This is a genomic window from Marivita lacus, assembly GCF_014637725.1.
Taxonomy (GTDB): domain Bacteria; phylum Pseudomonadota; class Alphaproteobacteria; order Rhodobacterales; family Rhodobacteraceae; genus Marivita; species Marivita lacus.
Genome location: NZ_BMFC01000019.1, coordinates 1 through 56,260 on the forward strand (window position 1 = coordinate 1; position 56,260 = coordinate 56,260).

Below are 56,260 nucleotides of genomic sequence, written 5' to 3' on the forward strand. Positions count from 1 at the left end.
CACCGCGCCAGGCTCAAATCCCCGCGCCACATGTCGGAATATCGACGCGTTAACCCATTGCTACCCGTCACATGTCGAACTGTCGTCGAACCAGGCGATGCAACCCTCCTGTCTTAAGAAAAGGCCGACGATATTTTGACGCCATCCCATCAAAGGAGAGGCATTGCTATCCAAAGTGTTCGAAACACGTGGCCGGGAACCGCCTTTGCAGCGGACCAAAGCGGGATGCCTCAGGGCCGGGTCAGCCCTTCACCACGCGGTCGATCTGGCGCATGACGGACAGAAGCCCCTCAAGCGCGTCGATGGGCACCATGTTGGGGCCATCGCAGGGCGCGTTGTCCGGATCGTCATGGGTCTCGATGAAGACCGCAGCGCATCCGACGGCCACGGCAGCCCGCGCCAAGGGCGGCACGAATTCGCGCTGCCCGCCCGAGCTTGTCCCCTGCCCGCCAGGCAATTGCACCGAATGGGTGGCGTCGAACACCACCGGGTAGCCGGTCTGCGCCATGATCGGCAAAGACCGCATGTCCGAGACCAGCATGTTGTAGCCGAAACTCGCGCCGCGTTCGCACAGCAGGATGCGGGTGTTGCCCGTGCTGGCGATCTTGGCGGCGACGTTCTCCATCTCCCAGGGGGCAAGGAACTGGCCCTTCTTGACGTTGATCGCGGCCCCGGTTTCACCCGCCGCCAGCAGCAGGTCGGTCTGGCGCGAAAGAAACGCGGGGATTTGCAGCACGTCCACCGCTTGCGCCACGGGCGCGCATTGGTCGGGCCCGTGCACATCGGTCAGGACCGGCACGCCGAATTCCTCGCGGATCTTCGACAGGATCGTGAGACCTTCGTCCATGCCGAGGCCACGCTTGCCGGACAGGGACGAGCGGTTGGCCTTGTCATAGCTCGACTTGAAGATCCACGGCGTGTCTGTCGCCTCGGCAGCCGCCGCGATGCGGGTGGCCATCATCCGCGCATGATCGAGGGATTCAAGTTGGCACGGGCCCGCGATAAGCGCAAAGGGAGCGGTGTTGGAGACGGATATCTCGCCGATCTGGACGGTTTTCATGCGATCCCCTCGCGGTTCAGGACAGATTCAATGCGGTCCACATCGACCGGGTTGTTCAGCTCCCAGAACACCCGGCCCCGGCCTTCGACCGGCACGCAGGTGATGGGCATGCCGTTTTCGAGAAAGCGCAGTTGCTCCAGCCCCTCGGCGCGTTCCAGCGGGCCTTCGGCCCATCCGGCATAGGCGCGGAGTGCTGCGGGCGTGTAGGCATAGACGCCGACATGGTGCCAGACTTGCGGAGGGTTGGCGAGGTCGCCCACGTAAGGCAGCACTTCCTTGGAGAAATAGAGCGCGGTGCGGTCGGTCCGCATGACAGCAGTCGTGCCGCCAACCCGGCCCTGCTGGCGGTCGGTGACGAAATTTGTGAGCGTCTCGGCATCGCATTTGACCACCGGCGTGGCCATCTGCGTGGTCTGATCCATGGCCCCGATCAGCGCCTCGACAAACCACGCAGGCGTCAGCGGTGCATCGCCCTGCAGGTTGATCACCACGTCCGGGTCGCGGCCCAGTTGCGCGAGGCCCTCGGCGCAGCGTTCCGATCCGTTGCGGGCCTCTGATGTGGTCATCAACACCTCTGCCCCGAAGCCCTGCGCGGCATCAGAAATGCGGTCGTCATCGGTGAGCACATAGACCCTATCCACGCCGGACACGGCCTGTGCCGCCTCCCAGGCGCGCTGGATCAGGGTCTTTTTCACGCCACTCGCCCCGGTCAGTTCCACCAGCGGCTTGCCGGGATAGCGGGTCGAGGCGTAGCGGGCGGGAATGAAGACGACAACACTCATGCAACACCTGCGCGCAGAAGATCATGGATATGGACAAGGCCCACCAGACGGCCCTGATCGGTCACCATCAGCGCACCGATCTTGTGGGCGTTCATCTCGGCCAGCGCCTCGGTCAGAAGCGCATCGGGGGCGATGCTGCGGGGGTTGGGGGTGGCGACCTCTCCGGCGGAGCGGCCGGTCAGCCCGTCGAGATTGCGGCGCAAGTCGCCGTCGGTGATGACGCCGGTCAGCCTGCCGGCTTCGACCACGGCGGCCACACCGAACCCCTTGGCGCTCATCACCACCAGCGTCTCGCCCATCGGTGTGTCCGGGGTCACCACGGGCAGCGCGTCGCCCCGGTGCATGATCGCCGAGACGCGCAGCAGCTGCGCCCCCAAAGTGCCGCCGGGATGGAAGGCGGCATAGCTTTCGCGGTCGAACCCCCGGTGCCGCATCAGCGCGACCGCCAGCGCATCGCCCAAGGCCATGGTGAGCGTGGTCGAGGTGGTGGGGGCCATGCCAATGGCACAGGCCTCCGGCGCGTCGGGCAGCTGCAACAGATGATCGGCGGCGCGGGCCAGCGTGGAGTCCGCACGTTTGGTGACAGCAATCAGCGGGATCTCGAAGCGGGTGCAATAGGCGATCATGTCAGCCAGTTCACGGGTCTCGCCCGAGTTGGAAATCAGGATCACCGCATCCGCCTTGGTGATCATGCCAAGATCGCCATGGCTTGCCTCGCCGGGATGCACGGCTTGCGCCGGTGTGCCAGTGGAGGCCAGGGTGGCGGCGATCTTGTTGGCCACATGGCCGGATTTGCCCATGCCAGAGACGATCACCCGGCCCTGAAGGGCCAGCAGCCGCGTGACCACGGCGTCGAAGTCGGCGGGCAGTTCGTCGGCCAGCCGGGTCAGGGCGGAGGACTCGATGGCCAGCACATGGCGGGCGATCTCGGAAGGGGTGTCGGTCATGGGGGCCTGCGGGTTTGCCTGAGCGCGGTGATAGCGGGTGGGCGGGTCCATGTCCAACGCGCGGGGAAAGGCTTTTCGAAAAGCCTCGAGCAAGGGCCTTCGAAAGCCCTTTCAAGCGGTTTCGAAACCGCGTCGCCGTCACACCTGCCGCGCACCGCCCTGGGGAATGGCCTGTCCAGCGCCGCCCCAGATGCCCCAGCGGTCCCGCATCAGGGTAATTGCGGCCGCGTCCAGTTCCGTCCTGCCCTTTTCCGCCTCGCGGTGGCGATAGAGCGCGTCGTGCCGATCGGCTTCGGTGGTCTTGGGTTCATACTGGTCCGCCGCCAGCCAGATGCCGATCCCGCTCCGGGCCAGTGCCCCCGACAGCCAGACATCATCGACATGAAAGGCATCCGCCGGGATGTCGAAGGCCAGATCGTCAAAGAACTCGGGGCGCACCACCACGCCGCCATAGCCTTCGAACACATCGGCAAACCCGGCCAGCGCAATGATCCGGCGGGGCGGTTTCTGCGCCAGAGACAGCTTGCCCTGCCCGGACAGCACCTGTTTCAGACGCGCCGCCCGGTAGGCCATGTCCCGGCTGCGCGACCGGCGCTGGTGACGGGGATGGGCAAAAGCGTGGCGCGTGCCAAGCCCGGCAATGTCCCAGCCCGCCAGCGCCACGGCACGGTCGGGATAGCGGTCGGCTTCGGCCAAAAGCCCAGAGGCCCAGCCGGGGCGGTAATCGCGGTCATCGTCGCAGAAGAGCAGCCGCACATCCTGCCCCCGGTAACGCTGTGCCGCGCACAGCACCTTGGTGGCGGGGCCGTAATCGGTCTCGCAGCGGTGGATCGTGACACCTGCAGGCACAGCGGGAAGCGTGCCGTCCCAATCGGGAAAGCGACGGTAGCTGTGCGGCAGGTAAAGCTCGACCCCGTCGGTCCCCGCCTGCGCCACGAGCCCCTCGAGCGTTGGGCCGATCAGCCCGAAACGTGGCGGAATGGACGAAAGCGTAATCAGGGTCATGTAAAGGGCACTTCGAAACCGGGCGCGGCCTCAATAGGCGCAAGCCGGCACCAGAGCAAGCGCCCGGCGGGAATGAGGTGCCCTGTGCTGTTCCGCCGGATATTGTTTCGGTGATGGGGTTGCACCCTTCCCGCTTTCGGGCAGCACTGCGCCTCATGCAGAACAGGAAGGATGACACAGCATGGATATCTGTCGCGAGACCGATCTGAAGACCGCGATCAGAGAGACGATCGTCATCAATCCCCCGCACCTGACGGCCCGCCGCGCCGCGTCGCAAACCCTCTGCGAGACGCTTGGCCTGAACCGGGTGCGGTTTTCCGAGGGCATGTCCGGCCTGCCGCACCAGATTGCCTGCACGCTTGCACATCGCAAGGCGATGAACGCGATCACGGAATTTCCGGGTCTGATTCTGGAGGATGATCTGGACCTGATCGGCGACCGGGCCCTGCTGCCGCCGCTGCCTGCGGATGCCGATATCGTCTATTTGTCCGTGACGCCCTTTGGATGCTTGCCTTGGACATATGACAATCTGGCGCTGGCCCGGCATCGGGCGATCCACGGTTTGACCCTGTCCTCGATCCACGACACGGACTGGTTGAGACTGCATTCCATGTCCGGCGGGCAGGCGATCCTTTACGTGACCGAAAAGGGGCTGGAGGCGTGGAAAGCCGCCACTCTTCAGGCCCGCCGCTTTGGCGGCCCGTTTGACGTGTTCACGGCCTATGCGATGAAAGACGTCGCTGTCTATGCGCCGCACCACCCGGTGTTTTGTGAAAGCGAGGCGCTGCAGCATGAGGCCTTGCGACAGAACGAGACATTGTTGCAACAACGTCTGGGGTACACTCGAACGCCCTTGCAGCCCTTTGCTGCAGGTCACCGGACCGTCGTGCACTTCAGGCATCGGAAAATCACGGTAGAGGCTGTCGAGGTGAAGGAGAACACGCTGCAATGGGCGGTTGTTGACGTTGCATCACCCGATCATCCCGAGCCCGCTTCATGAAGCAGGACAGCGCTTCGCTGACAAGACAGCCCCCCGGCAAGGGAAATCGTTAGCCGTGGGTTAACCTTAACCCATTCTTTACGCCTCGCCCCCGATAACGGGGTCATGCTCCTTATGCGTGAGGCTTCGACATGATTCCCGCAGCGACCACACCGCACCTTTCCCGGATCCCCCCCTGCGCCTTTCCGCCCTCCGGCGACACGCCCCGCAAACGTGCCTTCATCACCGGGATCACCGGGCAGGACGGCGCCTACCTTGCACAGCTTCTGCTGGACAAGGGCTACGAGGTGCATGGCGGGATGCGCCGCAATGCACAGGCCGAACGGGCAAGGTTAGAGACGCTCGGGATCGCGGATCGGGTCATCCTGCATGATCTCGACCTGACCGAGATGACCAATATCTTCCGCCTGATCCGTGGTGTGCCGGTGGACGAGTTCTACAACCTCGCCGCCCAGAGCTTTGTCGGCGCGTCCTGGGAACAGCCGATCTATGCGGGCGACGTGAACGGCATGGGGGTGGCGCGGCTTCTGGACACGCTGCGCACGCTGGCGCCTGCGACGCGCTTCTATCAGGCCTCCACCTCCGAGATGTTCGGGCTGGTGCAAGCGGTGCCGCAGGTGGAGACGACGCCGTTCTATCCGCGCTCGCCTTATGGCGTGGCCAAGGCTTACGGCCACTACATCACCGTGAATTACCGCGAGAGCTTCGGCATGCACGCCTCCTGCGGCATCCTGTTCAACCACGAAAGCCCGCTGCGCGGCGAGGAATTCGTCACCCGCAAGATCACCCGCGGGCTGGCCCGGATCGCGCGCGGAGCCAATGCGCCGATCCAGCTGGGCAACCTGAGTGCCCGGCGCGACTGGGGTTTTGCCGGCGACTATGTCGAGGGCATGTGGCGGATGCTGCAACAGGACATCCCCAGCGATTACGTGCTGGCCACCGGCGTCACCACGCCGATCCGCGATTTCGTGAGCTTTGCCGCCGAGGCGCTGGACATGCCGCTCGACTGGCGCGGCGAGGGGGTGGAGGAAGTCGCCACCGACCGGCGCACCGGACGGCGCGTGGTCGAGGTGAACCCCGCCTTCTTCCGCCCCGCCGAGGTGGAGCTGCTGGTGGGTGATGCCAGCCGTGCCCGCACACGTCTGGGCTGGCGGCCGAGGGTCGATGTGCGCGGGCTGGCCGCAATGATGGCGCGCGCAGATTATGACGCTGTGGCCTAGGATCCTGCGGCGACTGACCGGACGGCGCGATCATCTGGACGGGGTGCAGGGCGGGCGGCTCTGCGGTTGGGCGCTGCCAAGGCCGGGGAACGGCCCGGTGCCGGTGGCGCTCTATGCCGGGACACAGCGGATCGCCGACGCCCTGGCCTGCCAGTTCCGCACCGATCTGCGGGACGCAGGACTGGCCGGAGGAGCCTGCGGGTTTTCCTTTTCAACGGGTCATATAGAGACAAACACAGGTGTTTTGCGGGTCTGTCGTCTTGATGGCAAACGCCCGGTCGAGATCGGGCAGATTCATGTGAAGGAGGCGCGCGGGGCTGAAGCCCGGCCTACGCCTCGTTCCGGACCGGGCACCCGCAGGCCGGGCTTCAGCCCGGCACGCGCGGTCTACGATCCCATGGGTCCGGGCCTTGCGGCCCTGCGCGCCCCGCCCCCGCCTGCGCAGGGCGGCATCGCCCGGCTCACCCCCCGGCAGGCGCATCTCTTCGACCCCACCGATCCGGCCACCGGCCAACTCCTGCCCGACCCGCTTTGTGCCTACATGGCCCATCTGCGCACGCGCCACCGGTTGGAGGCGCAGTTCGATTGGGACGCGGCCCCCGAGGACGCCGCACATGTGCTGAACTGGATGCTCGCAGGCTATGCCCCGATGCGCGCGCCCCTGCGGGTGCCGTTGTCGAAACGCATGATCCAATGGCTCAATACGCCGGTGGTCGTGCCGGGCCAGCGCACCAACCTGAGCCGTGCCACATGGGCCGCGCTCATGGGGGTGCCGCATCTGCGGCAAGGGATGGATTTCGGCAATCCCGACTGGGTGGACAGCGTGCTCTACTGGTGGGCCATCCATCAGGCCCGCGCCCTCGGGGTCGAGGATTGCCTTGTGCCGGATGCGTGTGTCACCCGACTGGCCGGGCTGCCGCTGGAACAGGAGGGACAGGATTTCCCCCTGACGCGCGCCCTGATCCGCTGGCAGGCAGAGACACCCGGTCTGGCCCGCGCCGACCCTGCCACCACGGCAGGTCAGCGGCAGATCACCCTGGCCGCAATGATCCGCGCGGCAGACCGTCCCGACACGCTGCGATACCTGCCCTGGGCCAGTATAGAGACGCTTCTCGAGGAAACGGCAGGTGGCCAGACACCGCTTGGGGCGCATCTGACCACGCTCGACGGGCACGCGCGGCTGCTGAGCCGTGCGGACTATGTCGCCTGTCTGAAAGGGCGCGGCTACGACCTCGAGGCGCGGCGCTTTATGTCCCGCACCGGCGAGGGTCACCGTTTGCACGCCGCCGCCCTGCCCGCCCCGGCGCTGCACGGCACACCACGGGCCGATGTGCAGGTGATCGGACCTGTGACCAAAGCCAGCGGTCTGGGTCAGGCGACACGCGCCTCGCTGGCAGCGCTCGCCACCACGGGGCTGAAGGTGCAGGCGGTGAATGTCACCCTCGACAACCCCGCGCCCGAGATCGACATGCCCCACACCCCGATCACCGAGGCCCGACCCGCCCGCTTCACCCTGCTGCATCTGAACGCGGAATCCATCCCGCTGTTCTTTGCCCATGCACCCGACATCACCCAAGGCTCATATCTGGCCGCCTACATGTTCTGGGAACTGACCCGCCCTGCCGCCTGTCATGCGCTGGCGCTGCGCATGGTGGACGAGATCTGGGCCGCGTCAGACCATGGCCGCGCGATCTATGCCGATCACTTCGACGGTCCCATCCGGGTCATGGGGCTGGCGGGTGACGTGACCCCATGCACTGATCCGCTGGGCGCACGGGCGGGGTTCGTCGCCCGCACCGGCTTTGACGCGGGCAGCTTCCTCTGCATGGCCAGCTTCGACAGTTTCTCCTTCGTGCAGCGCAAGAACCCGCTGGGCCTGATCCGCGCCTTTCGCGATGCCTTCCCGCAGGGTGGTGCCCAGCTTCTGCTGAAGACCCAGAACCGCACCCGTGTGAGCGATCCGGCGCAACGCGCGGTCTGGGCCGAGATCGACGCGCTGACGACAGGGGACCCCCGGTTCGAAATCCTCGACGAGACCATGACCCGCGACGCGCTGCTGACGCTGACCGCCGGGGCGGATGCCTACCTGTCGCTGCACCGCGCCGAAGGCTGGGGCTTCGGCATGATCGAGGCGATGGCGTTGGGCGTGCCGGTTCTGGCCACAGGCATGTCCGGCAACCTGGCCTATTCGGATGACACCACCGCCTGGCTGGTGCCCGCCCAAGAGGTGGCCCCGGCCCCGCAGGATTACATGTTCACCCCTGAAGGTGGTCTTTGGGGCGACCCGGATCACAACGCCGCCGTGACCCTTCTGCGCCGCATGGCCGAGGCCCCGGCGCTTCGTGCACAAAAGGCGCAGGCGGCACAGGCCCGCGTGCTGCGTGCCTTCTCCCCCGAGGCCATCGGCAGGCGCTACGCAACCCGGATCGACACGGTGTTGCGGCAGGCCAAGGTGACTGCGGCATGAGGCGTTTTCTGCTGCGCAGACCCCGGCCCACTTATGTCATGGGTGTCAGCTGGCCGCGCTCGGGCCATCACCTTCTGGTGCGCCTGATCAGGCTCTATTACGGCCCGAAATTCACCTATTGCGGCTTTTACGGTCAGCCCGACTGTTGCGGTCAGACCCCTTGCGCGCGGGCGGGTATGATCCGCTATTCCAAGAACCACGATTTCGACGGCACCCTGCCACAGGACGAAGAACAGCGCCACCTGATCCAGACCCGTGCCTTCGCTCCCTCGGTGGTCTCCAACTTCGAGCTCTACCTGCGCGAGGGCGGCAGGGACGATGCGGCCAGCTTTGCGCGCTTTGCCAGCGCACAATTTACAGCCTGGCGCGCGTTTCAGGACAAATGGGTCACGTCCGGGTTTGCCCGCACCCAGACCGTGATTCCCTACGAGGCCCTGATCCGCGATCCCGCCACCGCGCTGACCTATGCCTTGTCGAGTTTCGGTGATACCACACCCGACCCGGCCCGCCTGCGCGCAGCCATCAGCGGGGTGGACGGCGAAGACGTGGCGCAGCGGCGCATCACACCGCGCCCCGGAAGCGGCGTCCATGCGCCCAGAGATGTGACGCAATTCCGTCATTACGACGCCCATCTGTTCCGCCATCTGGACAAACTGCACCTGACCCGGCAGGAGGTGAACAGGATGTTCCGCCGCAATCTGGGTCGGGACGCCGCCGAGGCCAACATGCTTGCGCTGCAGGCCAGCCCATCGCTGGACGCGCTCGAGCGAATGATCCTCGGCTCACCTGAATATACTGCTCGGGGGCGCAGACTTCGGGCGGTCTGATCTGACCTGTAAGAGTGTGCGCCATGGCTGATCCCGACCTTCCCCTCATCACCCCGGTTCTGCTCTGCGGAGGCTCGGGCACCCGGCTCTGGCCGCTGTCGCGCAAGAGCTACCCCAAGCAATTCGCGCAGTTCCTGGGCGAAGAGAGCCTGTTCCAGGAGGCCGCCAAGCGCGTGTCCGGCGACGGGTTCGCCGCACCCGTGGCGGTCACCGGCGACGGGTTCCGCTTTATCGTCGCCGAACAGCTGGATCATTGCGGCATCCGCGCCGCGGGCATCCTGATCGAACCCGAGGGGCGCAACACCGCGCCTGCCGCGGCGGCTGCCGCCCTTCACCTGGCGCAGACCAATCCGCAGGCGCTCATGCTGCTGGTGCCCGCCGATCACGCCATTCCCGATGCGCAGGGCTTCCGCGACGCGGTGAAAACCGGCGCGCGCGCCGCCGTTCAGGGCCAGATCGTGACCTTCGGCATCCAGCCGACGCGGGCTGAGACCGGCTATGGCTGGCTCGAGGCCGGGGAAGAGACCCATCCCGGCGTGAACGCGCTGGCGCGCTTCATCGAAAAGCCGGACCAGGCCAAGGCAGAGACGCTTTTTGCCGATGACCGCTACCTCTGGAACGCCGGGGTGTTCCTGACCCGCGCCGACACGCTGATCGCCGCCTTTGAGGACCACGCCCCCGACATCCTCGAGGGCACCCGCGCCGCGATGGAGGCCGCCACCCCCGATCTGGGGTTCCTGCGCATCGACGCGACCCTTTGGGGGCAGGTGCGGGCGGAATCGCTCGATTACGCGGTGATGGAGCAGGCGAGAGACGTCAGCGTCGTGCGGTTCTGCGGCGGCTGGTCCGATCTGGGCAGCTGGGAAGCGGTCTGGCAGGAAAGCCCGCAGGACGAGAGCGGCAACGCGCTGGCGGGTCTCGCGACGGCGATCGATTGCGAGAACACGCTCTTGCGGTCGGAGTCGGACGAGATCGAACTGGTGGGCATCGGGCTCAAGAACGTGGTCGCCGTGGCGATGCGCGACGCGGTGCTGGTGGCGGACCTGACCGACAGCCAGAGCGTGCGCCGCGCGGTCGACACGCTCAAGGCGCGCGGTGCCAAACAGGCGGTGCAACTGCCCGTCGATCACCGCCCCTGGGGCTGGTTCGAGACGCTCATTCTGGCGGACCGCTTCCAGGTGAAACGCATCCATGTGCATCCCGGTGCTGCGCTGTCGCTGCAAAGCCATGTGCACCGCTCCGAGCATTGGATCGTGGTGGCGGGCACGGCAAAGGTCACCGTGGACAACGAGGTGCGCCTGCTGACCGAGAACCAGTCGGTCTATATTCCCTTGGGCGCGGTGCACCGGATGGAGAACCCCGGCAAGGTGCCCATGGTGCTGATCGAGGTGCAGACCGGGACCTATCTGGGTGAGGACGACATCATCCGCTACGAGGACATCTATTCCCGCAGTTGATCAGGGGCACGTTTCCATCAACGGAAACGGTCGGACGCGTTGACGCGTCCGTCACCCCAAGCGCTGCGACACCGCCTCAAGCGTCTCGCGCATCAAGGCCTCCGCCCGCGTCCCGCTTTCCGCCTCGGCATAACAGCGAAACTCCGGCGCATTGCCCGAAGGCCGCAGGTGGATCACGGTCTCGTCGGCAAAGGACACCCGCAGCCCGTCGGTGAGGTCCACACCCGTCTCAGCCGCCCGTCCGGCAAAGAACGCGGCCCGCGCACGCGGATCCCCGGTCAGTTCCGCGATGAAGGTGTGCGACGCCTCTGTCGGAATACCCGCGATCCGGTCGGCGGCGGTAAAGCGCGGCGGCAGATCAGAGACCAAGTCTGCCAAACTCACCTCTTTCGCCCGCGCCATCGCCAAGGGTGCGACGATGGGCAAGAGGCAATCGCGGGTCATCAGAGGGGCAAGTTTGCCTGCGGGACCCTCCGCCTCGAACCCCAGAAGAAACCCGCCATTTGCCTCGTAGCCCACCACGCGCCCCCCTGCCGCTTCCATTGCGGCGATGACGTATGGCGAGCCGATCTTCGTGCGGATGACAGACCCGAACCCCATCTGGTCCACCATCGTGTTCGACGAGACCGGCGTGCAGATCACATCCGCCCCCAGCATCCGCGCCACCAGGGGACCCAGCACATCGCCCGGCACCAGCGCACCCGAGGCATCCACCACCATCGGACGGTCGGCATCGCCATCGGTGGACACCAGCGCATCGAGCGCGTGTTCCGCGCACCAGGCCTTCAGCATCTCGCGCGTGTCCGCATCCACCGCCTCGGTATCGACCGGGATGAAGTGATCGGCCCGCGCCAGCCGGACGATATCGGCTCCCATCTGTCCCAAGACATCTACCATCGCATCGCGGGCCACTGAAGAATGCTCGTAGACGCCGATGCGCAGGCCGGTCAAAGCCTGCGGGCCGAACGCATCGACATAGCGCGCCACGTAAGCGGGCAGCGCGCCCGCTTCGCGCAGCAAATCCCCGGTTTCCGCCGCAACAGAGCCTGATCCCAGCGCCGCCATGATCGCCTCTTCATCGGATTTCGCGATCTCTCCGTCGGGCAGGTAGAATTTCAGCCCGTTGCGATCCGCCGGGATATGGCTGCCCGTCACCATGATCGCCGCCTGCCCCGCTCCCATGGAGGCCAGCGCCAGCGCCGGTGTCGGCAGCACGCCGTGATCGACAGCCCGCAGCCCCATGTTCCGCACCGCTCGGGTCACCGCCGCCGCGATGGTCGGCGACGAAGCGCGCAGATCCTGCCCCACATGCACCGCGCCACCATGCGGACAGGCGACAAGAAATGCCCGCGTATAACCCGTGACCAGATCGTCGGTCAGTTCCGTGACAAGGCCACGCAGGCCGCTGGTGCCGAATTTGGGGGGCATGTCGTCTGTCCTTGTCACTTGGAGTGTCGCCCGCAGGTATGCCCTTGGCAGCGGGCGGCGCGCAAGACGGACCGTGGTTTTCGTGGCGCAGGTCGCGTTGGCATATTTAAGAAAAGAAGAAGCACAGGAACAGCACACCACCCCCTGTTTCTTCTTTTTCCAAATATGCATGCACGGCACCCGCCCCCCGGCGCAACGCCCGCAGGACTCACACCCCGTTCACCAAACCGCCCCTAGCGTCCCGCGCATCCTCGGATCGCTGAAAGGGCCTGCCCGATGTCACAAACCTCTCCCCTCCTGTCGCTGCCCTATATCCAGCCGGCGCAGGCGCAGAAACATGTCACCCATAACGAGGCTTTGCGCAGGCTCGATGCGCTGGTGCAACTTTCGGTCGAAAGCCGGGCTCTGACCGAGCCACCCACCAGCACCGGCGAGGGCGCGCGGTTCATCGTGGCCACCGGGGCCAGCGGCGAGTGGGCCGGACAGGACCATGCGATTGCGCTGAACGCGGGGGGAGCGTGGCTTTTCCTTCCGCCCAACACAGGCTGGCAGGCCTGGGTCGCGGATGAGGGCACACAGGTGGTCTGGCAGGACGGGCTGTGGCAGGCGCAGTCAGGAGGCACCCTGCCCGACCGGCTGGGGCTGGGCACCAGTGCCGATCCAGTCAACCGGCTCAGCGTCGCATCCCCCGCCACCTTGCTCACCCATGAAGGCGCCGGGCACCAGCTCAAACTGAACAAGGCCGCCAGCACCGACACGGCCAGCCTGCTGTTCCAGACGAACTGGAGCGGTCATGCCGAGATGGGGCTCGCGGGGGAAGACGCGTTTTCGATCAAGGTGAGCGACGGAACCACATGGACCACGGCGCTGTCGTTCGATCCCGCCACGGGTGCCGCCAGCGGTGCCGCCGTCAGCTCCGGGCCAGAGGAGAGCAATCCGGACGCCTTGCTGCGCGTAGGTGATGGCTATCTCAAGGGCACGATCCTCGGCACCGTGGCCCACAACAGCAATGGCGTGCCCACGGGTGGCGTGATCGAGCGCGGTGCAAACGCCAATGGCGGTTATGTGCGCTTTGCCGATGGCACGCAGATCTGCACCAGCCCGGACATTCCCACGGGGCCGATCAACAACCAGGCCGGGGCGCTGTGGCAGTCGAACCACCTCGCCTGGACCTTTCCGGCACCCTTCGCGACGGGCTTGCCGCCGGTGCTGAACGGCGAAAGCGGCAACACGGGCGCCTGGCCTACATTCGCGCCGCACGGAGTTCTGTCGACCGGGCTGAAGGCGACGGCCCTCATCCAGATCACCGTGGGGCTGACCCTGCGGCTCTGTGCGATCGGGCGGTGGGCCTGACGGGATCACCCCGAACCTCTCGTAACCTTTCCTTATCCGAATCGCCTCAGCGTGGCGGGTGGTCCGGAAAGGGACGGCTCAGCCCTCGTTCAGCAGGCCGAGCAGGTACGCGCCATAGCCGTTCTTGCCGAACATCTCGGCGCGGGCGCGCAGGGCGTCGTCGTCGATCCAGCCCTGGTGATAGGCGATCTCGTCGGGGCTGCCGATCTGCTGGCCCTGCCGGTCCGACAGCGTGCGCACGAAATTCCCGGCATCCAGCAGCGACCCGTGCGTGCCGGTGTCGAGCCAGGCATAGCCGCGCCCCATCAGTTCCACGCTCAGCTGCCCGTCGTCGAGGTAGCTTTCGAGAAGCGCCGTGATCTCCAGCTCGCCGCGCTCTGACGGCTGCACCTGTGCCGCGCGCGCAGGGGCCGTCCCGTCGAGGAAATAAAGCCCCGTGACCGCGTAGGGAGAGGGCGCTTTGGCGGGCTTCTCGATGATCTGCCGCACCGTACCGTCCGCGCCGAACTCCACCACGCCGTAGCGTTCGGGATCGGCGACGCGATAGCCAAAGACGGTGCCGCCTGTGACCGTCGCATCGGCGCTGGCCAGAACCTCGGGCAAGCCGTGACCGAAAAAGATGTTGTCGCCCAGCACCATCGCCGACGGGCTGCCATCAAGGAAATCCTTGGCCAGCAGATAGGCCTGCGCCAGCCCGTCAGGCGAGGGCTGCGCGATATAGGTGAAACTCAGCCCCCATTGCGACCCGTCGCCCAGCAGGCGCTGGAACTGGTCCTGATCCTGCGGCGTGGTGATGATCGCGATCTCGCGGATGCCCGCCAGCATCAGCACCGAGAGCGGATAATAGATCATCGGCTTGTCGTAGAGCGGCAAGAGCTGTTTCGACAGCCCCATGGTGATCGGGTAGAGCCGGGTGCCCGACCCGCCTGCGAGGATGATGCCTTTTCTGCTCATGCGCCCAAATCCTTCAAAACAGCGGCCAGCCCCGCTTTCCAGTCGGCAGGTGTAATTCCGAAATCCGACGCCAGCCTGGCGCAGTCGAGCCGGGAATTGAGCGGGCGGGTTGCGGGCGTCGGATAGTCCGAGGACGGAATGCCCGTCACCGTCACATCGCGCCCGGCCCGGGAGAAGATCTCGCGCGCGAAGCCCGCCCAGCTGGCATGTGGCTCCCCGGCGTAATGATAGGTGCCGCCCGCTGCGCCAGTCTGCATATGTTCGGCCAGCGCCAGCAATGTGGCGGCAATATCCGCCGCCGGGGTCGGTCCACCGATCTGGTCCTCCACCACGTTGAGCGCATCGCGTGTTTCACTGAGACGCAGCATGGTCTTCACGAAATTCGCGCCCTGCGCCGAAAACACCCAAGAGCAGCGCAGGATGATGTGCCGTGCACCTGACGCACGGATCGCCTGTTCACCCGCCAGCTTGGTGCGGCCATAGGCGTTTTGCGGTGCAACAGGGTCTGTTTCCTGCCAGGGCTGCGTGCCGCTGCCGTCGAACACGTAATCGGTCGAGATGTGCAGGAACGGGATATCCAGATGCGCACAGGCCCCCGCCATCGCACCGGGGGCGGCGGCATTGACGACCAGCGCCAGCGCCTCGTCCTCTTCGGCACGGTCGACACCCGTATAGGCCGCGGCATTGATCACCACGTGGGGTTTGAGATCCGCGATCACCGCCGCACAGCCCTGCGGGTCAGACAGGTCCGCCCTGTCGCGCCCCAGGGCGGTGACCTCCGCCTGCCGCTGCAATTCCGTGGCCACCTGGCCGGTTGCGCCAAAGACGAGGATCATGGGTGCCACAGCGCCGGGCAGATGCCCGACCTACGCGTTTGCCGATCCTGTAGGCCGGGCATCTGCCCGGCAGACCCGGCACACCCGATCATGCGCCAACCCCCAGGCGCTGGCCCACACCGGCGCGCCCCTGCAGCGCCTGCCACCAATCGGGATGATCGAGATACCAGCGCACTGTGCGCCGCAGCCCTTCTTCCAGCGTCACCGAGGGCCGCCAGCCCAGCTCTCCGCGCATGCGCGCAGGATCGATGGCGTAGCGCAGATCATGTCCCGGACGGTCGGTCACGAAGGTGATCAGCCGCGCGTGCGGCGCACCTTCGGGGACCATCTCGTCCATCAGGGCACAGATCATGCGGACAAGGTCGATGTTGCGCGCCTCGTTCTCGCCGCCGATATTGTAGGATCGGCCCACCTGCCCCTTCGTGACCACCGTCAGCAACGCGTCGGCATGGTCCTCAACGAACAGCCAGTCGCGCACGTTCTCACCCGCGCCGTAGACCGGGATCGGCTGGCCATGAAGCGCGTTGAGGATCACGACGGGCACCAGCTTTTCCGGAAAATGGTAGGGCCCGTAATTGTTCGAACAGTTCGACAGCACCACGGGCAGTCCATAGGTGTGCCACCACGCCCGCACCAGATGATCCGACGCCGCTTTCGACGCCGAATAGGGCGAGCGCGGATCATAGGGTGTGTCCTCGGTGAATTGGCCTGTCGCGCCCAGAGACCCGAACACCTCGTCGGTCGAGATGTGGTGAAAGCGGAACGCCTCTGGCGTGCCCTGTCGCTCCCAGTAACCCCGGACCGCCTGCAACAGCGTGTAGGTGCCCACCACATTGGTGTCGATGAACGCGCCGGGCCCGTCGATCGACCGATCGACATGGGATTCCGCCGCCAGATGCATCACCGCATCGGGCGCGTGTTCCGTGAATACGGTCTCCAACAAGGCCGCATCGCGGATATCGCCGTGCACGAAGACATATCCCGGCGCGTCCGCCACGTCCGCCACATTGTCGAGGCAGGCCGCATAGGTCAGAGCATCGAGGTTCACCACCTCGTGCCCCTGTCCAATGGCTTGCCGCACCACCGCCGAGCCGATGAACCCGGCCCCTCCCGTCACCAACAGTTTCACGCGCCACTCCACTCGAACGGGCTGTCCAGATCGGCCAGTGCCGGGGCCTCTGCATCCTTGTCCGACAGGATCGGGGTGCCGGTCAAACCCCAATCGATGCCGACGGACTCCCAGTGCACCGCTCCCTCGGCCTCAGGCGCATAATACCCGGTGCATTTGTAGATGATCTCGGTGTCGGGGGCCCGCGTCACGAACCCGTGCGCAAAGCCCTCGGGCACCCAGAGCTGCCGCCCGTTCTCGGCCGAAAGGTCCACGCCCACCCAAGCCCCATAGGTCGGAGAGCCGCGCCTGATGTCCACCGCCACATCCCACAGCGCCCCGCGCCCGCAGCGCACCAGCTTGCCCTGCCCGTGGGGTGGTGCCTGAAAGTGCAGACCCCGAATGGTGTTCACATCTGCCGAGAGCGAATGATTGTCCTGAACGAAGGCCGGGTCCACCCCCGTGGCCTCCGCAAACCGCGCGGCGTTCCAGGTTTCCGCAAAGAACCCCCGCGCATCACCGAAGCGCCGCGGCGTCAGGATCAAAAGCCCCGCAAGAGCAGTTTGTTCAACATCCAGCATCAGCCATCCTTCTGCGTCTTCACCCAGGCGAGGAACGCCCGGTCGGGAGCCTGCACCCTTGGCCGCCCGGTGTCATCCCACCATGCCAGCCAGCGCGCCTGCAACCCGTAGACATCCGCTCCGGGGCGCAAGGCCTTGGCCGCCTCCAGCGCCTCTTGCGACAGGATCGGGGCATCCATGGGGCGCGGTCTGGCCCTCCGCGTGACGACAAGCACATCGCCCGCGCGTTCGGCCAAGGAATACTCGGGCAGGTGGTCTTCCTCGATCATCCGGCGCAGCGCGGCGCGGAACACCCGCACCGGGGACGCCGATCCCGACTTCAGATGCAGCACCGGCACCGAGATCGCCCATTCCGCCTGCCGACCGCAATGTTTGCGCGCCAGCTCGTAGATGCGCCGCTCCAGCGGTTTGCGCAGCCGAAAGTAATCGCGGCTCAGCGTCAGCACCGAGCGCGCACAGACGGCCCGGTACAGCCAGTCCGACAGGGTCACCGTCACCGAGATCATCCGCCCGCCGCGCGACCGGCGCAGGATCTCCCAGGACTCGATGAGGCCGAACCCCCGCGTCGCCTCGATGCCGCCGGTGTCGATATTGGTGGTGATCCGCGTGCCCGCCAGCCGCTCGAACCCTTCGCGCAGGCGGGTGTAGCTTTCGCCCCCGGTATCGCGGTTGGTCGCCACCAGCAGGTCATGCGCGCGCAGCGTCAGGGTGCGCCCCACCGCGCGGCCCGCATTCATCGCCGCCACCAGTTGGCTGATGCAATAGATCAGGATGTCCTTGTCATGGATCGTGGCGCGGCCCTTCACGCTCGGCACCACCTCCACCGCAACGCCGTTATGGGCATAGGACAGCACCCGCCGGTCGGGGCGCGTCGACAGCGAAAAGATCGGATGTTCCATCGACGCCAGATCGTCCTTGGGACTGGCGCCAAAGATATCGCAGACGAAGAAATCGCCCGTTGGGTGCCGGTCGGGCAAAAGCCCGCCATTCATTGGTCCCGTCATGGGGTCCGCCTGTATTTGCTCTGCTCGTCCCCGGTTGTTCTTTGCGGCCGGCTTTCATGCCGACTCGGCTTTCGGGGTTTCAGTGACACCCACCGTAAAGTTATCCACAGCGTGCGTCCATCCCAAGCCGGGATTTCAGCGGAGGATCGGAGTCGCCCGCTCGGGGGATCGGAGTCGGACCAACGGGGGTTCAGAGTCGCGTGGCCTGTCGGTGCCGCAAGTTTTTCCTTTCATGGAAAAGACTTAGACAAAGCACTCTGGCCCTGTAACATAAAACTAACTGATTTTAACAAGGACGCAGGTCCAGTGACCCTGTCTGCCCAAAGCCTGAAATCAGATAGCAACCCATTGGATTTGCTTAGAAAAGACAAGAGTGTTGCGGTTTTCCTTCCATGTATGCATTTTTGTGGTAGTCTGCTCAAAACAGCGCACACAGAGGCGCTTTGCACAGGTGAAATCGAGCAGCAGATGAACCAGGACAACCCTCTCCCACCCTATTTCAACATCCATCCCGACAGCGCGCTCGACGCGCTTGGAGCGCCCGCCACCACTGCCGATTTCGGCACCATCGCCCGGGCCTGCGAAGCCGGGCGCGCCGATCTGTCCAGCCGTGGGCTCGAGGAAGGCGGCCGGCGATCGCTGCGGCTCTTCTCCACCTGGGAAATCACCCGCTACCTGATCCCCGTCGCCACCGGCCATTTCCGCCGCGTGCTGAAACAGAACCCCGACCTGCCGCAGGGCCGCTCCGAGACCACCAGCGGCGCCAAGTGGTTCACCTTCGACGAGGTGCTGCGCCTGCGCGCCCATTTCGCCGCCGAAGGGTCCAAGACCAAGGAATACCTCCCCTACCGGCCCAAGGGACAGCCCGCCAAGCTGGTGGCGGTCGCCAATTTCAAGGGGGGTGTCGGCAAGACATCGACAGCGGCGCATCTCGCCATGTCCGCCGCCCTTGATGGCTACAAGGTGCTGGTGATCGATCTGGACAGCCAGGGCTCCATGACCTCGATCTTCGGCGGCAAGGTACAGGACGAATGGTCCACCGTCTTCCCGCTGCTGGCACGCCACTACGCGCGCCACCTGCAGGGCGAGAACCAGCGCCGCCTCGACCGGGGCGACGCACCCACGCCGCTCGACGACACGCTCTCCGAGGCGCTGAAGTCGCGCAGCGAAACCTTGGTGCAGAAAACCCACTGGCCCAATATCGACCTGATCGGCGCGCAGCTGAACCTCTACTGGGCCGAGTTCCAGATCCCCGTCTGGCGCATGGGCGCCCGTGGCTGGAAGCTCTGGGATGCGCTCACCGACAGCCTGCAGGAGGATGGCATCCTCGACCAGTATGACGTGATCTTCCTCGATACGCCCCCCGCCCTCGGCTACCTCACCATCAACGGGCTGGCCGCCGCCGACATCCTGCTGGTGCCTCTGGGCGCGTCCTTCCTCGAGTTCGACAGCACCGGGCGCTTCTTCGACATGCTGCACGCCACCTTCGGGTCCATCGAGGAGGCCGAGAACATGGCCGCCCGCGCCCTTGGTCGCGACGGGCTGGCCTTCCAGTGGGACGCGGTGCGCGCCGTGGTCACCCGCTACGACAGCGCGCAACAGGCGGAACTCGCCGCGCTCATGCAGGCCTATCTCGGCCCCACCCTCTCGCCCCACCGTCAGGGGTTTACCGCCCTCATCGGTCAGGCCGGCGAACAGGTGCAGGGCATCTACGAGGCCGATTACCGCGATTTCAACCGCGAGACCTATGTGCGCGGCCGCGAAACCTTTGATGCCACCTATGCCGCGTTCAAGCAGCTGCTGATCGGCAGCTGGCACCGCGACGTGCAGGCGTCCAATGCTCAGGCCGCGGAGTAGGGGCATGTTCGCAGCGAAACGCCGCCCCGTCATCTTGCCCGTAAACTCCGGGGTTTGGGGCCGTGCCCCGATCCACCGCACGCCGCAGACACCGAACATTTACCAGATGCGCCAAGCCTGCCCCCAATCGAAAACAGGAGGTCCGCATGGCCAAGCGTAAACGCCTGACGCCGCCCAACCCCAGCTATCTCGACACGCCGCCCGCGCTCGAGACCAAGTCGATGTTCTCCACACCCCGCTCCGCTCCCATCGCCGACGTGGCGCGCGACGCCTCCAGCACGGCGGCGCTGAGCGAGATGGCCGAGAGCCTGGCGCGCGCCCGCGACGAGGGCCGCATGGTGGTGGCGCTGCCACTGGACGAGATCGTGATGGATCATCTCGTACGCGACCGTCTGGTGGTGGACGCGACCGAGATGCAGACGCTCAAGACCTCCCTGCGCAGCCGCGGCCAGCAGACACCGATCGAGGTGATGCAGCTCGAAGACGGGCGCTACGGGTTGATCTCGGGCTGGCGGCGCTGCCAGGCGCTGTCCGAGATCGCCCAGGAAGACCGCGATGACGACCCCACGGTCCTGGCGCTGTTGCGCCGCCCCGAAGAGGCGTCGGATGCCTATCTCGCCATGGTCGAGGAAAACGAGATCCGGGTCGATCTGAGCTATTTCGAACGCGCGAGAATCGTCGCCAAGGCGGTGGAGGAGGGTGTCTACGGCACAGAGCGCACCGCGTTGCAGATGCTCTTCCGCTCTGCCAGCCGCGCCAAGCGCTCCAAGATCGGCAGCTTCCTTCCGGTGGTGCGGGCGCTCGACGGTGTGGTGCGCTTTCCCCATGGGCTGAGCGAACGGCTGGGTCTGAGCCTGGCGCAGGCGCTGAACGACGATCCCGGCTTTGCCCCGCGCTTGCAGGCGCAGCTTGAAGCGGTCGAGGTCGAGACGCCAGAGGCGGAAACCGCGCTGCTGACCAAGGCGCTTGCCGTGCATAATCAGTCTCTGAAGGCCAGAACAGAGACGAAGTCCGCAGAGCCTGAACCGGCGTTTCGCGACGAAACCATCGGGGCCTTCACCCTGCGCCGCCACCGTGATGGCACGCTCTCGATCCTTGGCGCAGCCTGGCCGGACAAGCTTGATCCGGATCTGAAGCGGCTGCTCAAAAACGCATCAGGTTTCGTTCCAAAATAGGTCCGGATCGGCCCCAATGTTTCGCGCGCGAAACAATACGTCCGGATCGGACCTAAATTCAGCGCTGGGGTAAAGACGCCTGACGGCGTCGACGCCGTCGTGTTTCTCCGTCCTCGGAAAATCCTCCCCCCGACTGGTTAAGCAGGCATTAACCATCTTCAGGCCAAGCTGCCCGGCAAAGCGATCGCCCGGAAAGGCCTGTCCATGCTGCTGCGCCTCCTGCGTCTGTATCGACGCTATGCCACGCGCCATCTCTGCCTGAGATTCGGCCATGTGCCGCTGGACAGGGACACCCGCGCGTCGGTGATGCTGCGTCGGGGCCGTGTCTGCGTTGACGCAGACAGCGCCGTGCTTGCGCATGGCGGGGCGCAGGCGGTGGGCGCTGCGCCGTCCCTGCCCCACCTGCCCGGCGCGCCGGTTCAGGTTTCGCTGCGAAACCCGACGCTGGCCCCGGTCACCTTTCCTGCCCTGTCGCGGTTCTGCCTTTGGCGCGGTCACCTGTTGCTCTGGCCCGGGCTTGCACAGCGCGTGATCCAGGTGCTGCCACTCCTGCGCCATTCCGGTGATCCGCATGTCCGGGCCTGCGCCAGGGCCCGGCTTGGCCTCTCAACCGACGCCCCGGCACCGCTGCTGACTCTGTCCCACCCTGAAGTCCCCCTGCCAAGCGGGCCCATCCCCATTGCCCTGCTGCTCCCGGTGCACAACGCGACCGTGCATGTTGCATCCTGCCTTGCCCGGATCGTGTCCATGACCGACCTGCCCTGGCGGCTGGTGATCGTCGAGGACGGCTCCACCGATCCTGCCCTGCGCCCGATGGTGCTGGACTGGGTCGCGGCACATCCCACTGCGTCGCTGATCTGCCACGACAGCCCGCGTGGCTTTGCCGCTTCGGTCAATGTCGGGCTTGCCGCGCTGGGACAGATCGACAGCCCGGTGGTGCTCCTCAATTCCGATATCACCCTGCCTCAGGGCTGGGCGGCACGGCTGATTGCGCCGCTGCTCTCCGACAAGACCATCGCCAGCGTCACGCCGCTGTCGAACGAGGGCGAGCTGATGGGCGCACCCCATGCCTGCGCCGGTGTTGCGCTGCGAAACGGGGAGGTGGACAGGATCGATGCCGCGCTTGCGCCAATCGCCCGGCACAGCGATCTGCCGTCGCTTCCCACCGGCTCGGGGTTCTGCATGGCGCTGTCTCCCCATTGGCTCGCGCAGGTGCCGCGCCTCGATGAAAGCTTCGGGCGGGGCTACGGCGAGGAGGTGGATTGGTGCCAGCGCACCCGTGCGCTTGGCGGGCGGCATGTCTGCCAGACCGGGCTGTTCGTCGGGCATGTCGGTGCCGCCAGTTTCGGCGCGGAACAGAGACGCAAATTGCGAGCGCGCGCCGCTCCGGTTCTGGCCCGACGCTGGCCGCGCTTTGACGGCGAGGTGGCGGAGGTGCTGGCGCATGATCCCCTCGCAGGGGACCGGCTGCGCGCCGGTCTGGTCTGGGCACGGGCGCGTCTGAACGGTGCCGCCCTGCCCCTCTACCTTGCCCATTCGGGGGGCGGCGGCACGGCGCTCTGGCTGGACCAACGGCTGCGGAGCCACGAGGTTGCGGTGGTGTTGCGCGTCGGCGGGCCGCTGCGCTGGGAGCTGGAACTGCACACACAATCCGGCATCACGCGCGGCGCAACTGCGGAGTTTGAGGTCATACAGAGCCTGTTGCGCCACGCGGGACCCCGCCGTGTGACCTATGTCTGCGCCGTGGGAGATCCTGCACCGGAGGAGATCCCGTTTCGCCTGCTGGACCTCTGCGCCGGGGGGCATCCTCTCGAGGTGATGTTCCACGACTATTACCCGCTGAACCGGGATTACACGTTTCGCAGCGCAACAGACTCGCATTGGCGCGCGCTCTGGCGGGTGGCGCTGGACCGGGCCGATCAGCTGACGGTGTTTTCCCAAGCCTCTCGGAAGATCGTCGCCGGGGTGCATCCGGATCTCGCCTCCAAGATCCGCCTGCACCCGCATGGGCCCTTGGGGCCGGTGCCGCGCCTGTCGGCAGCATCTGCCAGACGCAGGGTTCTGGCGGTGCCGGGACACCTCAATGCGCAGAAAGGTGCCGCGGTGGTGCGCGATCTGGCCCGCGTCCTTGCGCGCACCGATGAGGCGCGGCTGGTGGTGTTGGGTGAGGTTGCCCCCGATTGCCCCCTGCCACGCTCGGTGACGGTGCTGGGGGGCTACAGGCTGGAGGACCTGCCGCATCTCGTGGCGCGGCATGGCATCGGCGCCTGGCTTATCCCGTCGCTCTGGGCCGAGACCTTTTCCTATGTCACGCAGGAATCGCTGGCGACCGGCCTGCCCTGCATCGGCTTCGATCTGGGCGGGCAGGGTGATGCGCTGCGTGCGGCACCAAATGGCCATGTCGTTTCGCTGCGAAACGGGGGTGCGCCGGACATGGAGGCGCTGCTTGCCGCGCTGCGGGCGCTGCCGGACTGGCCTGCGAGGCCTGTGGAAACAGGCCTTGACCTGCCGCAAAAATGGCCTTTGCGCCGGGTGCGGGCGTGATCCTCTCTGCTCCCGGAATAGGTCCGATCCGGTCCTATTGTTTCGCGCGCGAAACATTGGGTCCGTTTCGGACCTATCTCTCAGAGGTCGCTGAGGATGTCGCGGTGCCAGCGCCCCAGCCCGATCCCGGCCAGCAGCGCAACGCCCAGACCCAGCGCCATCAGGTAGGTCGGGCTGGCATAGGCCGCGTCATAGCCCGGATAGAGCCCGCGCCGCACCAGCCCCACCACATGGATCAGCGGGTTCCACCACAGCAGGTCGCGCCACGGCAGGGGAACCTGTTCAAAGGTGAAGAACACGCCAGAGGCCAGGAACATCGGGCGCATGGCAATGGACCAGATCCGCTGCCAGAGCGGGGCAAGACCGATCAGCAGGCAGTTCATTGCGCCCATGCCAAGGCTCAGAACCGCCAGCAGCCCCGCCGCCTGAGCCAGTATGGCAAGGTCGGGTGTGGCGCGTGTTTCGCTGAGAAACAGGATGCCGCCCAGCAGCAGGCTTGCCACCGCCAACTGGGTCAGCACCGCCAGAAGGAACCGCGCGAGGATCGCGTCGAACACGCCCACCGCCGGGTAGGCAAAGAGCGGCCGCGAGAAGTTCAGCGCCTGCGCCAGTTTGCCGGTGATGTCCGAAAACGCCAGGAACGGCAGCAGACCGGTGGCGTAGAACAGCGGAAAACTGAGCCCGAGGGCCGGGGCGTGAAAGCCGATGGCAAAGATCGCGGACAAGAGCGCGATGCCCGCGAGGGGTTCGGCCACGGCCCAGAGGTAACCTCCGGGCACGCGGCCGTGAGTGGTGGACATTTCGCGCAGCATCAGCGCCCCGACCGTCCGCCAGAGGGTGGGACGGGCAAGCAGGGTCATGGGGATGTTTCGCTGCGCAATTCCCGCATAGGAAGAATTGGTACGCGATGAATCACCTCAATGCAATCCCAAGCGATCCCGCCGTTCCGTTTCATGGCACGGGTCTGCCTCCGGGGCCGGTGATCCTCGATTGGCCGACCCGACCTGCGCGACGGGCGGGTCGGCATCTGGCGGTTGCGCTGTCCTTTGCCCTGTGCGTGCTGCTGCCCGTGCTGCTGAGCGCATGGTATCTCTGGGGGCGGGCTGCGGACCAATACGCCTCCGAAGCGGGCTTTGCCGTGCGCCGCGAAGAGACCGGTGCCGCGGTGGAGCTTCTGGGCGGGTTGACCGGTCTGTCCGGGGTCAGTTCGCGCGATACCGATATTCTTTACGAATACCTGTCCTCGCGTCGCCTTGTGGCAGAGCTGGACGCGGAACTGGATCTGTCCGGGCTTTGGGCAAAACCGGGCACGGGTCTGTTTCGCGGCGAAACAGACCCTGTTTTCGCCTTTCACGCCGAGGGATCGCCGGAGGCGTTGCACCGCTACTGGTCCCGCCGCGTCGAGGTGGCCTATGACAGCCGTGCCGGGTTGATCGGGCTGCGGGTGACCGCCTTTGACCCCGTCGATGCGCAAGCCATCACGCGCGGGATCGTGGCGCGGGCCACCGCGCTGATCAACGAGTTGAGCGATGTGGCTCGCGACGATGCGATCCGCGATGCCGCCGGGACGCTCGAGGCGGCAGAGACCCGGTTGCGCCTTGCGCGGGCCGAGGTGACGGCGTTTCGCAACGCGCATCAGCTGGTCGATCCGGCAGCGGATGTTCAGGCGCGGGCGGGGCTCCTGGGAAATCTGCAGGGCCAATTGGCCGAAGCGCTGATCGCGCTCGATCTCTTGCGTGACGCCACCCGTGCGGATGATCCGAGGCTGGAACAGGGCGCGCGCCGGGTTGCGGTGATCGAGGACCGGATCGCCGCCGAACGCGCCAAGCTGGGGCTGGAGGGCGAGGACGAGGCCTTTGCCAGCGTGGTGGGGCAGTTCGAGGCGCTGATGGCGGATCGGGATTTCGCCGAACGGGCCTATATCGCCGCGCGCACCGCCTATGATCTGGCGCAGGCCGAGGCGCAGCGGCAGAGCCGGTACCTTGCCGCGTGGCAGCAACCGACCCTGCCCCGGAGCGCCGAATACCCAAGGCGCTGGCGCTGGCTGGCCGGGATCGCGGGATTCGCGCTTTTGGTCTGGGGGCTGACGGTGCTGTCGGTCTACGCGGCGCTGGACCGGCGCGGATGATCGTGCTGGAGGATGTCTGGAAGCGCTTTCCGTCCGGGCCGCTGGTGGCGCAGGGGATTACGGCGGTGTTTCCCGCAGGTCGGGCGACGGCGCTGTTGGGCCGGAATGGTGCCGGCAAATCCTCGCTTCTGGCGATGATCGCGGGCACGCTGCGCCCCGATGCGGGGCAAGTGGTGCGGCACGGCAGGGTGTCCTGGCCCGTGGGCTTTGCGGGTGCGTTTCATCCCGACCTGACGGGCGCGCAGAACACGCGCTTCGTGGCGCGGGTCTACGGCGTGGACAGCCGGGGCCTGCTGGGATTCGTGCGCGACGTGTCGGGGCTGGGGGATGCGATGCGCCAGCCGGTGCGGCGCTATTCATCGGGCATGCGCGCGCGGCTGGGATTCGCGATCTCCATGGGCATTCCCTTCGACATGTACCTGGTGGACGAGGTCACGGCGGTGGGCGATGCCGCGTTTCGCCGCGAAACATCGGCGCTGCTCAAGGCGCGGCTGGGGCAGGCGGGGGCCATCGTGGTCAGCCATGCGCCTGCGCAGCTGCGCGGGCTCTGTACGGCGGGGGCCGTGCTCGAGGCCGGTCGGCTGCGGATGTTCGACGATCTGGAGGAGGCGATCGCGGTGTACCAGGGGGGTGGCGTGCTGCGTGCGAGCACGCATCCTACGCCGTCAGCCAGAGGGCAAGCCGGTCGCGGCGCCAGTGCCGGTGGGCGCTGAGCTGCCGCAGGCGGGGACCGGGGGCAAGCGACAGCGCGTGGCGCAGGATGTCTTGATTGGCGGGGGTCAGCAGGGTCATATGTGGCTCTAACACGGCCATATTCGTGCAGGCCCAGCGTCGATAGGTGCCATCCCGCAGCCGGTTCAGCCGCCACAGCGCGGCGTGTAGACCTGTCCTCGGACCCAGGTGATTGCCTGCATGGGCGCGGTAGAGCAGGCCGGGGCGCGCATCCTGCAAAAACGTTGCGCCCGCGCCGGTCAGCAACAGGGTGATCCACCAGTCCCAGAAGGGCACATCGACCACTCCGGCCCGGCGAGCAAGGGCCACGGCGGCGGCATCGAGGATCAGCCCGCTGCCCGGCATCCGGCATTCCACCAGCGCGTTGCGAAACCCTGCCGGGGCTTGCCCCCGCCAGCGCATCGGGCGCGGGGCGCGACCTTCGCGCAGCAGCATCCGGTGGGCGCAATAGACCTGTCCTGCAGGGGGGGCGGGGTCCTGTGCCAGCGCGCTCAGGCCGCGCGCCAGGTGATGCGGCAGCCAGAGATCGTCCTGATCGGCAAAGGCCACCGGGCCGGGGGGCAGATCGGGATGGCAGAGCAGGCCGAGGTAATTCGCACTCATGCCGGTCTGTGGCCCGCGCAACAGGATCACCGGGTTGGGCCGATCCGTCGCAAAGGCGCGGATCAGGGACAGCGTGTCGTCGGTGGAGCCGTCATCGCTGATCCAGAGCGACCAGTGCGGATGGTCCTGCGCGGCAAGGCTGGCCAGTTGCTGGCGCAGGAACGCAGCGCCGTTGCTTGTGCCCATGAGCACGGTGATATGGGGCAGGGGGGCCATGCCGCAAGGATGGCGCAGGGCGATGAGAAATGCAACCTTAAGTTGTTATGGAGCGGACGCAGTGGCGTGGTTCTGCCAGCCCCGTTCGGCGTGCCCACCGGGACAGCTTGAGGCAATGCCCCAACCGCAGTAGGGTTGCCTCCGGGCCCTACGGGGACGCCAGATGCCAGTTTCGACGACAAGGGTCCCCGCGCGATGGAGTTTCCTCCGATCTATATCCTGAGCCTCGAGGGCGCGCAGCGCTTTGCGCCGCTGGCCGAGGCCCTGGAGGCGCGCGGGCTGGCCTATGAGGTGATCTGGGGCATCGACGGCCGGGCCCAGCTTCCGCAGGAGCATGAACACCGGGTCGACCGGGCCGGGGCCGAGGCGCGCATGGGGCGGCCGATGACCGATGGAGAGTTCGCCTGCGCGCTGTCGCATCGCAAGATCTATGAACGGATCGCTGCCGGGGCGGCTCCGTCTGCCATCGTGCTGGAGGATGACGCCGACCCGTCTCTGCCCTTCTTCGATCTGGGACCGGCGCTGACCGATCCGCCCTGCGGGCTGCTGCTTTTTGACCACAAGAACACCTATGTGAAGGTGCGCGACCGGCTGATCCTGCCCGGTGGCGTGCGGGCCTACCGCGTGGCGCTGCCGCCGTTCCTGGCCACCGGCTACATGGTTTCGCGCGAGGTGGCGGCGCATCTGGCGTTCCGCAACGGCCCGGTGGTGCAGCCTTCGGACTGGCCCGATGCGATCCTGCAGTTCGACAGCTATGCCTGCGATCCGCGCGTGGTCACCCAGCGCGGGCGCAGCGTGGGCAATTCCAGCCTCGAGGCGGGGCGGCGCAAGCATCAGCACAAGCGGCGCAAGAGCCTGCGGCGGCTGCTCTACGCGTCCTACTGGCGGCGCTGGATGACCAAGCGGTTGGCGCGCAAGCTGGCGTGAGGGGGGTGCCGGGCAGACGCCCGGCCTACCACGCCTGTGATAAGTTCATTCGGCGGCGGCAAGCCGGACGGGATCGCTTTCAAAGCGCAGACTGTGCAGCAGCAGGCCCAGCGGGCGCGGATCGGCCGAGGCACCCAGATCGCGTGGGCTGTGGCAGGCAGGCAGGCTGAGGTCGATGCGCAGCGGACCGCTGAAGCGCGGCAGGGGCAGATCCCAGTCCAGTCCCGGATCGCCCCCCCTGGTGCGGGTGTCGGACCAGGTGGCGCAGCGTCCGGTGCGTTCTTCGGTGGCGGTGACGGTCAGGGTCTGGGTCTCGTAGGCCAGGGCGGCTTCGAGCAGGGCGGCAGTGCCCGCGAGCCGGGTCACCGGGTGATCGGGGTCGGGCAGGGCACGGATGCTGGCCTCGGGGCGCGCGGTCCAGATGCCGGTGTCCTCGGGCGGGTGAAAGCCGTCGAGGCGCAGCGCGTGCTGGTCGGGCTCGCGGGCGACGCGGATCAGGTCGGTCTCGGCGCCGAGCGCGGGCAGCGGGGTGAGCGCGCCCCTGTCGGGGTCCTGCAGCAGCAGGCGGATGGCGGTCATGTCGGCGCGGTCGAGCAGCGGATCGCCGCGCCCGTCGAGATAGGCAACCAGCGTGGGGCCGGTGCCGTTGCGACAGGCCAGTTCGGCGAGCCGCGCCTGTCCCTCGGGGCCGGTGCGCTGCCCCAGCGCCTGCAGCCCCATCGGCAGGGCGATCCCCGGTGGCAGTCCAAGGATCACCGTCCAGAGCGCCGGGTCACGGATTGGCAGGGCGAGATCCGACAGGTGGTGTCCAATGTCCGTCGGGCTGCCACAGGCCCGGGCCAGCACTTGCCGCAGGAGGCCGAGCCGTTCGGTGGCCCTGAGCGCGCCGCCCTGCATCAGCGCCCGGCCCAGTGTCGCGGGGTCAGGTACTGCCGCATTGAGCAGGTTCAGAGACACATATTGTCCCACGTCACGGTCCGGGCAGGACCACAGACCGGGAGGCAGCAGCCCGCGCCCGGCCATCAGCCCCGACATCACGCCCCGCACCTGCGCATAGCTGGCGTGCCAGGTGCTGTCCTGTGGGTCGGGGTGGGTGTCGCGGCTGCGCGCCAGGGCTGCGCGGCGGGCCATGCGGGTCTGCCCGGCATAGAGAAACCGGGCCAGCCCGTCGGCATAGGCGGTGGCGTCACGCGGCCCCATGAAGCGCGCCGCGGCCAGACCACGCCGTGCGACATCGCGCGGATCATGGGCGATGGCGTGCAGCGTGTCGGCCAGCGCCCTGGCGCCGCCGCCTTCGGGCAGGTGCCAGCCGCAGGTGCCCGGCATCTCTGCGAAACATCCCGAGTTCTGCACGATCGCAGGCCTGCCGCTGGAGAGCTGTTCGGCCAGCGACAGCGACGCGCCTTCCGTGTTGGGGTGGCGCAGGTTGAGAAAGAGATCCGCCTCCTGCATCACGGCGGTGAACCCCGCCGCATCCGGGTCGGGCAGGAGGCGGATGGTCTCGTGGAGGGTCTGGGCCCCGATCCGTGTGTCGAGCATCTGCAGGTAGGTGGCGTCGCTTGCATGGCCCGCGATGGTGACGCGGTAGCGCTGTGCCAGATCGGGATTGGCCGCCAGCGCGTCGATCAGGATCTCGAGCCCCTTGGTGGGGCCGATATGGCCGGTGGCGGCCAGCCGCAGACGGGTGCCGGGGCCGGGGGTGCGGTCTGGCGGATCGACCGGCACATCGGGGCGCGGCATGAAGAGCGTCGTGCTGCTGCCGGGATAGGCCTGCCCGAGGGCGCGGGCGGCGAAGTCGGAATGGGTGACCACGCCGGTCGCCAGCCGCGCCAGCACATCCGACAGCGGCACCTGCGCGGCCCAGCTGCTTTCCCAGGGCACGTAGGACACCGCCGGGCTGGCGCGCAGCACACCGCTGGCGGCGAGATAGTCGAACCCCGAGGCCCCTGCGACCGCATGGATCAGCGACCCGAAACCCGGGGCGGGGGCCGTGCCGTCATGATGCAGCCCCGCCAGCATGTGCTGGTAGACATGGTCATGCAGCACCACCGGGCCGGGATGGGCCATCAGCGCGCGCAGGATCATGCCGTGATGGGTGTCGTTGTTGCCCAGGTGGTAGAGCATCAGGTCGAACATCACCGGCAGATCCGACTCTATGAGCGCATCCGACAGCGGCAGGGTGGGGCAGGGCATCTGCACGCGATCGTCCTCGGGGCAGGGCGGGTGCAGGACCGTCACCTCGATCCCCTTGCGGCGGGTGAGCGCGCGCAGCACCGATTGCGCGTAAGACCCCACGCCGGTGCGCGACGAGATCGGGCAGACCCAGGCCAGGCGCATCAGGCGGCCTCTGCCCGGGGCAGGGGCGCGTCGAGCACCGCGTCGAAGCGGCGGAACGCCTCGGCCCGTGCGCCTGCGTTCAGCGCCGCAAAGCGGGCCAGTTCGGGGTTGCCGGCGGTGCCGCTGGCGCGGATCGCGGCGATCCGGTCGAGCAGGGCACGGGCGCGGGCATCAAGCTCGGACAGGCTGGGGGCAAGATCGCCGTAGGAGCGCGCGGCACAGAGCGCCCGCAGCGCCTTGCCTGCGCCGTGCCCCGGTGCGGGCAGGACCAGCGTATAGGCCCCCGAGACCAGGCTGTCGGTGGGTGAGAGACCCGCCACCGGGCGGTCGGGACCAAAGCCCAGATGCAGGTGCAGATCGGCGGCCAGCGCAGCGCCTGTGGTGTCGGGATCGCTGTCATGGCTGACGCTGTGCAGCGGCAGGTCCAGCGCGTGCAGCCTGCGGCGCAGTACCACTGCCTGACCGGGGGGCGCGCCATGATCGAGGATCAGGATACGGGCGCGCGCGTCGGATGTGGTGGCGGGTTGGGGGGCATCGACCGGGACGCCATCGGCCAGCGCAAGTGCGATCCAGGGCGCGAACCCCACCGATCCTGCCACATCGGACCGGTCGGTGAGGATGGCGCGGGCATAGCCTTGCAGGACAAGCGGCAGGGTGCCTGCCGCCTCCCATGCGCCGGGGCCGCCAAACGTCTCTAACTCTGCCGAAAGCGGCTGTGTCAGCAACAGCGTTGCGGGGCTGTGGCGCAGCGCGTCGGGCAGGCCGAGGCCCAGCGAGGCGACATGGGGCGCGTGTGGTGTGGGCGGAAGGGCGGCAAGGGTTGCGGTTTCCGCCACGGCCTGCGGGCCGGTCTGGCGGGGAACGGGGGGCAGAAGCGTATCGCCGCGCCGGTGCAGGTGGGCGCGCAGGGTCCGGTCCAGCAATCGCCCCCGCAGGCTGAGGTTCTGGCTGTCTTGGGTGGGCAGGTGGATCAGCATGGGGGCGTTCCGGGCTGGGGATGTCCCCATCAGTCTTGCGCCACCATGGTTAACGAAGGGTTACGAAAGCCGGGTTTGCGTCTTTGGAAAGAGAAGACGCATAGGTTCACCCCGGCCAGACCGGCAGGCGTTTGGCATAGGGCAGGAACGCCTTGCCGGTCTCCTGCGCCACTTGGGCGATCAGCGCCACATCGGTTTGCAGCGTGTCGAGGTTGGGGCAGGGCTGGCCGGTGACACGTTCGGGCACCGGGCCAAGGTCGAGGCCACGGGCGGCAAGGGCGGTGCGGTCGGCGGCGAAGAGCCTTGCCACCAGACGGGCAGTGTCGGGTCCGGTTTCGAACCGTCCGCGAAAGCTGTCCTGCAACTCGGCATAGGCGCCGAATTCGTCCGGGATCGGATGGGCATGGGCCTCGTCATAGCTCATCACGTGGTTCAGCATGCGCTTGAAGAAGAGCAGGTTGCCCGAGATCGTCAGGTTGCTGTCGGCGTCGGGCAGGGTGATGCCGTCGATCCCCCCCATCTGCCCGAGGACATCGGCGCGGATGTCGCCGCCGGGAAAGGCGTCGCGGCGGAAGGGGCGCAGGGTGATGGTGCCCGTCCCGTAAACCGCCTCCCAGCGCTTCAGGAAGCCCTCGAAGGGCTGCGGGAAGAGGCGGATGTAATCGTCGAAGCTTGCGGTCAGGTTCCGCTCCTGCACCGCCTGCGCGTACCAGCTTGCCAGATAGGACAGGTGTTCGCGCAGATAGAGCAGAATGCGGGTCTGTTCCGGCGGAAAGAGCGTGGCTGCGGCCTCGGGGGGCACGTTGCGGAAGAAGAGTTCCGACGAGATCACGTAAGCCTTGGAGGGATCGGCGGTGGCCTGCGCGAAGGCGTCCCGCCAGCCCGGAGCCAGCCCGCGCGTCGGATGCCCCGCCAGCGCATAGGCGAGCGGGTGATGGGCGCAATGGCTCAGGTGGAAGTGCGGATAGGCCCAGCCCGCGCGGGCCAGCGCAGGGGCGTTCGTGGCCAGCATGCGCTGGACCGAGGAGGTGCCGGTCTTGTTGGCGCCGATATGCAGCAGGAACCGAGGGGTCATGCCGGGCAGGATAGCGGCCTGTGCGGCGCCGCGCATCTCGCCGGATCGGGGGATAACGTGCGCTCACGTTTCCGTCAGGCGTGTGTCACATCAGCATCTGGTTGGGTGAGCCCCCCGTAGCCCTGTCATAATCACAGGGAGCGCTACCATGAACATTGTCGATATCGCCGCTGGATCCGAGGATTTCAGCATTCTGGTGACTGCACTGAATACCGCCGGTCTGACCGATACGGTCCGGGCGGCTGACGACATCACCGTCTTTGCCCCAACCAATGCCGCTTTTGCCGCGCTGGCCGTCGATCTGGGCTTTGACGGGGATACCAGCGACGCCGACGCGGTCTTTGGCTTCATCGCGCAGGCGCTGACCGATCTGGGGGGCGGTGATCCGATCCCGCTTCTGACCGATATCCTGCTCTATCACGTCGCCCCCGGCGCGCGGACCGAGCCGACGATCACCGGATCGGAGGGGATTGCAACGCTGCTGGAGGGGGCCGAGATCGCGCCCGCGGGCGGTGCGCTGGTGGATGGCGAGCCGGACCTTCTTGACCCGGTGATCGTGCTGGCGGATGTGGCGGCGGACAATGGCATCATCCAGGGCATCGACCGGGTGCTGCTGCCGATCGACATTCCCGGCAATGACCGCGACACGATCACCGGGATCGTTGCGGCAAGCGGTGGCACATTCGACACGGATGCGAGCGATTTCGACATTCTGCTGAACGCGCTTCAGGCGGCCGGGCTGACCGGAGCGCTGGACAACCCCGACAGCAACCTGACGGTCTTTGCGCCCAGTGACGCGGCTTTTGTCGCAGCGGCCCAGACGCTGGGGTATGAGGGCAGCGACGAGGCGGGCGCGTTCGACTATATCGTGCAGGCGGTCACGCTTCTGAGCTTTGGCAATGACCCCGTGCCGCTCCTGTCGGATATCCTGCTCTATCACGTGGCGCCCGGCGCGCTGGATGCCGATGCCGTGCTCGGCTCCACCAGTCTCGACACGCTTCTGGGCGTGGGTCTGGGGGTCGATGGCGCGGCGCTGGTGGATGGGGAACCGGACCTGCCCGACGCCAATATCGTCGCCACGAACATCGCGGCCTCGAACGGGTTTGTGCATGTGATCGACGGGGTTCTGATCCCGGTCGACCTGTTGCCCTCGAACGGGGGGGACGATCCGGTGGCCTTTGTGATCGGGGATGACACCAGCGAGACCCTCATACTGGGGGACAACGATGATTACGTCTCTGCGGGGGGTGGCGATGACACCATCACCGGTGGGCCCGGTGACGACGTGATCGTCGGTGGCGCGGGCGAGGACACCGTGGTGGTCACGGGTGATCTCGACGATTTCGGCTTTGCCTTCGGACCGGGGGGCATCGAACAGACCGACAAGGCCAATGGCGACACCGGCACCGATATCCTGAACGGGGTGGAATTCGTGCAGGTCGACGATGGCACGTTGAACCTGTCGGTGCTGGAGGGGGCGGTGAGGCTCACGCCGGACCAGTTGCAGCTTCTGACCGAGCTTTACATTGCCTATTTCGACCGGGCGCCGGATGCAGGCGGGCTGCTCTTCTGGGGCACGTCGCTGGCCAACGGGGTGAGCCTGCCCGAGATCGCGGCGCTCTTCTTCGATCAGCCGGAAACACAGGAAAAGATGCCGGATGGCCTGTCGTCGGAGGCCTTTGTCACGCGGGCCTACACCAATTTCCTCGAACGGGATCCGGACGAGGCGGGGCGCGACTTCTGGGTGGCGCAGCTGGAGGCAGGCACCGTGTCGCGGCCGGAATTCATGCTGGCGCTGATCGAGGGGGCCCGTGCCGAGACCGGATCGCCCGAGGATGTGCGCACGATTCAAGACAAGGGCGATATCGGCGTGTCCTTCGCGCTGATCAACGGTCTGAACAACGTGGACGACGCCGAGGCGGTGATGGCGGCCTATACGCTCACCGATCGCGACGAGAGCCTGGCCGAGGCACAGAGACTGACGGCGGATGCGGCGGCGGATGCCAATGGCGGTGATGGCACCACCGCGTTCACCTTCCAGCTGGTCGGGGTGATCGACGATCCCTTCGCGATGGCGTGAGGCCGGGAGGATGGCAGGCCGGGCGGTGGTGCCCGGCCTGTGAGGCTCGTGTCATGGGCGCACGCGGTCCGGTCCCTTGGGTCCGGCGATGAGCCAGATGATGAAGCCCAGAACGGGCAGCACGAGGATCAGCAGGGTCCAGAGCAGTTTCGCGCCTGTGGAGGCCGCGCTCTGCCATGTTTTGACCAGGGCGTAGATGTCGGCGATCAGGATGATCAGGCCAAGAAGTCCATATTCCATCGGGTGTCCCCTTTCACGTTGGTGCAAGGTTGAAACACCCGGTGCGGGTCGGTTGTTCCGGGGCTGGGTGAGAGGGCGTTTGGGAGGGGCTGTGGTAGAGGGAAAAGGTTGTTTTTGGTAGTTTTCTTAGAATTGAGCGGTCCACGATTGGAAAGGAGTGCGAACATGGCAGATGCAAGACTATTTTTTGAAAGGTTTGTCCGTCCAACGCTTGCTGAGTTTGCCGCAGACACGGCAGACCTAAGGAAGGCTTTCATGGCTGTGCAAATGGTTGATGCGGCTATCAGTCAAGTTTTCTATACTTGTGAAGATTCAGGTCACGACGCTTACCATGATTTGTTCATTTTGCCTAAAAATGCGCGGCCAAAGAATGCCGACGATACGGCATTTCGGGAACTTCTTGCTGAGGAATATGAGATCTACAGAATTCACCGTGATCTCGCAAAAGCCATCAAGCATGGCAATCTGACACGGGGCAAGCCGTTGGTAATCTCTACAGACAATGCGTCAGTAAGAAACCTTGGCTATGGTGAAGGCGGATATGGCACAGGCCCATATGGTGGTGGGCCACGCGCTGATGTCCAACTAGCTTCAGGAGAACAGATCAGTATTCATTGGGTTGTTACTGAAATGGCTGAGCGAGTTGAAAACCTAATCGAGTTGATGGAGAAAAAGTTAATTATCTGACCTGCTTTCTTCTCTGAATTTAACATAAAACGCATTATGCGGCGCACCTGATCCCCCGTTTCCGGGGGCCGTCACAGCCCTCTGAAATCAGTGCTTGGCGATCTTCCGGATCGCGTCGAGCTCGCTGGCGCTGATGCCGGTGTGCTGGGCGATGCGGTCCTGCGATTGGCCGGTGCCGGCCATGTTGATCGCCAGTTCGATCATGCGGTCGCTGACCAGCCACTCGAAGTCGCGCTTCATTTCGGCGACGCTGTCGGTCAGTTCGGTCAGGGTTGCGGCGCCCTGCGCGGTCGCCGCCGTGGCGGGGGCGAGACCGCCCTCCGAGAGCTTTGCGGCGCTCTGGTTCAGGGTGCCCAGTTCGCGGCCGATCCGGTGCAGGAACAGCAGGGCGACGGGCATCAGCAGCAGGCAAACGGTGGTCAGGCCAGTCAGTGCGAGTTCGATATGTGTCATGTCCATGGCCTTCGGTTCAGCGCATCAAAGCGCTGTAGTCTTGAAAGATGCTGTCGGTGATGCGCTGCGGATCGAGCGGGTAGCGCCCTTCCGAGATCGCCTGCTTGATGCGCACGACGTTGTCGGCATCAAAAGGCGGACCGTTCGAGGCCAGCGTCTTGATCATCTCGACCGAGGCGGAATCGCTGAGCCGGGCGGTGTCGATGGCCTTGACGGCCCCTGTGTTGGCGGCCGCGTTCTGGCCAACCGTGGTCCCGCCCGTCTGGACGGACTGAAGGCGCAGTTTCGCGCCATTGGATGAATTGACCTGGTCGACCATTGAAACTCTCCGCTTCCGAGGCTGTAGGATGCCGCTCGTATCCCTGTGAACGGCAGGATTTCATCGAATGTTAGGACGGACTTTCGTTTTGTTCGGCCCGGTGACCGTCACGTGAAGGGCGCGCCCGCTGCGGGCGTTGGACACCCGGATCGCCTCGCCCAGCTGGCCCGATTGCAGCGCGATGCCACCGGTTTCGATGACGATTGCCCCGGTCTGGATCTGGATGGTGACGGGGCTGCCTTCGCGCACCAGCCAGTCGTGGTCGAGATGCCGCGCCAGCAGCGCCTGCCCTGCCCCCAGATTGGCCTTGAGGCGGCGCCCGATGGCGGTGCTCATGTCGGTGATGCGCCCGTCCTGCCCTGTGCTGGCGGTGTCTCCGGTCTCGAGGTGCGCGCGAGTCAGGACCGTGCCCTTGGGCAGGCTCTCGACCAGCAGGATGGCGGGCGCGAGCGGGGCTGTCGTTGCGGTCGGGCGCGGGGCACGGGCGATGGGCTGGCCACCGGAGATGCGCACCCGGCGCGTCCAGCCCTGGGTGTCGGGACAGGTGATGTCGACCGCGCTCCACCCCGCCCTGGAGGGGGTGATCGTGGGGTCTGTCGTGCAGGGGGGATACCCTCTGTGCAGGGACAGAACGGGGGTTCCGCCCTGCCCGGCCTCTGCCAGCGCCTGATGCACCAGGTCGCTGATCTGCTGCCCGCTGAGCGGCTCGGCCCTCAGGGGGGCGGTCAAAACCGCCAGCAGCACCAGCGCGAGGCGGGTCACGGGCAGGTTCACGGTGCAGTTCACAGGCCAGTTCACAGGCCGACCTCGACGAAGGAGACGCGCAGCCCGTCAAAGCTTGCGGCGGGACGCGTCGGGTCGAGCGGTCGCAGCTGGACCTCGTTGCGGGTGAGGCTGACGATCTCGAGGATGCCGAACCCGTCATTTCGGTCTTCGACAAAGGCCAGTGCACCGCGTGTCAGCCCGTGGCGTGTGCCAAGCGGGGCCTGCAAGGTGCCCCCGGCGAGCGCGAGCCGCGCCTGTACCGGCTGGCAGGTGAGCTCTTCGAGCAGGGCTGTGACCGAGCGGGTCATGTCGGTGCGCAGGGCGGCTTCGACCTTGCTGCGCGAGGGGGTGGTGAGCATGCCGGTCAGCCCGCCCTTGGGGATCCGGGTGCTCTGGCGCAGTTCGCGGCGCAGCAGGGTGCCGTCCTGCGCCTGCAGGGTCACAAAGAGCGTGAGGTCCAGCGTGGTGTTCGACCGGGTGACGGTGATCTCCTGCCCCATCCGGTGATCGCCCGCCGCAGGCTGCGACTGGCCGCGCGTCAGGGTGGTGTAGTCGAGGCTGTCCGAAACCGGCGTGCTGCGGTTGGGCGCGATGCTGTCGAGATCGACGGCGGGATGGCGGCGCAGGGTCTCGACCAGGTCAAGCGCAAGCGCCTGTGCCACGGCCCCGGACCACGACGGCGCGTCGGGGGCGACGGTGATCCTTGCAGGTGTGGCGCTGATCGTCAGGCGGCGTTGGCCGGAACAGAGACTGGTTTCTGCCGCGCCGACAACCGCGTTGATCCGCACCGTCCACAGGCCATTGTCAAGAGAGGCCGACTTGAGCGTGTAGGACAGGACGCGGCCCACGGGACGCAGGATCGACAGATCGGCGGTGATCCGTCCCTTGTCGAGCACGGTATGGCCGCGCAGCGTGGCGCCGCCGGAAAAGGCGGCCGAGACCAGCGCTTCGCTCAGCGCCCGGATGCGGGCGGTGTCGCGGTCGGCGGCGTTGGTGACAAAGGCATTGCCCACCGCCTCGATGCGCAGGGCGGTGTCCTTGGCCTGAACCGGCGTGATGGCGACCAGCAGGATCAAAGCCAGCCCGCAGAGCGTCTGGATCAGGCTGCGGATCATGAGCGCCCCACGGCGCGCATGATGTAGCGCACCACGTCGGGGGACAGGGCCAGAACGACCTCGAAGGAATCGCCGTCTTTCGGGGTGATCCGCAGGGTGCGGGCGCCGCGGATCTCGCCTTCGACGATGCCGCGCACATGATCGCTGCGCAGCACCTGGTCGCGCAGGGTGGTCTCCGACGACAGCCGGATGCCGTGCACCTGTTCGGTCAGGTCGCGCAGCGCCTCCATGCGCGCCGCGCGGATCGCCATCAGGCGTTTCTCGTTCAGCGATGTGCCCGGCTGGGTCGAGACCTGCGACAGGCCAAGCCCGGTGAACTGCGTCACTTGCGGTGCGGGCGAAAGCGCCCGTGCGGCGCGGGGTGCGGGGTTCGGAGTGAGGTCGTCGCGCATCTCGGCCAGGGCGCGGGTCGACAGGCTGGCGTCACCGGGCAGCGCATCCACGGCGCGCGAGGGCGCCATGCAGGCGGTCAGCGACAGGGCCAGCGGCAGGCAGAGGACAAGGCGAATGAGATGTGAAGGCATGGGCGGATCCTTGTTCGGCTGAACAGCATTTGGCCCCCTGCGTGCAAGGCCTGTGCCAGACCAAAGCGCGGCGGGGAAATGCGCCGCTCCGGGGCGGTGGAATTGGCATGACATTTGCAGCCTTGCGGGGACACGAAGGCAAGGAAAGAGCCCCCGATGGTTGCGCTGGTGCGTGCTGCAAACAGACCCAAACTCGGCGCAAGTCTCTTGCCCGTGGGCATTCTGGCCGTGGTCGCCATGATGGTTCTGCCGCTGCCGCTGGTGCTTCTGGACATCTTCTTCGTCTTCAACATCCTGCTGTCGCTGCTGGTGCTGATGGTGGCGCTCTACAGCTACAGGCCCTTGGATTTCTCGTCCTTTCCGTCGGTGCTGCTGATCGCGACGGTGTTTCGGCTGGCGCTGAACGTCGCCTCGACGCGGATCGTGCTGACCGAAGGTCATACCGGCAGCGGGGCGGCGGGTCAGGTGATCGAAGCCTTCGGCAATTTCGTCATCGCGGGCAATTTCGCGGTGGGAATCGTGGTCTTCCTGATCCTTGTCATCATCAACCTCGTCGTCATCACCAAGGGTGCGGGCCGGGTGTCGGAAGTGTCGGCGCGCTTCACGCTGGATGCGATGCCGGGCAAGCAGATGGCGATCGACGCCGATCTCAATGCCGGGCTGCTGACGCCCGAGCAGGCACGTGCCCGTCGCGCCGAGGTGGGCGAGGAGGCGGATTTCTACGGAGCCATGGACGGTGCGTCGAAATTCGTCAAGGGCGACGCCATCGCCGGTATTCTCATCCTGATCGCCAACATCCTGGGTGGCATCATCATCGGCACCTCGCAGCACGGCCTGTCCTTTGGGCAGGCGTCCGAGACCTATGTGCTGCTGTCCATCGGCGATGGTCTGGTGGCGCAGATCCCGTCGCTGCTGCTGTCGATTGCCACCGCGATCATCGTGACCCGCGTGGCCTCGACGCAGGACATGGCGGGCCATATCGGGGCGCAGATCGGGTTGCACCGCGCCTGGGTGCCGGTGGCTGCCGTCATGGCCATCATGGGGGTGATCCCCGGCATGCCGAACGGGCTCTTCCTGACCTTTGCGCTGGCGGCAGCCGCTGTGGCCTGGTTCACGCGCGATACAGGCGAGACCGAGGAGGCCGCAAAACCGGCTGCTCTTGGCCAGGCGGCGCGCCCCAGCGCCCTGCCCGCACCGTCCTCCGGGTCGGGTGGTGGGTCAGCCGGCGGGTCGGAGACCTCGAACGCGATCACGCCAGAAGATGTCACCGATTATGCGCCGATCACGATCCAGATCGGCTTTGGCCTGATCCCGCTGATCGAGGAAACCTCGGGCGGTGCGCTGGTGTCGCGGATCACCGCGATCCGGCGTGACGCCTCCAAGGCGATGGGCTTTGTCATTCCCGGCGTGCGCATCCGCGACGACATGGGGCTGCCCACCAACACCTACCGCATCCGCATCCGGCAGGCCGTGGTGGCCGAGGATGTGGCCTACCCGGATCGCAAGCTGGCGCTGCCGGGCGGTGGCACCATCCGCAAGCTGCGGGGGATCGAGGTCAAGGACCCGTCCTTCGGGCTCGATGCGGTGTGGATCCAGCCGCATCAGCAGACCGAGGCGGAGGCGGATGATTATGTCGTGGTCGAACCCGCATCGGTCATCGCCACCCATCTGAGCCAGATGCTCTATTCCCACGCCGCCGACCTGATCGGGGCGGATGACGTGCAGGGGTTGCTCGAAAACCTTGAACGGGTGGCACCGACGCTGGTGGAATCGGTGGTGCCGAAACTGGTGCCGCTGCATGTGCTGACGGCGGTGCTGCGCAGCCTTCTGACCGAACGCATGCCGATCGCCGATCTGCCGCGCATCCTCGAGGATCTGGCGGGCATGTCGGGGCGGGTGTCGGACCCGCAGGACATGGCCGAGGCGCTGCGCCGGGCGCTGGCACCGCAGCTTTTGCAGCAGATCGCCCCCCTCAAGGACAGCCTGCACCTTGTCACCCTGTCCTCGCCGCTCGAGGAATTGCTGGTGCGCTCGGTGCACGGGTCTGCCGGGCTGATCGTCGATGACGGGCTGACGCGGCAGATCCTGACGCAGATCAACGCCGCCGAAGAGGCGCTGGTCGCCAAGGGCAGCCAGCCGGTGGTGGTGGTGTCGGCGCAGCTGCGCCGTGCCTTCGCCGCCTTCCTGCGCGCCCATGGCGTGAGCGCCATCGTGATGGCGGTGTCGGAACTGCCGGACAACCGCAAGATCGAGATCGCCGCCAGCATCGGCGCGCAGCTGCCCCCCGCCGCCCCTGCCGGAGGAACCAAGCCATGAGTACGATCATTTTTCGCGCCAGCGACAATGCCACGGCGCTCGAGCTTGTCGAACGGCGCTTTGGTGGCGATGCGCTGATCCTGTCCACCGTCTATATCGACGGGCGTGTCGAGATCACCGCCACCGACGCGGCGCCATTGCCGGCCAATTCCGATACCGGAGCGCCCAGGGTCTCCCGCCGCCGGGTCGACGTGATGCTGGATGCGCCTGTGGCTCTGACACCGCCCGATCCGGCGCCACAGAGCGCGGATGCAGCCCTGCCACGCTTTCTGCGCCAGCCGCCACATTCCCCCTTTGCCGCCGCGCTGGAGGCCGCCCGGCAGGCCCCCGTGCCGCAAGACCCCGCGCCTCGCAATGACCCTGCCCTGTTGCGGGCCGATCTTCTCGAGGCGGCGCGCATCGTGCTGGTGGGGCCCTGCGGGGCGGGCAAAACGCAGGTGGCCTTGCAGCTTGCGCTGTTGCGCCGGTCCCGGAAACCTGACGCGGTTCCGGGTTTCGTCTTTTGCGGGACAGGGTCCCGGGCGGATGGCGCGGTGTTGGCACAGAAATCGCATCTGCTGGGTATGAAAACCGTATTCCAGACCCCCACCGACATTGCAGCCCCCTCTGCGGCGGCGTCCGAGATCGTCCTGCTGTCCGGACGGGTGCAGGACGCCGCCCTTCAGGCCCGTGGCCTGTCGGGGGCGCACGGCACCCGCACCCTGCTTGTCCTGCCGGACGGGCTGCGCCCCGAGCGCATCACCCGGCTGGGCGCGCAATGGCGCGAGATCACCACCTCGGTGACCATCGGCCATGTCGCGGCCGCCGACAGGGCAGAAGCCGAAGCCGCCCTGTCGAGTGGCCAGTCGAGCGGGCCTGCGCTGGATCTCCTGTGGCTGTCGGATCCGGACGCGCTGGTCGACGGGTTGTGCCCGGTCAAGCCGGACGCACCGGCCCAGCCGGTTGGCCCTCTGCCCGGTGCCGCATTCGCAGCGCCGGTGGTTTTTCGCCGTCACCACAAGTCGGAGGCCCGGCCATGATTGCCCCTCTACGCTATGCAGAACAGCAACCGACCCCGACCAGCCTCATTGAAGGGCATATGCCGCTGGTGCAGAGACTGGCCTGGCATTTCTATGGCCGGGTCAGCCGCTACGTGGAAGTCGATGACCTCTTGCAGGCAGGCTATCTGGGCCTGGTCGGTGCGGCGCAGCGTTATACCGCCTGCGAGGGGGTCAGCTTTTCCGCCTATGCCGCGATCCGTATTCGCGGGTCGATCATCGACCACCTGCGCAGCAATTCGAACCTGTGCCGCAACACCATCGCGATGCGCAAGAAGGTCGAACTGGCCAGCCGCGACCTGTCGCAGATGTTGGGGCGCGAGCCGGAAAAGGCCGAACTGGCGGAGAAGCTTGGCATGGCGTCCGAAGAACTGCACGATTGGGAAAACCGGTTCCAGGTGAACCAGGTGCACTCGCTGGACGAGATTTACACCGATCATTCGATCCTGTTCAGCGACACCAAGGGCACGGCCGAGGACGATCTCGAACGCAGCCAGCTCAAGGGCATTCTCAAGGAGTCGCTGAGCGCATTGCCGGAACGCAACGCCCTGGTGCTGCAGCTCTATTACGTCGAAGAGCTGAACGTCTACGAGATCGCGGCCATTCTCGAAGTGTCTACGGGCCGCGTGTCGCAGATCAAGAAAGCCGCCATCGAGCAATTGCGCGACATCATCCAGGCCCGGCTGGCGGACTGATCCCGCCCACGGGGCAGGACGGGACCCGTCCGAAAAGCCGGTGGGCGGCTTCAGCTGTCGGAATTCCACGCGTCGATGAGCGTGGTCAGGTAATCCCCGGTCGAGTTCAGCTGCGTGATGATCCGTTCCATCTCGGTGAAGCGGGCGATGTAGCGGGCGCGCAGATCCGCGCTGCGGGTGTCGAGCGCCTCGAGCGCGCTGGTTTCCGCGGCGATGGTGTCGCGCAGCCCGGTTTCGCGCTGCGCCAGGGCCGCGCCATTTTCCACCACGCTGCCAAGATAGGATTGCAGGCTGCCCAGCATGCTGGGGCCAAAGCGGATCTCGGCCAGATCGGTGTCCGCCTCCACGGTCAGGCTGATGCCGCGCATTGGGCCGGAATTGACGGCATAGAGCCAGCGCCCGTCCTCCTGTTCGCGCCCGATCAGCGCCACACCGTCGAGCGACGCCGCCCCTGTCGCGGGATCGCGCGTCAGCCGGAACGTGCCTGCGTCGGGGGCCACTCTTGGCGTGCCGGTCACGGTGGCACCGGCGGCGGTCAGGTCGTCGCGGATCAGCGGGTCGAGCAGCGCCGGGTTGGCGGTGAGGGCTGCGGTGAATGTGGCCGCATCCAGTGACAGCCGGCCATCGCGTTCGGTCATCACCCCGATATCGGCCAGATGGGTGCCCGCGCCGCCAAAGCCGCGCGCCAGCACGCTCTCCATCCCGCGCATCAGGCTTTCGGTCAGGGTATCGCCCGCCAGATCGCCCGCGCTGTCGGCGCTGCCGAAGCCGCGCGCGGTCAGATCGCTGAAGAGTGTCCGGGTGGCGTTGATCATGTCGACGAAGCCCTGCATCACCTCGAGCGAGCCGTCTGTGTCGGGGGTCGCGGTGATCGTGGCGGCGGCAGTTGTGGCGGTGAGCGTGAGATCGACACCGGGCAAGAGATCGGTGACCGTGTTGGAGGCGCGGGTCACCGGGATGCCGTTGAGGCGCAATTCGGCATTGCCGGCGACCTGCACCTGCACGCCCGTGGGATCTGCGGCAAAATCAAGCGCGGCCAGACGCGGATCGCTGTCTGTGCTGGCGGAAAAGCGCAGCGCGTTGGCCGTGCCGGTGTCCGAAGTGACACCCAGCGAAAACGTGCCATCGCCGCTGTCGATGACGCGGGCCGAGACCCCGTCGAGCAGGTTCAGCGCCTCGGCCACGTCCGAGAGCGTGCTGCCTTCGGCAAAGGTGATGGTGTTCGCGGTGGCGCTGCCTTGGGTGAAGACGGGAGGTGTGTCCCCGGACCAGCTGCCTAGAGCCACGGTGAGCGATCCGGCCCCGAGCTCGGCATCGGCCGAGGCATGGCCTGTGAAGTTCAGCACCTGTGGCGTGGCCAGCCTGTCGACAGCGACCTGCGCCGATGTCAGGTCGAGTGCTTTGGCATCGGTGACGGAGGCGCGGACGGCGGATGTGTCGCTGCGCACCGCAAGCGGCGAAAGCTGCCGCATCAGGGTCAGCATCTCGTTGAGTGTTTCGGTCTGGCCGCGCAGGCGCTCGTAGCCCGACAGGCGCAGTTCTGCGGTGTCGATGCGCTGGCTGATCAGCGATTTGCGCGGTTCGATCTCGGCCTTGGTCAGGGTGTCCGTCAATTCGGAGATGTTCAGCCCGGACCCGCCGGTGTTCAGGGAACTCAGGATGTCCATTGGTCCGCTCCGTCTTGATGGGGTGCTGTTGGGTTAACGGCCGAACCGGCCCGGACCGTTAGGGGCCGAAGCTCAGTAGTTGATCTCGATCTCGATGCGGCGGTTCTTCTCGCGGCCTTCGGGGGTGTCGTTGTCGGCGACAGGGGTGGATTCACCCCGGCTGGTGGCGGTCAGGCGGTCCGGGTCGATGAGGCCCGAGCCTGACAATTCGCGCACCACCGAGGAGGCGCGCGCGGCGGCCAGTCCCCAATTGTCGCGATAGGGCGAGGCCCCGGACAGCGGCACGGTGTCGGTATGCCCGGTGACGGTGATGCTGCTGGCCTCGCTCATGGCGGAAAAGGCCAGCCGGGTCATGATCTCGCGCGCCTCGGCGGTCAGGTCGGCATCCCCCGAGGGGAAGGCACCGCCCGCACCGACGGTCACGACGACCTTGTCCTTGCGCTGTTCGATCGACACCAGACCCTGCGACACCTGCCGTTGCAGCGCGACGCGCAGTTCGGCCTCGGCCAAAGCGGCGCTGCGTTCGGCCTGACCTTCGGCAATGCGGGCCTGTGAATTGTCCTGTTGCTGCTGCACCGCCTCGGCGATCTGCGACAGCGCCTCGCCCAGCCCGTCCATCATCACGTCCGAGGGATTGCCCTGGTTGTTCTGTTGCGCGGTCTCGAGCGCTTCGGCGGCAGCGCCAAGCTGGTCGGCCAATGTGTCCTGGGTCGGGTTCTGGAAGGACAGCACCACCTCGCCATCGCGGGTCTCGACCTTCACCTGACCCTGTTCGAGCGCCTCATCGATGGCTTGGGCCAGCGCGTCTGCGGCCTCTTGCCGGGCGCGGTCCGCATCGGTCTTGTCCTCGTTCCGCTCGCCTGCATCGCCCTGGCCCTTGTCCTCGGTTTCGGGACGGGTGACATCGGGTGCCTCGGTTTCGGTGGTCTGCTGCTTGAGCTGTTCGGTGACAGCGACTTCGGGGGACGGGCTGAATTTCAGATCCAGCAGGGTGGTGCCCTTGGGCTGCTCGAAGACGGGGATCTCGCGCTGCACGCCAAAGGAATTGCTGAGTGACCCCGCCACCATCTTGAACTTGGGCTGGTTGAATTCGGCGAAGGACAGGATCAGCACGAAGAACGCCATCAGGAGCGTGGCGATGTCGGCGAAGGTCGCCATCCATGCAGGGGCCCCCGGCGGGGGGCATTTCGGGCAATCGTCCTCTTCGATCTCCTCGACCGGAATGGGAAGCGGTATGGGAGCGCGCGCCATCGGTCTGTCCTCAGGCGGCCATCAGCTTGGTCTGCAGCTTGGGCGGCAGCACGGCGACCATCTGTTCCTGCACGCTGCGCCCGGATTCGCCGCGGGCGATGTTGCGCAGACCGGCCAGAACCATGTCGCGATACTGCGCCTCGGCGGCGGAATAGCCTTCGAGCTTGGCGAGGATCGGACCGAAGATCACGTTGGCCAGAAACGCACCGTACAGGGTTGTCAGAAGCGCCACCGCCATTGCCGGGCCGATCGCCTTGGGGTCGGCCATGTTGCCCAGCATCTGCACCAGCCCGATCAGCGTGCCGATCATCCCCATCGCAGGGGCGATGTCGATCCAGCCGCGGATGGCGTCATGGATCTCGACATGGCGGGTCTTCATCGCCTTGATCTCCTGGTTCAGCTGCTTGGCCATCTTGGCCTCATCGGCGCCATCGACCAGCATCTGCAGCCCCTTGGAAAAGAACGGGTCCGGCACGTCCTGGTTTTCCAGCGCCATGAGACCGTTCTTGCGGGCGACGTCCGAGAGCTCGACCATGCGCAGGATCAGCGCTTCCTGATCGGGGGATTTGGGCATGAACACCTTCTTCATCGCCCCGAAGCTGCGCAGGAAGGTCGGCATCGTGCATTTGTACATGACGGCAAAGAAGGTGCCGCCGACCACGATCAGCAGGGAAGGCGTGTCGATGAAGGGTCCAAGACCGCCGGCGGCGATCATGGAGCCGATCACCATGCCGACCGCGCCCACCAAACCGATGATCGAAGCTAAATCCATATCCGCGTCCTCTTGACCGAAAACATCCCCATGACGGGTGTTCCCGCCTGTCTGTCCAGCAAGAACTGTACCAAGGTGAGGGGAAAAATTTTCCCTTCCAGTCCAGATGGTTAGATGAAGGTTTCGGAATTTTTCTAAACAAATCCGGGGACGGTCGTTTCCTTGATCAAGCGCTGGCCAGCGTCACAAAAACCTCAGGAGACTGAAACCATGACCACCATCAATACCAATATCGGCGCGATCACGGCCCAGGCGAACATGAACCGCGTCAACGAGGACATGAACGCGGCGATGGGCCGTCTGTCCACGGGCCTTCGCATCAACGCGGCGAAAGATGACGCGGCGGGCATGGCCATCGCCGAGAAGATGACATCGCAGATCACCGGCCTGAACCAGGCTGTGCGCAACGCGACCGACGCCAAGAACCTGCTGGACACCACCGAAGGCGCGCATGTCGAAGTGTCGAACATGCTGCAGCGTCTGCGCGAACTGGCGGTGCAGTCCTCGAACGACACCAACACCTCGTCGGACCGCAACAACCTTGGTGCGGAAGCCAAGCAGCTGATCACCGAGATCAACCGCGTTGCCAAGGACACCACCTTCAACGGGATGAACATTCTCGACGGCACCTTCGCCGGCAAGCAGTTCCAGATCGGTGCGGATTCGGGCCAGGTTCTGAAAGTCAGCGTCGACAGCGCCGCGGCCACCGATATCGGCGCGAACACCTTCAAATCGAACGTGTCGCTGGCCGCCGGTGCAGGCACCACGGATACCGGCATCACCGCCGCCTCGACGATCAACATCACCGGCTTTGCCGGCAGCACCGAGCTGACCACGACCGCAGGCCAGTCGGCCGAGGAAATGGCCGCAGCCATCAACAACACCACCGCCTCGACCGGCGTGTCCGCCTCTGCCGAAACCAATGTCAGCCTGTCCGGCCTGTCCGGTGCGGATACCCTGACCTTCGACGTCAACGGCGTGAGCATCGGTACGGTTGCGATCTCCGACACGGGCGATCTGCGCGGTATTGCAGATGCGATCAACAACCAGTCCGGCCGGACCGGTGTGACCGCACGGATGGGTGAAACCAATGCCGAGATCATCCTGACCGACTCCACCGGTGCGGACATCCTGATCGAGGATTTCACCAGCGGCGCGGCAGACAAGACGATGACCGCAACGGCGCTGAACACCGATGGCACAGCAGCCGGTGCAACCGCAGGCACGCATACCGCAACTCTCGACGATACCGACAATGACGTGGCGATCAGCGGTCAGGTCGAACTGACCTCGACCAAGGCGTTCTCTGTCGGCACCGACGAAGTGACCGCAGGCGAAGTGTTCTTCGAAGCCAATGCCAACACCTCGACGCTGAGCTCGGTTGCCGAGATCGACCTCTCCACCCTGGAAGGCGCTGCAGACGCGCTGAAGGTCATCGACGTGGCGCTGCAGAAGATCAGCCAGTCGCGCTCTGACTTGGGTGCGGTGTCCAACCGTCTGGACAGCACGATCTCCAACCTGACCAACATCACCGTGAACGTCGAAGCGGCGCGCTCGGGGGTGATGGACGCGGACTTTGCCAAGGAATCGTCCGAGATGGCCCGGGCAAAGATTCTCCAGCAGGCGGGCACCGCGATGCTGGCACAGGCCAACAAGTCCTCGGAAAACGTGCTCAGCCTGCTCCGCTGACGTCGAGCTCCCGACGCTATCTTAAGAACCCCGGCGGTATCGTCGGGGTTTTTCATTGTTTGACAGAGGCTTGGAGCAAGGCATGCGCGCGTCGGGATGTCGACACGGGCTTTGTCTGATTGGGGTCATTCACACAAACGGCAGCCCGCTTCAGGAATTAAGGGTAAGCGGGGAAAAATTTTGTGAATATGCAACTTGTACATCGTCAGACCCAGGGACAGTCGCTGGTCATGACCAGCGTCATGCAGCAGGCGATCGCCCTGCTTCAATTGTCCAACACGGATCTGCAGCGCTATATCGAAAAAGAGGCCGAGGAAAATCCGTTCATCGACGTGAACGGGCGGCATCGTGCCCTGCCATCCCTGCCCTATTCCGGGAACGGCCCTGCCGAGCAGGACGATCCGATCAGCCGGATCGAAAACCATCCCCTGTCGCTCTACGGGCATGTGGCGGCGCAGCTCGATATCCTGTTTCCCAACCCCGCCGACCGGGCCATGGCGGATCGCTTTCTCGAGGCGCTGGACCCGAATGGCTGGCTGGTCGATCCGCTGGACCGGATCGCCGCCGATTGCGGTCTCGAGCTGGAGGCGGCCGAAGAGATGCTGCACACGGTCCAGCAGGTGGAACCTGCCGGACTCTTTGCCCGCAATCTGGCCGAATGCCTGGCGCTTCAGGCCGAGGACCAGGGGCTCATGACGCCGCTTTTCCGCAAGGTGCTCGACAACCTGCCGCGTCTGGCTGCTGCCGATCTTTCCGGTCTGGCACGGGTCTGCGGCTGTGGTCTTGATGACTTGCGCGGTCCGCTCAAGCAGCTGCGCAGCCTGAACCCGAAACCGGGGGCGGATTTCTCCGGCAACGATGTGTCGGAACGCGAACCCGATCTGATCGTCACCCGGGGCGAGACCGGCTGGGTGGTCGAACTGAACCGCTCCACCCTGCCTGCGGTCGAGGTGGATGAAACCCTGCTGGCGTCCAAGCTGACCGATCCGGCGGCGCGCAGCTATGTGGGTGAACGGCTCGGGGTGGCGCGCTGGCTGCGCCGCGCGGTCGAGCATCGCAACCAGACCACGCTGTCGGTCGGTGCCGAGATCGTCCGGCGTCAGGTGGCGTTCCTGGAAAAGGGTCTGGGCCATATCGCACCGATGAAGCTGGCCGATGTGGCGCAGGCGGTGGGGGTGCATGAAAGCACCGTCAGCCGCGTGACCACCGGCATCCTGATGGTGACGCCACATGGCACACTGGGCCTCAAGCGGTTCTTCAGCACCGCGCTGCCGGGCGAGACCGAGGGCGACGAGGCGGCGTCTGCCGCTGCCGTGCGCTACAAGATCCAGAAGATGATCGCGGCCGAGGACCCGCGCAATCCGCTCAGCGATGACGCCATCGCCAAGGCGGTCAGTGCCGGTGGTCCGGTGCTGGCGCGGCGCACCGTTGCGAAATACCGCGACATGCTCAACATCCCGTCCTCGTTCCAGCGCAAGCGGCAGGGCAAGCTCAACGCGTTCTGACAGGGACCGCTCAGGCGGCCGGTGTTTCCTGCCCGGTCGCTGCGCTGCCGTCCTTGTCCGGTGTCGACAGCACGAAGGTCAGGCCGGGCGCGATCCGGCCCAGCTGCGCGTGCAGATCGGCCTCGGATGTCGCTGCCATCACCCGCCAGAGACGAAACCCCCGGGCGCTGCGATCGGCCCGGAAGAGGGTTGGTGCGGCGCGCCAGACATAGAGGCAGACGAGGATCTGGATCGTGCTGCCCAGAACCCAGCCGATGGCCAGCCCCAGCAGCGTGAGCGCACCCCAGACGGCCAGCGCCGTCCAGAGCCGCATGTGGATCAGGTAGAGCGGGGCCAGCAGGGCAAGGAGCGGTGCTGTGCGCGGGTGCGCATCGTAGCGGCCGTCCTCGGTGACCACGACATCCCAGTTGCGCATCCGGTCGATGCTGGCATGGTTGGAGGTCACGGGTTCGGGGATGTCCACGGCTTTCCAGCGTCCGAGGGCAAGGCTGCTGCTGAGCACGGTCCAGTCGGTCTCGTCGCGGCGCAGGTCCAGCAGATGCTCCCGGTCGGTTTGCGCCTGCACCCGCTTGAGCAGCTGTGCGGCGAGGCCCTCCAGCGGCTTGCCGTCCAGCCGCAGCAGGATGTCACCCGGCAGGAGGCCAAGCGCGCGCCCCTGCAGGTTCACGGGTGCCAGTTTCAGGCAGGTCTGGGCCTTGGGCCCTGCGCTGTCTTTGGGCTTGGACATCGGGCCCGGCATCAGGGAAACGAATAGGGGTTGGGTCTGGGCTGGGCCGCCGGTCGCGCGGTTGGGCGTGGTTTCGGGCTGGCGGCGGGTTTGGCCACGGGCCTGGGTGCGGCCTGCGGTGCGGCGGCTTCGACAGGTCGGTCGGCCAGCATCCGCGACAGGGCCAGCTGCAGATCGGACAGCCCCTGGGTGACGGCGTCACGTGTGGTCTGGTGGTTCTGCTCGACGGTGTCGGACAGGCCGCGCAGCATCTGCTGGTCCAGGGGTGAGGCTCCCTCCGTGTCGGAGAGGGGTCCTGCCTCGGCCTCTGTGCTCTGCATCGCGGCCTGCACCGTTGCCTCGAGCGCGGCAAAGGCGTCCTGCTGGTCGGTCTGCAGCGTGGCAAGCGTCTCGTCCAGTGTCTCCATCGCTGCGATCTGCGCCTTGAGATCGTCCACCGAGGTCGAGAACAGCGCCAGCGCCTCCATCTGCGTCGCAGTGGCAAGGCGCATTTCCGACAGGGTGCGGAAATACACAAGACCACCGATCGCGATGGCCAGCACGGACCCCGCCACGACCCCGATCATCACCGGTTTCATGACTTGGGCGAAAGTGTCGAGCCGGTCCGCCGCCGCCTTCGTGTCGGAGGACAGGGTCGCGACATCGCTGGCGGCGTCATTGGCTGCGGCCGCCGCCTCGAGCGCCAGCTGGATGCTGGTCTCGATCTCGGTTGGGGGGGTGGTGCTCATGGCGGGCTCCTGTGGTGGATGCGCAGAGCCGGAGGCCCGGCCTGTTGCCTGAACCCATGCAGGGTTTGTGCCAAACCGGCGCTAAAACAGCCGGGAACCGTGGCGTTATAGATTTCGACGGCTTCAAGAGGGGTCGGCATGCAAACCCAACCGATGATGACAGACACCTACACGCAGCAGGCCGAGCGGCGCTCGGGCGGTGTGCACCCCGGATGCGCCTGCAGCGCCGGTGCCCCGTTTGCCCGTGCCAGCATCGGCGCGCGCAGCTACGAGATCGCCGATGTCACCGGCGAGGATGCTTCGGCGATCGCGTTCCGCATCGTCGGTGGCGTGGAATGGACCGCGCTTGGCTGCCGCACCGAAGATGGCTGGGCGCAGGTCACCGCCGAGATCCTGCTGCTCGATCCGGATGTTCTTTTCGATTTCCTGCAGACCCATGCGGTGCGCACCGGCACCGGCCAGGTCCCGCCCTATGCCATGGAGTTCGACACGCTGGGTATCGGCTGGTCCGCCTGCCTGATGCAGGACCGCGACGGCATGGTGTCCTTTGCCGGCGAAGAGCCGCGCCATGCCCGACTGGGCCGCAATGCGCCCTCCGACGGGCGGGCGCGGGCGATCATGCTGTTGCTGTCGGCCTATCCCGAGGCGCGCGACCGGTTCGAGCCCCATATCAGCCAATGGGCGCGACGCATCGCGCAGGGGGTCAGCGTCAAGCCGGTGTTCTGACCATCCGGCTGTGCCGCACGGCTGATCCGGGACGAAGCGAGAGATCCGGTCAGTCTCGTGGACGCAGAGTGTGGACGCACATTGCCTGAAAAAGGCCATGGCCGGTCCCGAGTTTCGTCCAATTCCGCCCTTTCGGGCGGGACGATCGCGCATGTTATATCTTTAGATATAAACAGTCAGCATAAGATATTCTCGCGTCCCGTTGGATTCTGCTAATCAAAACGCAGTTTCTCTAGTCTTTCTTGGAGTGTTCAAAGTGAAAAGACGTATCCTTACCCTTGCCGCATACCTGCTTGGAACCTTTCTTCATGTGACGGGGGCTGCGGCCGAAAACGTCATCCTGACCCTCCAGCACGTTGCCAGCGGCCAGAGCGTCACCTTCACCGATGAGCAGCTCATGGCGCTGCCGCAGGAGCGCTTCGAGACCGAAACCATCTGGACCGAGGGTGTGGTCGAGTTTTCCGGACCGTCGCTCAAGACGGTGATCGAACAGGCTCAGATGGCCCCCGGCGACGTCCAGCTTTACGCGATCAATGATTACAACATCGTGCTGCCGCTCGACAAGATCGAGGACGGTGCGCCGGTTCTTGCGAACCGGATCGACGGTGCGCCGTTTTCCGTGCGCGACAAGGGCCCGCTCTGGGTGGTGTTTCCCTATGATGACGTGTCCCGCTACAACACCGAAGAGTATTTCGCGCTGAGCGTCTGGCAGCTCAACAGGCTGAACGTGTTATCGGAGTGAGCAAGACCACGATCTCGGATTTCGACACCAGCCTGAACCAGACCCTCAGCAGGACAACGCGTTTTGCGCCGCGCATTCTTCTGGGGCTGCTCTTGGTGTCGAGCATCGCCCTTCTGATCAGCGCCTTCAGCTTCGAGCGGCGTCTGGACAACGTGCATCTGGCCAACAGCGACAACACCGGCTGGATCGTCGCGCAGCTCGAGGTGGATCAGCAGGACCTGATGTTGCGCCTGGCGCGGGCCTTGCCGCGATCATCGCAGGACCAGGGCGATCTCACGGTCAGCCCCGCCGACCTGCAGCGGATCAAGCAGGATTTCGACATCCTCTACAGCCGGATCACCGTTTTCGAGGCGGGGCTCAAGCGGTTGCTCGCCTCGGACAACCTGATGGCCGAATTCGAGAGGCTGAAAACCATCCGGCAGGACCTGGCGGATCAGATCGACAGCATCCAGACACCCGATGTCGCCGCCCTGAGGGAATTCCAGGACTCTGTGACTGCGGCCTATCCGCTGGTGCGCGAGATCGCCGTTGCCGCCTTGCAGGAAACGGTCTCCCAAACCGCCGAAATGCGCCAGCAGGAGCGCAGCGTCTTCCTCGTCTTCCTGGTGCAGTCCATCGTTCTTGTGGCGTTGATGGTCCTGAGCGCGTTCCTGGCGATGCGCATCTGGCGCGATCTGGAGGAAAAGACGGCCGAGAAATTCCGCATCGGCGGATTGTTGTCGCGGGCGTTCAATTCGAGCCTGAACGCCGTGCTCGTGACGGATCGGCATGCGCGTATCCTCTACAGCAACGCGATGGCGCAGAACATCTTCGGCACCGAACGCGCCTCGATCGTGGGGCTGAACATCAACCACGTGATCAGCCTCGAGGATTCCCGGGTGCCCGAGACCGGGGATGGCGGGAAATTCGGGGCCTTCACGGGTCTCATCAATGCCGGTCCCAAGATCGTCGGGTCGCGGAATTCCGATGGCAGCCCGATCTTTGTCGAGATGCTGCTGGTCCGCGACAAGGATATCGCCGGGCGCGAGGTCGTGATCTGCTTCATCCGCGACATCACCGACCAGGTGATCGCCGAGGAAAACCTGAAGGACGCGTTGCGGATCGCCGAGCAGGCATCCTCGGCCAAGGACGCGTTCCTGGCAACCATGAGCCACGAGATGCGCACCCCGCTGCACGGGATCATGGCCTCGCTCGAACTGATGAAGGACAGCCCGCTCACCCCGGCCAATCTCGATCTGCTGGAAACCGCCGAGGCCTGCAGCCACCGGGCGCTGACGCAGATCAACAACGTGCTGGAAATGGCCCGTCTCGGCCAGCAATACGAGGCGCCGCGCGCGTTGCAGCCCGATCACATCGCGCGCGACATCCTCCGCGAGCTGAAGCCGCTTGCGAACAGCTCGCGCAACACGCTGGAGCTTGTGGTGCAGGGGCCGTTCGACGCCTACCGGCTTGAAGGGCTGCCCTACACGTTCTCGCAGGTGCTTTATAATCTGGTCGATAACGCGATCAAGTTCACCGAGAATGGCAGCGTCATGGTGCGCCTGTACCTGTCCGCGGCGCATTCCGGCATGGCGACGCTGCTTGTCGAAGTGGCCGATACCGGGATCGGCATTTCCGAGAAGGCGCAGGCCCATGTATTTGAAGAGTTCAGGACCGCCGATCCGAACAGGATCTCTCCCAAGAGCGGATCCGGGCTTGGCCTGTCGATCGCCAAGCGCGGGGTGGACATGCAGGGTGGCGCGCTCTTGCTGCGCAGCGCCCCCGGAGAGGGCAGCCGGTTCCATTTCAAGATCCCGCTCAAGGCGGTTCCGGCCGAGTTCAAGGCAGAGCCGACCCTGCCGCCGGTTGTGGAAGGGCGGACCGACGCGATCAGCGTGCCCAGGAAAATCCTCATCGTCGATGACAGCGAGGTCAACCTGTTCCTGATGCGCGAGATGCTGCACCGCATGGGTCACGAGGTCGACCTGGCCGAGAATGGCGAGGTCGCCGTCGCCAAGGCGGCGAAGACGCAATATGATGCCATCCTGATGGATTTCTCCATGCCCGTCATGGACGGCCCGACGGCGGCTGAAAAGATCCGCGCGATGCAGACGGAACCGGGTCGGATGGCGATCATCGGGGTGACGGCCCTGATCGACGCCAACGCGGATCCGCGGAACTGGACGTTGTTCGACGAGATCCTGATCAAGCCGGTCGGCCAGGCCCTGCTGGCCACGGCCATCGAGCACAGCACCGCGCCGCACGCCGTGATCACTGTGGCCCCTGCCCCGTCCGAACCGGTCGCGGAAGAGGTCGCGCCCTTCGTACCTTCGGACAGCACCGTTGAATCCGAGGACATGACCGTCTCGACCAGCTTCGAGGAGGTCATGTCGCTGGTCGGCAAGGACACCGCGGTCCGGCTGCTGCAAACCAGCTTCCTCGATGTCGAGGAAGCGCTCAGGGCGATGGCTGACATGGAGATGAGTGTCGAGGACAAGGTGTCGCCGATCCACAAATCCGTCGGATCGACGGCGCTTCTGGGGTTCGAGGACCTGTCGGACTCTCTGTCCGAGGCCGAGGTGATGGCGCTGTCAGGGTCTGATCCGAACGGGTCGGAACTGCCCAAGCTGATCGCGGCCCTGCTGAAGGAGGCGCGGATCGAATTCTCTGCGCTGATCGCGGCGCATCACAAGGCCGAGGACAGCCTAGCAGGGTCTGATGCCTAGCTTCTGCATCCGCCCGATCAGCGTGGTGCGTTTGAGCCGCAGCATGTCCGCGGCCTGAGACACGCTGCCCTCGCTCAGATCGAGCGCGGCGTCGATGACGCGCTGCTCGACCTTCTGCAGCATGCCGCGCAGATCCACCGTCCCGTTCTCGAGGATCAGGGACTTCATGTCGGTCGCCGTGTCGCCACAGCTGTCCATCGTGGCGTCGGGCACCGCAGCCGGGGCGACGGGAACCGCCGGTCTGAGCTGACCGATCGTGGGATGCAGGCTGGCCTGTGCATCGGCCGCCCCGATCGTCCGGTTGCGGAACAGGACCTGCGCCCGGTCGTGGAAATTGCGCAGTTCGCGCACATTGCCCGGCCAGTCATGGGTGCAGAGCACCTCCAGCGCCTCGGGGGTGAGTTGCAGCGTCGATCCCGAGGCGCTGGCCTGGGCCATCTTCCGCAGGATCAGCGGGATGTCCTCGGTTCGGTCGCGCAGGGCCGGGACCGTCAGGGCGAACACTTCGATCCGGAACAGCAGATCCTCGCGGAACCGTTTCTTGGCGACATCATCGGACAGGGTGCGGTGGGTGGCGCTGAGCAGCCGGAAATCGACCGGGATGGGAGTGCCCCCGCCGACCCGCTGGATCGTCTGGGTCTCGAGGGCGCGCAGGAGCTTGACCTGCACATTGAGCGGGGTTTCCCCGATCTCGTCGAGAAAGAGCGTGCCGCCATTGGCCTGTTCGATCAACCCGATCCGCTGCGCCTGCGCACCGGTGAAGGCGCCCTTTTCATGGCCGAAGAGTTCGGATTCCAGAAGATCGGCCGGGATCGCACCGCAATTGAGCGGAACCATCGGCCCGGTGCGGCCCGACATCATGTGAAGGGCCTTGGCCACCACTTCCTTGCCGGTTCCCGTGGGTCCCTGGATCAGCA

Annotated in this window: 49 protein-coding genes (1 of these 49 cut by a window edge); 22 read left to right on the forward strand and 27 right to left on the reverse strand. The window is 66.1% G+C overall.

What is annotated here, in order from left to right; all coding sequences use genetic code 11:
* Positions 1-241 precede the first annotated feature (241 nt).
* The 4 genes from kdsA to IEV82_RS20985 form a co-directional block, all read right to left on the reverse strand.
* Positions 242-1,060: a 3-deoxy-8-phosphooctulonate synthase gene (gene kdsA, locus IEV82_RS20970; protein WP_188484046.1), complete on the reverse strand. Its 819-nt coding sequence runs from the start codon at positions 1,058-1,060 to the stop codon at positions 242-244.
* Entirely contained in the window at positions 1,057-1,842 is a 786-nt protein-coding gene (locus IEV82_RS20975; protein WP_188484047.1) for a 3-deoxy-manno-octulosonate cytidylyltransferase, read from the reverse strand. The genes kdsA and IEV82_RS20975 overlap by 4 nt, the downstream gene beginning before the upstream one ends.
* On the reverse strand, positions 1,839-2,789 hold the full coding sequence (locus tag IEV82_RS20980; protein ID WP_188484048.1) for a KpsF/GutQ family sugar-phosphate isomerase: 951 nt from the start codon (positions 2,787-2,789) through the stop codon (positions 1,839-1,841). Before IEV82_RS20980 ends, IEV82_RS20975 begins: the two co-directional genes overlap by 4 nt.
* 138 nt (positions 2,790-2,927) lie before the next feature.
* Positions 2,928-3,794, reverse strand: a complete 867-nt coding sequence (locus IEV82_RS20985; protein WP_188484049.1) for a glycosyltransferase family 2 protein — start codon at positions 3,792-3,794, stop codon at positions 2,928-2,930.
* A 181-nt stretch (positions 3,795-3,975) separates the two neighbouring features.
* Here IEV82_RS20985 and IEV82_RS20990 point away from each other — a divergent pair, with 181 nt between their 5' ends.
* The 5 genes from IEV82_RS20990 (at position 3,976) to IEV82_RS21010 (ending at position 10,765) form a co-directional block, all read left to right on the forward strand.
* Positions 3,976-4,794 carry a glycosyltransferase family 25 protein gene (locus IEV82_RS20990; protein WP_188484050.1) on the forward strand — a complete coding sequence of 273 codons (819 nt, stop codon included), beginning with the start codon at positions 3,976-3,978 and terminating at the stop codon, positions 4,792-4,794.
* 131 nt (positions 4,795-4,925) lie between these two features.
* Complete coding sequence (gmd, locus tag IEV82_RS20995; RefSeq protein WP_188484051.1) at positions 4,926-6,014, forward strand: GDP-mannose 4,6-dehydratase; 1,089 nt, start codon at positions 4,926-4,928, stop codon at positions 6,012-6,014.
* Positions 5,998-8,481 carry a glycosyltransferase gene (locus tag IEV82_RS21000; protein ID WP_188484052.1) on the forward strand — a complete coding sequence of 828 codons (2,484 nt, stop codon included), beginning with the start codon at positions 5,998-6,000 and terminating at the stop codon, positions 8,479-8,481. Before gmd ends, IEV82_RS21000 begins: the two co-directional genes overlap by 17 nt.
* Positions 8,478-9,308 (forward strand): hypothetical protein, encoded by an 831-nt coding sequence (locus IEV82_RS21005; protein WP_188484053.1) that lies wholly within the window; start codon positions 8,478-8,480, stop codon positions 9,306-9,308. Before IEV82_RS21000 ends, IEV82_RS21005 begins: the two co-directional genes overlap by 4 nt.
* A gap of 23 nt (positions 9,309-9,331) precedes the next feature.
* Positions 9,332-10,765, forward strand: a complete 1,434-nt coding sequence (locus IEV82_RS21010; protein ID WP_188484054.1) for a mannose-1-phosphate guanylyltransferase/mannose-6-phosphate isomerase — start codon at positions 9,332-9,334, stop codon at positions 10,763-10,765.
* Between the two features lie 51 nt (positions 10,766-10,816).
* Here IEV82_RS21010 and IEV82_RS21015 read toward each other — a convergent pair whose 3' ends face one another.
* Positions 10,817-12,193, reverse strand: a complete 1,377-nt coding sequence (locus tag IEV82_RS21015; protein ID WP_188484055.1) for a phosphomannomutase — start codon at positions 12,191-12,193, stop codon at positions 10,817-10,819.
* 276 nt (positions 12,194-12,469) lie between these two features.
* On the opposite strand from IEV82_RS21015, the gene IEV82_RS21020 reads away from it, so the two are divergent.
* On the forward strand, positions 12,470-13,546 hold the full coding sequence (locus IEV82_RS21020; protein ID WP_188484056.1) for a DUF2793 domain-containing protein: 1,077 nt from the start codon (positions 12,470-12,472) through the stop codon (positions 13,544-13,546).
* A 78-nt stretch (positions 13,547-13,624) separates the two neighbouring features.
* Here IEV82_RS21020 and rfbA read toward each other — a convergent pair whose 3' ends face one another.
* The 5 genes from rfbA to IEV82_RS21045 all read right to left on the reverse strand — a co-directional run bounded on the left by rfbA (position 13,625) and on the right by IEV82_RS21045 (position 18,029).
* Positions 13,625-14,500 (reverse strand): glucose-1-phosphate thymidylyltransferase RfbA, encoded by an 876-nt coding sequence (rfbA, locus tag IEV82_RS21025; protein ID WP_188484057.1) that lies wholly within the window; start codon positions 14,498-14,500, stop codon positions 13,625-13,627.
* The gene (gene rfbD, locus IEV82_RS21030) at positions 14,497-15,336 is read right to left on the reverse strand and encodes a dTDP-4-dehydrorhamnose reductase (RefSeq protein ID WP_188484058.1); all 840 of its coding nucleotides are present in this window, start codon (positions 15,334-15,336) and stop codon (positions 14,497-14,499) included. The genes rfbA and rfbD overlap by 4 nt, the downstream gene beginning before the upstream one ends.
* A gap of 88 nt (positions 15,337-15,424) precedes the next feature.
* Positions 15,425-16,465 (reverse strand): dTDP-glucose 4,6-dehydratase, encoded by a 1,041-nt coding sequence (gene rfbB, locus IEV82_RS21035; RefSeq protein ID WP_188484059.1) that lies wholly within the window; start codon positions 16,463-16,465, stop codon positions 15,425-15,427.
* Positions 16,462-17,025, reverse strand: a complete 564-nt coding sequence (gene rfbC, locus IEV82_RS21040; protein ID WP_373285252.1) for a dTDP-4-dehydrorhamnose 3,5-epimerase — start codon at positions 17,023-17,025, stop codon at positions 16,462-16,464. Before rfbC ends, rfbB begins: the two co-directional genes overlap by 4 nt.
* On the reverse strand, positions 17,025-18,029 hold the full coding sequence (locus tag IEV82_RS21045; RefSeq protein WP_188484060.1) for a replication initiator protein A: 1,005 nt from the start codon (positions 18,027-18,029) through the stop codon (positions 17,025-17,027). Before IEV82_RS21045 ends, rfbC begins: the two co-directional genes overlap by 1 nt.
* A 468-nt stretch (positions 18,030-18,497) precedes the next feature.
* On the opposite strand from IEV82_RS21045, the gene IEV82_RS21050 reads away from it, so the two are divergent.
* The 3 genes from IEV82_RS21050 to IEV82_RS21060 all read left to right on the forward strand — a co-directional run bounded on the left by IEV82_RS21050 (position 18,498) and on the right by IEV82_RS21060 (position 23,605).
* Positions 18,498-19,886 (forward strand): AAA family ATPase, encoded by a 1,389-nt coding sequence (locus IEV82_RS21050; RefSeq protein WP_188484061.1) that lies wholly within the window; start codon positions 18,498-18,500, stop codon positions 19,884-19,886.
* A 146-nt stretch (positions 19,887-20,032) separates the two neighbouring features.
* Positions 20,033-21,061, forward strand: a complete 1,029-nt coding sequence (locus IEV82_RS21055) for a ParB/RepB/Spo0J family partition protein (RefSeq protein WP_188484062.1) — start codon at positions 20,033-20,035, stop codon at positions 21,059-21,061.
* A gap of 204 nt (positions 21,062-21,265) precedes the next feature.
* Positions 21,266-23,605, forward strand: a complete 2,340-nt coding sequence (locus IEV82_RS21060; RefSeq protein WP_188484063.1) for a glycosyltransferase — start codon at positions 21,266-21,268, stop codon at positions 23,603-23,605.
* Between the two features lie 80 nt (positions 23,606-23,685).
* Here IEV82_RS21060 and IEV82_RS21065 read toward each other — a convergent pair whose 3' ends face one another.
* Positions 23,686-24,465: an ABC transporter permease gene (locus tag IEV82_RS21065; protein WP_188484064.1), complete on the reverse strand. Its 780-nt coding sequence runs from the start codon at positions 24,463-24,465 to the stop codon at positions 23,686-23,688.
* Between the two features lie 47 nt (positions 24,466-24,512).
* On the opposite strand from IEV82_RS21065, the gene IEV82_RS21070 reads away from it, so the two are divergent.
* Together IEV82_RS21070 and IEV82_RS21075 are read left to right on the forward strand one after the other, a co-directional pair.
* A complete protein-coding gene (locus IEV82_RS21070) occupies positions 24,513-25,733 on the forward strand; it encodes a KpsE/RkpR family capsule polysaccharide export protein (protein WP_229747955.1) in 1,221 nt (406 codons plus the stop codon).
* On the forward strand, positions 25,730-26,446 hold the full coding sequence (locus IEV82_RS21075) for an ABC transporter ATP-binding protein (RefSeq protein WP_188484065.1): 717 nt from the start codon (positions 25,730-25,732) through the stop codon (positions 26,444-26,446). Before IEV82_RS21070 ends, IEV82_RS21075 begins: the two co-directional genes overlap by 4 nt.
* Here the strand turns inward: IEV82_RS21075 and IEV82_RS21080 are convergent.
* On the reverse strand, positions 26,391-27,284 hold the full coding sequence (locus tag IEV82_RS21080; RefSeq protein ID WP_188484066.1) for a glycosyltransferase: 894 nt from the start codon (positions 27,282-27,284) through the stop codon (positions 26,391-26,393). The genes IEV82_RS21075 and IEV82_RS21080 overlap by 56 nt on opposite strands.
* 195 nt (positions 27,285-27,479) lie before the next feature.
* On the opposite strand from IEV82_RS21080, the gene IEV82_RS21085 reads away from it, so the two are divergent.
* Positions 27,480-28,211 (forward strand): glycosyltransferase family 25 protein, encoded by a 732-nt coding sequence (locus IEV82_RS21085; RefSeq protein WP_188484067.1) that lies wholly within the window; start codon positions 27,480-27,482, stop codon positions 28,209-28,211.
* Positions 28,212-28,256: 45 nt separating this feature from the next.
* Here IEV82_RS21085 and IEV82_RS21090 read toward each other — a convergent pair whose 3' ends face one another.
* The 3 genes from IEV82_RS21090 to IEV82_RS21100 all read right to left on the reverse strand — a co-directional run bounded on the left by IEV82_RS21090 (position 28,257) and on the right by IEV82_RS21100 (position 32,636).
* Positions 28,257-30,548 carry a glycosyltransferase family 4 protein gene (locus IEV82_RS21090; RefSeq protein WP_188484068.1) on the reverse strand — a complete coding sequence of 764 codons (2,292 nt, stop codon included), beginning with the start codon at positions 30,546-30,548 and terminating at the stop codon, positions 28,257-28,259.
* Entirely contained in the window at positions 30,548-31,525 is a 978-nt protein-coding gene (locus IEV82_RS21095; protein WP_188484069.1) for a hypothetical protein, read from the reverse strand. Before IEV82_RS21095 ends, IEV82_RS21090 begins: the two co-directional genes overlap by 1 nt.
* Positions 31,526-31,631: 106 nt before the next feature.
* On the reverse strand, positions 31,632-32,636 hold the full coding sequence (locus tag IEV82_RS21100) for a hypothetical protein (RefSeq protein ID WP_188484070.1): 1,005 nt from the start codon (positions 32,634-32,636) through the stop codon (positions 31,632-31,634).
* Positions 32,637-32,748: 112 nt separating this feature from the next.
* On the opposite strand from IEV82_RS21100, the gene IEV82_RS21105 reads away from it, so the two are divergent.
* Entirely contained in the window at positions 32,749-34,680 is a 1,932-nt protein-coding gene (locus tag IEV82_RS21105) for a fasciclin domain-containing protein (RefSeq protein WP_188484071.1), read from the forward strand.
* Positions 34,681-34,731: 51 nt separating this feature from the next.
* On the opposite strand, the gene IEV82_RS21110 is transcribed toward IEV82_RS21105, so the two are convergent.
* Positions 34,732-34,920 (reverse strand): PLDc N-terminal domain-containing protein, encoded by a 189-nt coding sequence (locus IEV82_RS21110; protein WP_188484072.1) that lies wholly within the window; start codon positions 34,918-34,920, stop codon positions 34,732-34,734.
* A 165-nt stretch (positions 34,921-35,085) separates the two neighbouring features.
* Between IEV82_RS21110 and IEV82_RS21115 the strand changes: the two genes are divergently transcribed.
* Positions 35,086-35,607: a hypothetical protein gene (locus IEV82_RS21115; RefSeq protein WP_188484073.1), complete on the forward strand. Its 522-nt coding sequence runs from the start codon at positions 35,086-35,088 to the stop codon at positions 35,605-35,607.
* 87 nt (positions 35,608-35,694) lie between these two features.
* Here IEV82_RS21115 and IEV82_RS21120 read toward each other — a convergent pair whose 3' ends face one another.
* Genes IEV82_RS21120 through IEV82_RS21140 form a run of 5 tightly spaced genes read right to left on the reverse strand, consistent with a single transcriptional unit; the run spans position 35,695 to position 38,783 of the window.
* The gene (locus IEV82_RS21120) at positions 35,695-36,060 is read right to left on the reverse strand and encodes a hypothetical protein (RefSeq protein ID WP_188484074.1); all 366 of its coding nucleotides are present in this window, start codon (positions 36,058-36,060) and stop codon (positions 35,695-35,697) included.
* Positions 36,061-36,076: 16 nt separating this feature from the next.
* The gene (gene flgM, locus IEV82_RS21125; protein ID WP_188484075.1) at positions 36,077-36,379 is read right to left on the reverse strand and encodes a flagellar biosynthesis anti-sigma factor FlgM; all 303 of its coding nucleotides are present in this window, start codon (positions 36,377-36,379) and stop codon (positions 36,077-36,079) included.
* Between the two features lie 60 nt (positions 36,380-36,439).
* On the reverse strand, positions 36,440-37,177 hold the full coding sequence (gene flgA, locus IEV82_RS21130; protein WP_229747956.1) for a flagellar basal body P-ring formation chaperone FlgA: 738 nt from the start codon (positions 37,175-37,177) through the stop codon (positions 36,440-36,442).
* A complete protein-coding gene (locus IEV82_RS21135) occupies positions 37,174-38,259 on the reverse strand; it encodes a hypothetical protein (protein ID WP_188484076.1) in 1,086 nt (361 codons plus the stop codon). Before IEV82_RS21135 ends, flgA begins: the two co-directional genes overlap by 4 nt.
* Complete coding sequence (locus tag IEV82_RS21140; RefSeq protein WP_188484077.1) at positions 38,256-38,783, reverse strand: LPP20 family lipoprotein; 528 nt, start codon at positions 38,781-38,783, stop codon at positions 38,256-38,258. Before IEV82_RS21140 ends, IEV82_RS21135 begins: the two co-directional genes overlap by 4 nt.
* Positions 38,784-38,939: 156 nt before the next feature.
* Between IEV82_RS21140 and flhA the strand changes: the two genes are divergently transcribed.
* From flhA to IEV82_RS21155, 3 genes are read left to right on the forward strand one after another with little or no spacing between them, the layout of a single operon-like run.
* Positions 38,940-41,099, forward strand: a complete 2,160-nt coding sequence (gene flhA, locus IEV82_RS21145) for a flagellar biosynthesis protein FlhA (protein WP_188484078.1) — start codon at positions 38,940-38,942, stop codon at positions 41,097-41,099.
* Positions 41,096-42,118 carry a flagellar biosynthesis protein FlhF gene (locus IEV82_RS21150; protein ID WP_188484079.1) on the forward strand — a complete coding sequence of 341 codons (1,023 nt, stop codon included), beginning with the start codon at positions 41,096-41,098 and terminating at the stop codon, positions 42,116-42,118. Before flhA ends, IEV82_RS21150 begins: the two co-directional genes overlap by 4 nt.
* Positions 42,115-42,831, forward strand: coding sequence for a sigma-70 family RNA polymerase sigma factor (locus IEV82_RS21155; RefSeq protein ID WP_188484080.1), 717 nt, complete (start codon positions 42,115-42,117; stop codon positions 42,829-42,831). Before IEV82_RS21150 ends, IEV82_RS21155 begins: the two co-directional genes overlap by 4 nt.
* A gap of 50 nt (positions 42,832-42,881) precedes the next feature.
* Here the strand turns inward: IEV82_RS21155 and fliD are convergent, their stop codons facing one another.
* The 3 genes from fliD to IEV82_RS21170 form a co-directional block, all read right to left on the reverse strand.
* The gene (fliD, locus tag IEV82_RS21160) at positions 42,882-44,498 is read right to left on the reverse strand and encodes a flagellar filament capping protein FliD (protein WP_188484081.1); all 1,617 of its coding nucleotides are present in this window, start codon (positions 44,496-44,498) and stop codon (positions 42,882-42,884) included.
* Positions 44,499-44,570: 72 nt separating this feature from the next.
* Positions 44,571-45,749: an OmpA family protein gene (locus tag IEV82_RS21165; RefSeq protein ID WP_188484082.1), complete on the reverse strand. Its 1,179-nt coding sequence runs from the start codon at positions 45,747-45,749 to the stop codon at positions 44,571-44,573.
* Between the two features lie 10 nt (positions 45,750-45,759).
* On the reverse strand, positions 45,760-46,521 hold the full coding sequence (locus IEV82_RS21170; RefSeq protein ID WP_188484083.1) for a motility protein A: 762 nt from the start codon (positions 46,519-46,521) through the stop codon (positions 45,760-45,762).
* Between the two features lie 210 nt (positions 46,522-46,731).
* On the opposite strand from IEV82_RS21170, the gene IEV82_RS21175 reads away from it, so the two are divergent.
* Both IEV82_RS21175 and rpoN read left to right on the forward strand, forming a co-directional pair.
* Positions 46,732-48,210, forward strand: coding sequence for a flagellin N-terminal helical domain-containing protein (locus tag IEV82_RS21175; protein WP_188484084.1), 1,479 nt, complete (start codon positions 46,732-46,734; stop codon positions 48,208-48,210).
* A gap of 188 nt (positions 48,211-48,398) precedes the next feature.
* Entirely contained in the window at positions 48,399-49,715 is a 1,317-nt protein-coding gene (rpoN, locus tag IEV82_RS21180) for an RNA polymerase factor sigma-54 (RefSeq protein ID WP_188484097.1), read from the forward strand.
* A 10-nt stretch (positions 49,716-49,725) separates the two neighbouring features.
* On the opposite strand, the gene IEV82_RS21185 is transcribed toward rpoN, so the two are convergent.
* Positions 49,726-50,442 carry a hypothetical protein gene (locus tag IEV82_RS21185; RefSeq protein WP_188484085.1) on the reverse strand — a complete coding sequence of 239 codons (717 nt, stop codon included), beginning with the start codon at positions 50,440-50,442 and terminating at the stop codon, positions 49,726-49,728.
* Positions 50,443-50,453: 11 nt separating this feature from the next.
* Positions 50,454-51,170 carry a hypothetical protein gene (locus IEV82_RS21190; protein ID WP_188484086.1) on the reverse strand — a complete coding sequence of 239 codons (717 nt, stop codon included), beginning with the start codon at positions 51,168-51,170 and terminating at the stop codon, positions 50,454-50,456.
* A 138-nt stretch (positions 51,171-51,308) separates the two neighbouring features.
* On the opposite strand from IEV82_RS21190, the gene IEV82_RS21195 reads away from it, so the two are divergent.
* The 3 genes from IEV82_RS21195 (at position 51,309) to IEV82_RS21205 (ending at position 55,343) form a co-directional block, all read left to right on the forward strand.
* Complete coding sequence (locus IEV82_RS21195; protein WP_188484087.1) at positions 51,309-51,896, forward strand: hypothetical protein; 588 nt, start codon at positions 51,309-51,311, stop codon at positions 51,894-51,896.
* A 256-nt stretch (positions 51,897-52,152) separates the two neighbouring features.
* On the forward strand, positions 52,153-52,638 hold the full coding sequence (locus IEV82_RS21200) for a putative pterin-binding protein (protein ID WP_188484088.1): 486 nt from the start codon (positions 52,153-52,155) through the stop codon (positions 52,636-52,638).
* Positions 52,635-55,343, forward strand: a complete 2,709-nt coding sequence (locus tag IEV82_RS21205) for a hybrid sensor histidine kinase/response regulator (protein ID WP_188484089.1) — start codon at positions 52,635-52,637, stop codon at positions 55,341-55,343. The genes IEV82_RS21200 and IEV82_RS21205 overlap by 4 nt, the downstream gene beginning before the upstream one ends.
* Here the strand turns inward: IEV82_RS21205 and IEV82_RS21210 are convergent.
* Positions 55,323-56,260 carry the 3' portion of a sigma-54 interaction domain-containing protein gene (locus IEV82_RS21210; protein ID WP_188484090.1) on the reverse strand. The gene runs 142 nt beyond the window's last position, so 938 of the gene's 1,080 nt are visible here — the last part of the coding sequence; its start codon lies off the right edge, out of view; the stop codon is at positions 55,323-55,325. The two genes, IEV82_RS21205 and IEV82_RS21210, sit on opposite strands and share 21 nt — an antisense overlap.

What these genes read in the sequence shown, in the direction of transcription:
- IEV82_RS21000 (WP_188484052.1), top strand. Translation starts at nt 5,998, where the DNA reads ATGACGCTGTGGCCTAGGATCCTGCGGCGACTGACCGGACGGCGCGAT.
- IEV82_RS21095 (WP_188484069.1), bottom strand. Translation starts at nt 31,525, where the DNA reads ATGCTGATCCACCTGCCCACCCAAGACAGCCAGAACCTCAGCCTGCGG.
- fliD (WP_188484081.1), bottom strand. Translation starts at nt 44,498, where the DNA reads ATGGACATCCTGAGTTCCCTGAACACCGGCGGGTCCGGGCTGAACATC.
- IEV82_RS21050 (WP_188484061.1), top strand. Translation starts at nt 18,498, where the DNA reads ATGAACCAGGACAACCCTCTCCCACCCTATTTCAACATCCATCCCGAC.
- IEV82_RS21085 (WP_188484067.1), top strand. Translation starts at nt 27,480, where the DNA reads ATGGAGTTTCCTCCGATCTATATCCTGAGCCTCGAGGGCGCGCAGCGC.
- rfbD (WP_188484058.1), bottom strand. Translation starts at nt 15,336, where the DNA reads ATGATCCTCGTCTTTGGCGCAACCGGCCAGGTGGCCACGGAATTGCAG.
- IEV82_RS21065 (WP_188484064.1), bottom strand. Translation starts at nt 24,465, where the DNA reads ATGACCCTGCTTGCCCGTCCCACCCTCTGGCGGACGGTCGGGGCGCTG.
- IEV82_RS21140 (WP_188484077.1), bottom strand. Translation starts at nt 38,783, where the DNA reads ATGCCTTCACATCTCATTCGCCTTGTCCTCTGCCTGCCGCTGGCCCTG.
- IEV82_RS21060 (WP_188484063.1), top strand. Translation starts at nt 21,266, where the DNA reads ATGCTGCTGCGCCTCCTGCGTCTGTATCGACGCTATGCCACGCGCCAT.
- IEV82_RS21190 (WP_188484086.1), bottom strand. Translation starts at nt 51,170, where the DNA reads ATGAGCACCACCCCCCCAACCGAGATCGAGACCAGCATCCAGCTGGCG.
- flgM (WP_188484075.1), bottom strand. Translation starts at nt 36,379, where the DNA reads ATGGTCGACCAGGTCAATTCATCCAATGGCGCGAAACTGCGCCTTCAG.
- IEV82_RS21170 (WP_188484083.1), bottom strand. Translation starts at nt 46,521, where the DNA reads ATGGATTTAGCTTCGATCATCGGTTTGGTGGGCGCGGTCGGCATGGTG.
- IEV82_RS20975 (WP_188484047.1), bottom strand. Translation starts at nt 1,842, where the DNA reads ATGAGTGTTGTCGTCTTCATTCCCGCCCGCTACGCCTCGACCCGCTAT.
- gmd (WP_188484051.1), top strand. Translation starts at nt 4,926, where the DNA reads ATGATTCCCGCAGCGACCACACCGCACCTTTCCCGGATCCCCCCCTGC.
- IEV82_RS21015 (WP_188484055.1), bottom strand. Translation starts at nt 12,193, where the DNA reads ATGCCCCCCAAATTCGGCACCAGCGGCCTGCGTGGCCTTGTCACGGAA.
- IEV82_RS21195 (WP_188484087.1), top strand. Translation starts at nt 51,309, where the DNA reads ATGCAAACCCAACCGATGATGACAGACACCTACACGCAGCAGGCCGAG.
- IEV82_RS20980 (WP_188484048.1), bottom strand. Translation starts at nt 2,789, where the DNA reads ATGACCGACACCCCTTCCGAGATCGCCCGCCATGTGCTGGCCATCGAG.
- IEV82_RS21045 (WP_188484060.1), bottom strand. Translation starts at nt 18,029, where the DNA reads ATGACGGGACCAATGAATGGCGGGCTTTTGCCCGACCGGCACCCAACG.
- IEV82_RS21155 (WP_188484080.1), top strand. Translation starts at nt 42,115, where the DNA reads ATGATTGCCCCTCTACGCTATGCAGAACAGCAACCGACCCCGACCAGC.
- IEV82_RS20985 (WP_188484049.1), bottom strand. Translation starts at nt 3,794, where the DNA reads ATGACCCTGATTACGCTTTCGTCCATTCCGCCACGTTTCGGGCTGATC.
- IEV82_RS21165 (WP_188484082.1), bottom strand. Translation starts at nt 45,749, where the DNA reads ATGGCGCGCGCTCCCATACCGCTTCCCATTCCGGTCGAGGAGATCGAA.
- IEV82_RS21090 (WP_188484068.1), bottom strand. Translation starts at nt 30,548, where the DNA reads ATGCGCCTGGCCTGGGTCTGCCCGATCTCGTCGCGCACCGGCGTGGGG.
- IEV82_RS21105 (WP_188484071.1), top strand. Translation starts at nt 32,749, where the DNA reads ATGAACATTGTCGATATCGCCGCTGGATCCGAGGATTTCAGCATTCTG.
- IEV82_RS21135 (WP_188484076.1), bottom strand. Translation starts at nt 38,259, where the DNA reads ATGATCCGCAGCCTGATCCAGACGCTCTGCGGGCTGGCTTTGATCCTG.
- rfbA (WP_188484057.1), bottom strand. Translation starts at nt 14,500, where the DNA reads ATGAGCAGAAAAGGCATCATCCTCGCAGGCGGGTCGGGCACCCGGCTC.
- IEV82_RS21120 (WP_188484074.1), bottom strand. Translation starts at nt 36,060, where the DNA reads ATGACACATATCGAACTCGCACTGACTGGCCTGACCACCGTTTGCCTG.
- rfbC (WP_373285252.1), bottom strand. Translation starts at nt 17,025, where the DNA reads ATGCTGGATGTTGAACAAACTGCTCTTGCGGGGCTTTTGATCCTGACG.
- IEV82_RS21185 (WP_188484085.1), bottom strand. Translation starts at nt 50,442, where the DNA reads ATGTCCAAGCCCAAAGACAGCGCAGGGCCCAAGGCCCAGACCTGCCTG.
- IEV82_RS21110 (WP_188484072.1), bottom strand. Translation starts at nt 34,920, where the DNA reads ATGGAATATGGACTTCTTGGCCTGATCATCCTGATCGCCGACATCTAC.
- IEV82_RS21150 (WP_188484079.1), top strand. Translation starts at nt 41,096, where the DNA reads ATGAGTACGATCATTTTTCGCGCCAGCGACAATGCCACGGCGCTCGAG.
- rpoN (WP_188484097.1), top strand. Translation starts at nt 48,399, where the DNA reads ATGCAACTTGTACATCGTCAGACCCAGGGACAGTCGCTGGTCATGACC.
- IEV82_RS21070 (WP_229747955.1), top strand. Translation starts at nt 24,513, where the DNA reads ATGAATCACCTCAATGCAATCCCAAGCGATCCCGCCGTTCCGTTTCAT.
- IEV82_RS21115 (WP_188484073.1), top strand. Translation starts at nt 35,086, where the DNA reads ATGGCAGATGCAAGACTATTTTTTGAAAGGTTTGTCCGTCCAACGCTT.
- IEV82_RS21100 (WP_188484070.1), bottom strand. Translation starts at nt 32,636, where the DNA reads ATGCGCGGCGCCGCACAGGCCGCTATCCTGCCCGGCATGACCCCTCGG.
- IEV82_RS21080 (WP_188484066.1), bottom strand. Translation starts at nt 27,284, where the DNA reads ATGGCCCCCCTGCCCCATATCACCGTGCTCATGGGCACAAGCAACGGC.
- IEV82_RS21010 (WP_188484054.1), top strand. Translation starts at nt 9,332, where the DNA reads ATGGCTGATCCCGACCTTCCCCTCATCACCCCGGTTCTGCTCTGCGGA.
- IEV82_RS21005 (WP_188484053.1), top strand. Translation starts at nt 8,478, where the DNA reads ATGAGGCGTTTTCTGCTGCGCAGACCCCGGCCCACTTATGTCATGGGT.
- IEV82_RS21175 (WP_188484084.1), top strand. Translation starts at nt 46,732, where the DNA reads ATGACCACCATCAATACCAATATCGGCGCGATCACGGCCCAGGCGAAC.
- IEV82_RS21075 (WP_188484065.1), top strand. Translation starts at nt 25,730, where the DNA reads ATGATCGTGCTGGAGGATGTCTGGAAGCGCTTTCCGTCCGGGCCGCTG.
- IEV82_RS20990 (WP_188484050.1), top strand. Translation starts at nt 3,976, where the DNA reads ATGGATATCTGTCGCGAGACCGATCTGAAGACCGCGATCAGAGAGACG.
- IEV82_RS21055 (WP_188484062.1), top strand. Translation starts at nt 20,033, where the DNA reads ATGGCCAAGCGTAAACGCCTGACGCCGCCCAACCCCAGCTATCTCGAC.
- flhA (WP_188484078.1), top strand. Translation starts at nt 38,940, where the DNA reads ATGGTTGCGCTGGTGCGTGCTGCAAACAGACCCAAACTCGGCGCAAGT.
- kdsA (WP_188484046.1), bottom strand. Translation starts at nt 1,060, where the DNA reads ATGAAAACCGTCCAGATCGGCGAGATATCCGTCTCCAACACCGCTCCC.
- IEV82_RS21020 (WP_188484056.1), top strand. Translation starts at nt 12,470, where the DNA reads ATGTCACAAACCTCTCCCCTCCTGTCGCTGCCCTATATCCAGCCGGCG.